This window comes from Kineococcus lubricus, assembly GCF_050871965.1.
Taxonomy (GTDB): Bacteria; Actinomycetota; Actinomycetes; order Actinomycetales; family Kineococcaceae; genus Kineococcus.
Genome location: NZ_JBJLSK010000023.1, coordinates 1 through 57,263, shown reverse-complemented (window position 1 = coordinate 57,263; position 57,263 = coordinate 1). Strand labels below are relative to the sequence as shown.

52 protein-coding genes (1 of these 52 running past the window's edge) are annotated in these 57,263 nt (G+C 75.0%); 30 read left to right on the top strand and 22 right to left on the bottom strand.

Translation table 11 applies throughout. The features are described from left to right. A protein-coding gene (locus ACRYRX_RS16985; protein WP_432513648.1) for an SPFH domain-containing protein crosses the window boundary here: on the bottom strand, positions 1-926 show its 5' portion. 43 nt of this gene lie to the left of the window's left edge; only the first 926 of its 969 coding nucleotides appear in the window; its start codon is at positions 924-926; the stop codon falls past the left edge of the window. Positions 927-1,058: 132 nt separating this feature from the next. Here ACRYRX_RS16985 and ACRYRX_RS16980 point away from each other — a divergent pair, with 132 nt between their 5' ends. Beyond that, positions 1,059-2,819: a proline--tRNA ligase gene (locus ACRYRX_RS16980; protein WP_432513645.1), complete on the top strand. Its 1,761-nt coding sequence runs from the start codon at positions 1,059-1,061 to the stop codon at positions 2,817-2,819. On the opposite strand, the gene ACRYRX_RS16975 is transcribed toward ACRYRX_RS16980, so the two are convergent. Next, positions 2,788-3,612 carry a tryptophan-rich sensory protein gene (locus ACRYRX_RS16975; protein ID WP_432513643.1) on the bottom strand — a complete coding sequence of 275 codons (825 nt, stop codon included), beginning with the start codon at positions 3,610-3,612 and terminating at the stop codon, positions 2,788-2,790. The two genes, ACRYRX_RS16980 and ACRYRX_RS16975, sit on opposite strands and share 32 nt — an antisense overlap. A 102-nt stretch (positions 3,613-3,714) precedes the next feature. Between ACRYRX_RS16975 and ACRYRX_RS16970 the strand changes: the two genes are divergently transcribed. Further along, positions 3,715-5,085 (top strand): diguanylate cyclase domain-containing protein, encoded by a 1,371-nt coding sequence (locus ACRYRX_RS16970; protein WP_432513641.1) that lies wholly within the window; start codon positions 3,715-3,717, stop codon positions 5,083-5,085. Here ACRYRX_RS16970 and ACRYRX_RS16965 read toward each other — a convergent pair. Both ACRYRX_RS16965 and ACRYRX_RS16960 read right to left on the bottom strand, forming a co-directional pair. Continuing rightward, positions 5,082-5,966, bottom strand: a complete 885-nt coding sequence (locus ACRYRX_RS16965; RefSeq protein WP_432513640.1) for an endonuclease/exonuclease/phosphatase family protein — start codon at positions 5,964-5,966, stop codon at positions 5,082-5,084. The genes ACRYRX_RS16970 and ACRYRX_RS16965 overlap by 4 nt on opposite strands. Positions 5,967-6,004: 38 nt before the next feature. Further along, complete coding sequence (locus ACRYRX_RS16960; RefSeq protein ID WP_432513639.1) at positions 6,005-7,057, bottom strand: DUF4439 domain-containing protein; 1,053 nt, start codon at positions 7,055-7,057, stop codon at positions 6,005-6,007. 129 nt (positions 7,058-7,186) lie between these two features. Between ACRYRX_RS16960 and ACRYRX_RS16955 the strand changes: the two genes are divergently transcribed. From ACRYRX_RS16955 to truB, 8 genes are all read left to right on the top strand, one after another. Then, the gene (locus tag ACRYRX_RS16955) at positions 7,187-7,777 is read left to right on the top strand and encodes an LSm family protein (RefSeq protein ID WP_432513637.1); all 591 of its coding nucleotides are present in this window, start codon (positions 7,187-7,189) and stop codon (positions 7,775-7,777) included. After that, positions 7,774-8,778 carry a transcription termination factor NusA gene (gene nusA, locus ACRYRX_RS16950; RefSeq protein WP_432513636.1) on the top strand — a complete coding sequence of 335 codons (1,005 nt, stop codon included), beginning with the start codon at positions 7,774-7,776 and terminating at the stop codon, positions 8,776-8,778. The genes ACRYRX_RS16955 and nusA overlap by 4 nt, the downstream gene beginning before the upstream one ends. A 68-nt stretch (positions 8,779-8,846) precedes the next feature. Next, positions 8,847-9,164, top strand: a complete 318-nt coding sequence (locus tag ACRYRX_RS16945) for a YlxR family protein (protein WP_432513634.1) — start codon at positions 8,847-8,849, stop codon at positions 9,162-9,164. 91 nt (positions 9,165-9,255) lie between these two features. After that, complete coding sequence (gene infB / locus ACRYRX_RS16940; protein ID WP_432513633.1) at positions 9,256-12,381, top strand: translation initiation factor IF-2; 3,126 nt, start codon at positions 9,256-9,258, stop codon at positions 12,379-12,381. 84 nt (positions 12,382-12,465) lie between these two features. Then, positions 12,466-12,759, top strand: coding sequence for a DUF503 domain-containing protein (locus tag ACRYRX_RS16935; RefSeq protein ID WP_432513630.1), 294 nt, complete (start codon positions 12,466-12,468; stop codon positions 12,757-12,759). Between the two features lie 25 nt (positions 12,760-12,784). Further along, positions 12,785-13,303 (top strand): 30S ribosome-binding factor RbfA, encoded by a 519-nt coding sequence (rbfA, locus tag ACRYRX_RS16930; RefSeq protein WP_432513628.1) that lies wholly within the window; start codon positions 12,785-12,787, stop codon positions 13,301-13,303. 23 nt (positions 13,304-13,326) lie between these two features. Then, positions 13,327-13,845 (top strand): DUF3592 domain-containing protein, encoded by a 519-nt coding sequence (locus ACRYRX_RS16925; protein ID WP_432513626.1) that lies wholly within the window; start codon positions 13,327-13,329, stop codon positions 13,843-13,845. Between the two features lie 146 nt (positions 13,846-13,991). Beyond that, a complete protein-coding gene (gene truB, locus ACRYRX_RS16920) occupies positions 13,992-14,882 on the top strand; it encodes a tRNA pseudouridine(55) synthase TruB (RefSeq protein WP_432513625.1) in 891 nt (296 codons plus the stop codon). A 97-nt stretch (positions 14,883-14,979) separates the two neighbouring features. On the opposite strand, the gene ACRYRX_RS16915 is transcribed toward truB, so the two are convergent. Beyond that, the gene (locus ACRYRX_RS16915) at positions 14,980-16,272 is read right to left on the bottom strand and encodes a dicarboxylate/amino acid:cation symporter (RefSeq protein ID WP_432513623.1); all 1,293 of its coding nucleotides are present in this window, start codon (positions 16,270-16,272) and stop codon (positions 14,980-14,982) included. Positions 16,273-16,445: 173 nt separating this feature from the next. After that, the gene (locus ACRYRX_RS16910; protein WP_432513622.1) at positions 16,446-17,162 is read right to left on the bottom strand and encodes a PspA/IM30 family protein; all 717 of its coding nucleotides are present in this window, start codon (positions 17,160-17,162) and stop codon (positions 16,446-16,448) included. A 115-nt stretch (positions 17,163-17,277) separates the two neighbouring features. Here ACRYRX_RS16910 and ACRYRX_RS16905 point away from each other — a divergent pair, with 115 nt between their 5' ends. Both ACRYRX_RS16905 and ACRYRX_RS16900 read left to right on the top strand, forming a co-directional pair. Next, on the top strand, positions 17,278-17,700 hold the full coding sequence (locus ACRYRX_RS16905) for a hypothetical protein (protein WP_432513621.1): 423 nt from the start codon (positions 17,278-17,280) through the stop codon (positions 17,698-17,700). Further along, positions 17,687-18,082, top strand: coding sequence for a MerR family transcriptional regulator (locus ACRYRX_RS16900; protein WP_432513619.1), 396 nt, complete (start codon positions 17,687-17,689; stop codon positions 18,080-18,082). The genes ACRYRX_RS16905 and ACRYRX_RS16900 overlap by 14 nt, the downstream gene beginning before the upstream one ends. Before the next feature lies 1 nt (position 18,083). Here the strand turns inward: ACRYRX_RS16900 and ACRYRX_RS16895 are convergent, their stop codons facing one another. The 8 genes from ACRYRX_RS16895 to ACRYRX_RS16860 form a co-directional block, all read right to left on the bottom strand. Then, positions 18,084-20,090 carry a TPM domain-containing protein gene (locus tag ACRYRX_RS16895; RefSeq protein ID WP_432513616.1) on the bottom strand — a complete coding sequence of 669 codons (2,007 nt, stop codon included), beginning with the start codon at positions 20,088-20,090 and terminating at the stop codon, positions 18,084-18,086. Positions 20,091-20,115: 25 nt separating this feature from the next. After that, positions 20,116-20,886: an SDR family NAD(P)-dependent oxidoreductase gene (locus ACRYRX_RS16890; RefSeq protein WP_432513614.1), complete on the bottom strand. Its 771-nt coding sequence runs from the start codon at positions 20,884-20,886 to the stop codon at positions 20,116-20,118. A 1-nt stretch (position 20,887) separates the two neighbouring features. Next, the gene (locus ACRYRX_RS16885) at positions 20,888-21,934 is read right to left on the bottom strand and encodes an NAD(P)-dependent alcohol dehydrogenase (protein WP_432513613.1); all 1,047 of its coding nucleotides are present in this window, start codon (positions 21,932-21,934) and stop codon (positions 20,888-20,890) included. A gap of 78 nt (positions 21,935-22,012) precedes the next feature. Then, positions 22,013-22,750 (bottom strand): GolD/DthD family dehydrogenase, encoded by a 738-nt coding sequence (locus ACRYRX_RS16880; RefSeq protein ID WP_432513611.1) that lies wholly within the window; start codon positions 22,748-22,750, stop codon positions 22,013-22,015. Further along, positions 22,747-23,838: a substrate-binding domain-containing protein gene (locus ACRYRX_RS16875; RefSeq protein WP_432513609.1), complete on the bottom strand. Its 1,092-nt coding sequence runs from the start codon at positions 23,836-23,838 to the stop codon at positions 22,747-22,749. The genes ACRYRX_RS16880 and ACRYRX_RS16875 overlap by 4 nt, the downstream gene beginning before the upstream one ends. A gap of 41 nt (positions 23,839-23,879) precedes the next feature. Beyond that, entirely contained in the window at positions 23,880-24,878 is a 999-nt protein-coding gene (locus ACRYRX_RS16870) for an ABC transporter permease (protein ID WP_432513608.1), read from the bottom strand. Continuing rightward, positions 24,878-26,422 (bottom strand): sugar ABC transporter ATP-binding protein, encoded by a 1,545-nt coding sequence (locus tag ACRYRX_RS16865; protein WP_432513606.1) that lies wholly within the window; start codon positions 26,420-26,422, stop codon positions 24,878-24,880. Before ACRYRX_RS16865 ends, ACRYRX_RS16870 begins: the two co-directional genes overlap by 1 nt. Before the next feature lie 229 nt (positions 26,423-26,651). Then, a complete protein-coding gene (locus ACRYRX_RS16860) occupies positions 26,652-27,464 on the bottom strand; it encodes a GolD/DthD family dehydrogenase (protein ID WP_432513605.1) in 813 nt (270 codons plus the stop codon). A 183-nt stretch (positions 27,465-27,647) separates the two neighbouring features. On the opposite strand from ACRYRX_RS16860, the gene ACRYRX_RS16855 reads away from it, so the two are divergent. Then, complete coding sequence (locus ACRYRX_RS16855; protein ID WP_432513603.1) at positions 27,648-28,571, top strand: sugar-binding transcriptional regulator; 924 nt, start codon at positions 27,648-27,650, stop codon at positions 28,569-28,571. A gap of 27 nt (positions 28,572-28,598) precedes the next feature. On the opposite strand, the gene ACRYRX_RS16850 is transcribed toward ACRYRX_RS16855, so the two are convergent. Both ACRYRX_RS16850 and ACRYRX_RS16845 read right to left on the bottom strand, forming a co-directional pair. Next, entirely contained in the window at positions 28,599-28,805 is a 207-nt protein-coding gene (locus tag ACRYRX_RS16850) for a hypothetical protein (RefSeq protein WP_432513602.1), read from the bottom strand. Further along, the gene (locus tag ACRYRX_RS16845; protein ID WP_432513599.1) at positions 28,802-29,176 is read right to left on the bottom strand and encodes a MerR family transcriptional regulator; all 375 of its coding nucleotides are present in this window, start codon (positions 29,174-29,176) and stop codon (positions 28,802-28,804) included. Before ACRYRX_RS16845 ends, ACRYRX_RS16850 begins: the two co-directional genes overlap by 4 nt. Before the next feature lie 60 nt (positions 29,177-29,236). On the opposite strand from ACRYRX_RS16845, the gene ACRYRX_RS16840 reads away from it, so the two are divergent. The 3 genes from ACRYRX_RS16840 (at position 29,237) to ACRYRX_RS16830 (ending at position 34,902) form a co-directional block, all read left to right on the top strand. Beyond that, the gene (locus ACRYRX_RS16840) at positions 29,237-29,938 is read left to right on the top strand and encodes an SDR family oxidoreductase (protein WP_432513598.1); all 702 of its coding nucleotides are present in this window, start codon (positions 29,237-29,239) and stop codon (positions 29,936-29,938) included. A 54-nt stretch (positions 29,939-29,992) separates the two neighbouring features. After that, the gene (locus ACRYRX_RS16835; protein WP_432513596.1) at positions 29,993-31,894 is read left to right on the top strand and encodes an NHL domain-containing thioredoxin family protein; all 1,902 of its coding nucleotides are present in this window, start codon (positions 29,993-29,995) and stop codon (positions 31,892-31,894) included. 92 nt (positions 31,895-31,986) lie between these two features. Next, positions 31,987-34,902, top strand: coding sequence for an aminotransferase (locus ACRYRX_RS16830; protein WP_432513594.1), 2,916 nt, complete (start codon positions 31,987-31,989; stop codon positions 34,900-34,902). 43 nt (positions 34,903-34,945) lie between these two features. On the opposite strand, the gene pgi is transcribed toward ACRYRX_RS16830, so the two are convergent. Beyond that, positions 34,946-36,640 carry a glucose-6-phosphate isomerase gene (gene pgi, locus ACRYRX_RS16825; RefSeq protein WP_432513593.1) on the bottom strand — a complete coding sequence of 565 codons (1,695 nt, stop codon included), beginning with the start codon at positions 36,638-36,640 and terminating at the stop codon, positions 34,946-34,948. Between the two features lie 61 nt (positions 36,641-36,701). Here pgi and ACRYRX_RS16820 point away from each other — a divergent pair, with 61 nt between their 5' ends. The 7 genes from ACRYRX_RS16820 to ACRYRX_RS16790 all read left to right on the top strand — a co-directional run bounded on the left by ACRYRX_RS16820 (position 36,702) and on the right by ACRYRX_RS16790 (position 43,585). Then, the gene (locus ACRYRX_RS16820; protein ID WP_432513591.1) at positions 36,702-37,670 is read left to right on the top strand and encodes a bifunctional riboflavin kinase/FAD synthetase; all 969 of its coding nucleotides are present in this window, start codon (positions 36,702-36,704) and stop codon (positions 37,668-37,670) included. A gap of 125 nt (positions 37,671-37,795) precedes the next feature. Next, complete coding sequence (rpsO, locus tag ACRYRX_RS16815; RefSeq protein WP_432513590.1) at positions 37,796-38,065, top strand: 30S ribosomal protein S15; 270 nt, start codon at positions 37,796-37,798, stop codon at positions 38,063-38,065. Positions 38,066-38,301: 236 nt separating this feature from the next. Continuing rightward, positions 38,302-40,545 carry a polyribonucleotide nucleotidyltransferase gene (locus ACRYRX_RS16810; protein ID WP_432513587.1) on the top strand — a complete coding sequence of 748 codons (2,244 nt, stop codon included), beginning with the start codon at positions 38,302-38,304 and terminating at the stop codon, positions 40,543-40,545. Between the two features lies 1 nt (position 40,546). Further along, positions 40,547-41,920, top strand: coding sequence for a M16 family metallopeptidase (locus ACRYRX_RS16805; RefSeq protein ID WP_432513586.1), 1,374 nt, complete (start codon positions 40,547-40,549; stop codon positions 41,918-41,920). Further along, entirely contained in the window at positions 41,917-42,657 is a 741-nt protein-coding gene (gene dapB / locus ACRYRX_RS16800) for a 4-hydroxy-tetrahydrodipicolinate reductase (RefSeq protein WP_432513584.1), read from the top strand. Before ACRYRX_RS16805 ends, dapB begins: the two co-directional genes overlap by 4 nt. A 5-nt stretch (positions 42,658-42,662) precedes the next feature. Then, on the top strand, positions 42,663-43,103 hold the full coding sequence (locus ACRYRX_RS16795; protein WP_432513583.1) for a hypothetical protein: 441 nt from the start codon (positions 42,663-42,665) through the stop codon (positions 43,101-43,103). Positions 43,104-43,135: 32 nt separating this feature from the next. Next, positions 43,136-43,585 (top strand): hypothetical protein, encoded by a 450-nt coding sequence (locus tag ACRYRX_RS16790; RefSeq protein WP_432513581.1) that lies wholly within the window; start codon positions 43,136-43,138, stop codon positions 43,583-43,585. 18 nt (positions 43,586-43,603) lie between these two features. On the opposite strand, the gene ACRYRX_RS16785 is transcribed toward ACRYRX_RS16790, so the two are convergent. From ACRYRX_RS16785 to ACRYRX_RS16770, 4 genes are all read right to left on the bottom strand, one after another. Continuing rightward, on the bottom strand, positions 43,604-45,958 hold the full coding sequence (locus tag ACRYRX_RS16785; RefSeq protein WP_432513578.1) for a glycoside hydrolase family 65 protein: 2,355 nt from the start codon (positions 45,956-45,958) through the stop codon (positions 43,604-43,606). Beyond that, a complete protein-coding gene (locus tag ACRYRX_RS16780) occupies positions 45,955-46,713 on the bottom strand; it encodes an HAD family hydrolase (RefSeq protein WP_432513576.1) in 759 nt (252 codons plus the stop codon). Before ACRYRX_RS16780 ends, ACRYRX_RS16785 begins: the two co-directional genes overlap by 4 nt. A gap of 69 nt (positions 46,714-46,782) precedes the next feature. Next, entirely contained in the window at positions 46,783-46,983 is a 201-nt protein-coding gene (locus ACRYRX_RS16775) for a hypothetical protein (RefSeq protein WP_432513575.1), read from the bottom strand. Between the two features lie 80 nt (positions 46,984-47,063). After that, on the bottom strand, positions 47,064-48,200 hold the full coding sequence (locus ACRYRX_RS16770; protein ID WP_432513574.1) for a glutathione-independent formaldehyde dehydrogenase: 1,137 nt from the start codon (positions 48,198-48,200) through the stop codon (positions 47,064-47,066). Between the two features lie 456 nt (positions 48,201-48,656). On the opposite strand from ACRYRX_RS16770, the gene ACRYRX_RS16765 reads away from it, so the two are divergent. The 3 genes from ACRYRX_RS16765 (at position 48,657) to ACRYRX_RS16755 (ending at position 50,864) form a co-directional block, all read left to right on the top strand. After that, a complete protein-coding gene (locus tag ACRYRX_RS16765; RefSeq protein WP_432513572.1) occupies positions 48,657-49,049 on the top strand; it encodes a phage holin family protein in 393 nt (130 codons plus the stop codon). Positions 49,050-49,239: 190 nt separating this feature from the next. Beyond that, positions 49,240-49,536 (top strand): DUF6343 family protein, encoded by a 297-nt coding sequence (locus ACRYRX_RS16760; protein ID WP_432513569.1) that lies wholly within the window; start codon positions 49,240-49,242, stop codon positions 49,534-49,536. Positions 49,537-49,955: 419 nt separating this feature from the next. After that, positions 49,956-50,864 carry an NADP-dependent oxidoreductase gene (locus tag ACRYRX_RS16755; RefSeq protein ID WP_432513566.1) on the top strand — a complete coding sequence of 303 codons (909 nt, stop codon included), beginning with the start codon at positions 49,956-49,958 and terminating at the stop codon, positions 50,862-50,864. Here the strand turns inward: ACRYRX_RS16755 and ACRYRX_RS16750 are convergent. Next, positions 50,815-52,665, bottom strand: coding sequence for a sugar phosphate isomerase/epimerase and 4-hydroxyphenylpyruvate domain-containing protein (locus ACRYRX_RS16750; protein ID WP_432513563.1), 1,851 nt, complete (start codon positions 52,663-52,665; stop codon positions 50,815-50,817). The two genes, ACRYRX_RS16755 and ACRYRX_RS16750, sit on opposite strands and share 50 nt — an antisense overlap. Positions 52,666-52,716: 51 nt before the next feature. Between ACRYRX_RS16750 and ACRYRX_RS16745 the strand changes: the two genes are divergently transcribed. The 4 genes from ACRYRX_RS16745 (at position 52,717) to ACRYRX_RS16730 (ending at position 57,161) form a co-directional block, all read left to right on the top strand. Continuing rightward, positions 52,717-53,403, top strand: a complete 687-nt coding sequence (locus ACRYRX_RS16745) for an HAD-IA family hydrolase (RefSeq protein WP_432513561.1) — start codon at positions 52,717-52,719, stop codon at positions 53,401-53,403. 191 nt (positions 53,404-53,594) lie between these two features. Next, positions 53,595-54,521, top strand: coding sequence for a 4-hydroxy-tetrahydrodipicolinate synthase (gene dapA / locus ACRYRX_RS16740; RefSeq protein ID WP_432513559.1), 927 nt, complete (start codon positions 53,595-53,597; stop codon positions 54,519-54,521). A 49-nt stretch (positions 54,522-54,570) separates the two neighbouring features. Then, positions 54,571-56,256 (top strand): ribonuclease J, encoded by a 1,686-nt coding sequence (locus tag ACRYRX_RS16735; RefSeq protein WP_432513557.1) that lies wholly within the window; start codon positions 54,571-54,573, stop codon positions 56,254-56,256. A gap of 122 nt (positions 56,257-56,378) precedes the next feature. Next, positions 56,379-57,161 carry a hypothetical protein gene (locus ACRYRX_RS16730; RefSeq protein WP_432513555.1) on the top strand — a complete coding sequence of 261 codons (783 nt, stop codon included), beginning with the start codon at positions 56,379-56,381 and terminating at the stop codon, positions 57,159-57,161. Positions 57,162-57,263: the final 102 nt, after the last annotated feature.

The window sequence follows — 57,263 nt, the reverse complement described above, 5'->3', positions numbered from 1 at the left end:
CCGTCGCCGCACAGGACCACGAGCAGGTTGGAGACCATCGCGGCCTTGCGCTCCTCGTCGAGGTCGACGACGTTCTCCTCCTGCAGGCGTGCCAGCGCGAGTTCCACCATGCCGACGGCGCCGTTGACGATCTCCTCGCGGGCGGCGACGATCGCCGACGCCTGCTGGCGCTGGAGCATGGCCTGGGCGATCTCGGCCGCGTACGCCAGGTGCGTGATGCGGACCTCGACGACCTCGACGCCCGCGACGACGACCCGGGCGGCGACCTCGTGGGCCAGTTCGTCGGCCACCACGTCGGTCGAGCCGCGCAGGGACGTGCCCGCACCGGACGGGTCGTCGTACGGGTGCGTGGTGACCACGTGCCGCAACGCCGACTCGCTCTGCATCTCGACGAACTCGGAGTAGTCCTCGACGGCGAACGTGGAGCGCGCGGTGTCGGCGACCTGCCACACGACGATGGCCGCGACCTCGACGGGCGAACCCGTGGCGTCGTTGACCTTCAGGCGTCCGGTCTCGAAGTTGCGCACCCGGACGGAGACGGCCGTGCTGGTCGAGAACGGCACGAGCAGGACCAGGCCGGGCCGGCGGATCGTGCCGGTGTAGCGGCCGAAGAACTGCACGACGCGGGTCTGGCCGGGCTGCACGGTGCGCAGCGACGTCGCGAGCACGAGCGCGACCACGCCCAGGACGACCGCGACCACGGCCCACCCGGCGGGGTGGCCGGGGAGGGCGGCGGTGAGCCCGACGGCGGCGAGGGCGAGCACCAGCGGCAGCGCGGTGACGAGCAGGGCGCTCGCGCCGTGCAGGAACGTGGCGCCGAACTCCTCGACGTCGACGCGGGTCCCCTCGTGGCCGACGGGGGTGCTCGCGGGCGGGGCCGGTTCCCCGGCGGGGTCCTGCAGCGCGGTGTCCGGCTGACTGCTCATGGCGGGCTCCCTGGCTCGGTCCGACGTCGTGCGTTAAGTGATATCACTTTGATACAGGCGGCGCCAGGGCGGGGCGCCCGGTCCGGCGACGGCGACGTGGGGCGGCCCGGTGCGCGCCGGTAGCCTGTCCGGGTGCTGATGCGGATGTCGACCCTGTTCCTGCGGACCCTGCGGGAGGACCCGGTCGAGGCCGAGGTCGACAGCCACAAGCTCCTCGTGCGGGCCGGGTACATCCGGCGCGCCGCACCGGGGATCTACACGTGGCTGCCGCTGGGGCTGAAGGTGCTGCGCAAGGTCGAGCAGGTCGTGCGCGAGGAGATGGACGCCGCCGGCGCCCAGGAGGTCCACTTCCCGGCGCTGCTGCCCCGCGAGCCCTACGAGGCGACGAACCGCTGGAGCGACTACGGCGACGGCATCTTCAAGCTGAAGGACCGCAAGGGCGCCGACTACCTGCTGGCCCCCACCCACGAGGAGATGTTCACGCTCCTGGTGAAGGACCTGTACTCCTCGTACAAGGACCTGCCGCTGTCGATCTACCAGATCCAGACGAAGTACCGCGACGAGGCCCGCCCGCGCGCCGGGATCATCCGGGGCCGCGAGTTCACCATGAAAGACTCCTACAGCTTCGACGTCGACGACGCCGGGCTGGAGAAGTCGTACGAGCTGCACCGGCAGGCCTACATCCGCATCTTCGAGCGGCTGGGCCTGGACTTCGTCATCGTCTCGGCGGTGTCGGGGGCGATGGGCGGCTCGCGCAGCGAGGAGTTCCTGCACCCCACGCCCATCGGGGAGGACACGTTCGTCCGTTCCCCCGGTGGGTACGCCGCGAACGCCGAGGCCGTCACCACGCTGGCGCCGCCGCCGATCCCCTTCGACGGGCTGCCCGCCGCGCACGTCGAGGACACCCCCGACACCCCCACCATCGAGACCCTCGTCGCGGTGTCCAACGAGCTGCACCCGAGGGCGGACCGCCCGTGGACGGCCGCGGACACCCTGAAGAACGTCCTCGTCGTCCTGCGCCACCCCGACGGCACCCGCGAGCCGCTGGCCGTCGGCGTCCCCGGCGACCGTGAGGTCGACGCCAAGCGGCTGGAGGCGGCGCTGTCCCCGGCCGAGGTCGAGCCGTTCGAGGCCGCCGACTTCGCCCGGCACCCGGCGCTGGTCAAGGGGTACATCGGTCCCGGGGTGCTGGGGGAGGGCAGCGCCAGCGGCATCCGCTACCTCGTCGACCCCCGCGTCGTCGACGGCACCGCCTGGGTGACCGGCGCGGACGCCCCCGGCCGGCACGTGTACGACCTGGTGGCCGGCCGCGACTTCACCCCCGACGGCTTCGTCGAGGCCGCCGAGGTCAAGGCCGGTGACCCCGCGCCCGACGGTTCCGGCCCGCTGGAGCTGGCCCGCGGCATCGAGATCGCGCACATCTTCGCCCTGGGCCGCCGCTTCGCGCAGGCCCTGGACCTGAAGGTGCTCGACGAGAACGGCAAGCAGGTCGTCGTGACCATGGGGTCCTACGGGGTCGGCGTCACCCGCGCGCTGGCCTGCGTCGCCGAGGGCAACCACGACGACAAGGGCCTGGTGTGGCCGCGGCAGCTGGCCCCGGCCGACGTCCACGTCGTCGCGACCGGCAAGGACGCCGCCGTCTTCGAGACGGCGGAGCGGATCGCCGCCGAGCTGTCCGCGCAGGGCGTCGAGGTCCTCTACGACGACCGCCCGAAGGTGTCGCCCGGGGTGAAGTTCAAGGACGCCGAGCTCGTGGGCGTCCCGACGATCCTCGTCGTCGGCAAGGGGCTGGCCGAGGGCACCGTCGAGCTGAAGGACCGTCGCAGCGGCGAGGCCGAGCAGGTGCCGGTGCAGGACGCGGTCAGCCGCGTGCTCGGCGTCGTCCGCGGCTGAGGACCCGCACGGCCACGGTGGTCCCCGCGACCACCGCGGCCGCGGCCCCCGCGGCGACGGCCACCGTCGTCGACGGGTTCGCCTCCGTGCCCGCGCGCGCCGCGGACACCCAGCCCAGGCCCCAGGCCAGCCCCGCGCCGAACGCCAGCCGGCCCCGGGAGCGGACGGCCGTGAAGACCCCGACGGCGGTGGCCACCCCGAGCACGCCGACGGCCCAGCCGGGTTCGCCCGCGGTGAACCCGCCGGCGCGCAACGCCGCCGCCGTGTTGGCGACCGTCGCGATGGACACCCAGCCCAGGTAGAGCCCGACCGTGCCGTCGACCAGCAGGGCCTCCACCCGCGAGGCGGGGCGCTGCGCCAGGAGCAGGGTGAACGTGCGGACCAGGACCACGAGCAGCACGGCGATGACGGCGACGGACAGCCACACGCGGCCGGCCTGCACGGTCCCGATCCAGACGGCGTTCAGCAGCAGCGAGGCCGCCGTCCACCAGCCCGTCGCGCGCTGGCGCGCGTCCTCCCGCTGCGCCGGCAGCGCCTGCCACACGGCCAGCCCGACCAGCCCGGTGTAGACCACCGACCAGACCGCGAACGCCGGTCCGGCGGGGGCGACCAGCGTCGCGTCGGCGGCCAGGGCGCCGCCGGCCGCCGAGGCGATGGGGGTCCCCCCGAACGCCCCGGACCCCACCGCGGCCCCCGCGATCCCGAGGACCGCGCTGGCCACGACCACCGCCTGCCGGGCGCCGTCGCGGGTGCCGGTGCCGGAACCGGTGGTGGGCAGCGCGTCGCCGTTCATGCCCCGATGGTGCGGGCTGCCCGGGTGCGGCGCAGCCCGGGGCGGTGTGAGCTGCCGCCGGACCGGTCCAGCCGGCGCCGGTACCGGCCGATACCCCTCAGCGTGAACGCCGCGCCCGTCCCGGCCCCCGCGCCGGTCGATCCCCGGACCCGCCTGGTGGGCGAGCTCCTCGACGTCGTCTCCGACGAGCGGATCGGGCTGGACGCGGTGCTCGGCCGGGTGGCGGCCCTGGTATCGCGGGCCTGCGGGGAGCCCGTCGAGGCCCGCGTCGACCGTCCGGCGCCCGCGGGTGAGGAGGACGGCCTCGTCCTGCCGCTGCGCCTGTTCGGCGAGGACCTGGGCCGGCTCGTCCTGGCGGGCGTGCAGCCCGGGGAGCTGTGCGCCGAGGCGACCCGCACGCTCGCCCACGTGACCGCGGTGGCCGTGAAGGCGTCGGCGAACCGCCGGGAGCGCGACCTCGACGCGGCCGTGGCGCAGGCCGTCCGCCGGCTGTTCGAGGAGGGGACCCGGGCGGCCAGCGTCCGGGCCGCGGGGGAGGTGCTGGCCCGGGTCACCGCCGAGGTGATGGGCGCCGAACGGGTCGCGGTGCACCTGACCGACGCCGAGGGCCGCGTGCACGACGTCCTCGACGTGGGCGTGCCCGCTGACGTCGCCCGGGCGCTGCGGGACATGGTCGTGGGCCGGCGCGCCTCGGACTCCCCGGTGTGGCAGCAGGCCCGGCGGGAGGGCGGGCCGGTGCTGGCCGACGACGCCGGCGCCCACCCCGGCCGGCCCGGCGGGTTCGTCGAGACGATGCGGCTGCGCTCGTACGTGGCGATGCCGCTGATGTCCTCGGCCGGCACGGTCGGGATGGTCGTCTGCGGTGACGTCCGCGGCACCCGGGTCTGGACCGAGCGCGAACGCCGGGTGGCGCAGCAGCTGGCGATGCAGGGTGCTCTCGTGGTGGACAGCGCCCGCCTGCGGCAGGCCGAGCAGGCCCACCTGGAGGACCTGCGGCACCGGGCCGACCACGACCCGCTCACCGGGCTGGCGAACCGCCGCCGGCTGCAGCGCGAGGTCGCCGCCGTGCTGCCCGCGCGGCGCGGGGCCCTGCTCCTGCTGGACCTCGACGGCTTCAAGCAGGTCAACGACGGCTTCGGCCACCACGTCGGGGACGAGCTGCTGTGCGAGGTGGCCCGCCGGCTGCGGCAGGAGGTCCGGGCCGGGGACCTGGCGGCCCGGCTGGGCGGCGACGAGTTCGCGGTCCTGCTCCCGCACGCCACCCCCGAGCAGGCCGCGGCGCTGGCCCGCAGGCTGGACGACGCCGTGCGGCGCCCCGTCGTCCTGGAGGACGCGGTGGTGAGCGTCGGCGTGAGCGTCGGGGTTGCCCCGCTCGTCGCGCCGGGGTGCGAGGCGGCGGGCGTGGCCGGGGTGCTGCGCCGCGCCGACGCGGCGATGTACGCGGTGAAGCGGCGGGGCCGGCGGGGAGCCTAGGGCTCGAGGTCCACCACGACGGCGGCGTGGTCGCTGGCCCACACCCCGTCGACCGGGTCGACCGCGACCCGCCGGACGTCGCGCACCGACCCCTCGCCGGTGAACGGCGCCAGACCGACCAGGACGTGGTCGATGCGCGCGCTGGGCTGGTGGACGCGCGCGACGAAGGGGTTGCGCCGGTCCCAGGTGAAGCCCGGGTCCGCCGGGTCGGCGAAGCGCCAGGAGTCGACGAGGACGAAGCCGTCCACCGGCCCGGCCGTCAGGTAGCCCTGGCACAACCGCAGCTCGTCGGACTCGGCGACGGCGTTGAAGTCCCCGGTCAGGACCGGCGGGTAGTGCTCGCCGCGCCGGCGGCCCCGCGCGACGAACGGCACCAGCTCGCGGACCTGGGCCACCCGCACGGCGGACTCGGCCGGTGAGGAGTTCAGGTGCGTCGTCGTGAAGGGCAGGGGGCGTCGGGGTGCGTCCACGAACACCTGCAGCGCGGTCCGGCCCTCGTCCTCGTGACCGCCGCCGGGCAGGTCGAGGACCTCGGTGGACAGCAGCGGCCAGCGGCTCAGCACGGCGTTGCCGAACTCGAGGGAGTCCACCAGCACGGGGTCCTGACCCTGGTGCAGCAGCCGCCGCCGCCAGCGCTCGGGCGCGGGGGAGGGCGACCACGCGACGTGCATCCCCAGCTGCGCGGCGAGCCAGCGCGCGAGGTTGCCCTCGGCGTCCGCCCAGACCTCCTGCAGCCCCACGACGTCGGGGGCCTGCTCGCGCAGCACCGCCAGGATCGCCTCGCGCCGCGCCCGCCAGTCCCCGAAGCGCCACCAGACGTTCCACGTCATGACGCGCAGCGGCGGTCCGGCCGGCTCGGGGGTGTGGGGTGTGGTGCTCATCGCCCGCGCAGTCTCCCAGGGCGGCCCCGGCCGCGGGCTCAGGGGGTCGCGGTGGGCGCGGGGGAGCCGTCCTCGGTGAGCCCGGGCAGGCCGGGGAAGGCCGCGACCGTCGAACCCCAGCGACGGGCGCCCCGCGCGGCGGTCACCACGGCGGCGGCGCCCAGCGCGCGCTCGGTGGTGGGCCCGGCGGCCACGGCGGCGTACAGCGCCGTCAGCCGCTCCTGCACGGAGGCCGCCAGGGCGAGCGCCGCCTCGGCGGTCGGGGCGTCCACGTCGTACCCGGGGGCGGAGCGGACGGGCGTCGCGCCGGCCGCGGTGATCCGGTCGACGAGGTCGTCGCGCGCGACGCGGTGGGCGGCGAGGTCCCCGGCGGCCTCGGTGCGCCGCGGTCCGGCCAGGCGGGCCACGACGAGGCCGAAGGCGAAGACGGCGGCGTGCTCGCCGGCCAGCGCGGCCTGCAGGGGGCCGACGGTGGACTCGTCGGCGGGCTCGTCGGCGGCCGGGTCGGCCGGTCCAGTGGCGGTCGGTGACGCGACGGCCGCCGCGACCGGCGGCAGCCCCACCGGCCCGGCGGCCGAGCCGGTGGCCGTCGCCACGGCGTCGGCGAGCACCGCCCGGGAGGCGGCGATCGAGGCGAGCAGGCGGGCCAGGCCGCCCGAGACCGCCCCCGGGGACGCGGCGGCCGCCGCGAGCGCGGACGTGGCCCCGGCCGTCAGGCGGTCCACGACGGTCTGCGCGTCCGGGGCGGCGTCCGAGGCGGCGTCCGGGGCGGCGGACGGGCTGGTGGGGGACGGGGCCGGTGTCCCGTCCGCCCCGAGCGCCACCAGGTGCGCCCGGCAGACCCGCACCCCCTCCTCGGCGGCGGCCCGCAGGGGCGCCGGTCCCGACGCGGCGGGCACGAGCAGGTCCAGCAGCGACCGGGTCCCGGCGACGGCGGCTCCGCGCGCGAGGTCGTCGGGTCCCGGATCGGCGGTGGGAGTCGGCTCCGGCCCGCTCACCCAGCGCACCCCGCACCCGCTGAGCCCGGCACCGGCGAGCAGGAGCGATCCGAGCAGGGTGCGGCGGCGCGGGGCCGCGGGGGCGGTGGGCACGGGCACCGATCGTGCCAGGCCCGCACGCCGGACCGGGCAGGGCCGGACACCGACTAAGCTGTCCCGTCGTGCCCGCGCCGGTTCCGGTGCGTGGCCGTCAGGACAACTCGAGAGCAGGGAGGGGCGGTCGTGTCGACGCTCGAGGAGACCGTCAGAGGGGCTCTGGCCCCGGTGTTCGCCCCCGGCTCCGAGCTCGGGGACTCCCTGGTCCTGGACGACGTCGACGTCAGCACCGCCGGCCGCCGGCACGTCGTGCGCGTCGTCGTCGACGGCGCGGGGGACGAACCGTCCGACATCGACCTGGACGCGGTCGCCGCGGCCTCGGCCGCCGTCTCGCAGGCGCTCGACGACGCGGGGGTGCTGGGGGAGACCCCGTACACCCTCGAGGTCACCTCCCCGGGCGTGGACCGGCCGCTGACGACGCCGCGGCACTGGGCGCGGGCGCGCGGGCGGCTGGTGCGCGCGGTGCTGGCCGACGGTTCGGCGGTCCTGGTGCGCGTGGTCTCGGTCGACGAGGCCGGGGTCCACGGGACGGGTGAACCGCAGATGGTGAAGGGCAAGCCCCCGCGGGCCAAGGACGTGGGGGCCCCGCACGACCTGCCCTGGGCCGACCTGGTGCGCGGTGAGGTGCAGGTGGAGTTCCGCCGCGCGGGCGCGGACATCGAGGACCTCGTGGCGGACGAGCACGAGCTGGACGACGAGGACGAGGACGAGCAGTGAACATCGACATGGCCGCCCTGCGGATGCTCGAGCGCGATCGGGAGATCCCGTTCGAGACGCTGGTGCGGGCCATCGAGCAGGCGCTGCTCGTGGCCTACCACCGCACCGAGCACACCGACCACAAGGCGCACCCGGACGCCCGCGTCGAGCTGGACCGCAGCAGCGGGGAGGTCCGGGTCTGGGCGAAGGAGCGCGACGAGCAGGGCGTGGTCGTCGGCGAGTTCGACGACACCCCCACCGGGTTCGGGCGCATCGCGGCGGGCACGGCCCGGCAGGTCATCCTGCAGCGCCTGCGCGACGCCGAGGACGACGCCGTGCTCGGCGAGTTCGCCGAGACCGAGGGCGAGATCGTCTCCGGGATCGTCCAGCAGGGCCGGGACCCGAAGGTGGTCCAGGTCGACCTGGGGGCCCTGGAGGGCGTGCTGCCGCCGGCCGAGCAGGTGCCGGGGGAGCGGTACGAGCACGGCTCGCGCATCCGCTGCTTCGTGGTGAGCGTGAAGAAGGGCCCCAAGGGCCCGCAGGTGGTGCTCAGCCGCTCCCACCCGCAGCTGGTGCGCAAGCTGTTCGCCCTGGAGGTCCCCGAGATCGCCGACGGGACGGTGCAGATCACGGCGCTGTCCCGGGAGGCGGGGCACCGCTCGAAGATGGCCGTGCGCGCCACCCGGTCGGGGGTCAACGCCAAGGGCGCCTGCATCGGGCCGATGGGTCAGCGCGTGCGGGCGGTGATGGCCGAGCTGCGCGGCGAGAAGATCGACATCGTCGACTTCCACGAGGACCCGGCGCGCTTCGTCGCCAACGCGCTGTCGCCGGCGCGGGTGAACTCCGTCGAGGTCGTCGACCTCGCGGCGCGGTCCGCGCGGGTCGTGGTGCCCGACTACCAGCTGTCCCTGGCCATCGGCAAGGAGGGGCAGAACGCCCGCCTCGCCGCGAAGCTGACCGGCTGGCGCATCGACATCCGGCCCGACACCCCGGCGGCGGAGGCACCCGCGGGCGAAGGCTGAGCGGGAAGGCTAGACTGTCCGTCATCGTTACACTGCCTGCGACCGGTCCCCGCGACCGGCGGTCCCCCGTGCCTGCCTCCGAACCGGAGCGCACGTGCGTGGGGTGCCGTCGCCGCGACGGCCGGTCGTCGCTGCTGAGAGTCGTCGTCGCACCGGACGAGGCGGGAGTCCTCCTCGTCGACGTGCGGCGCAGCCTCCCGGGCAGGGGCGCGTGGCTGCACCACAGCCCCGCGTGTCTGGAGCTGGCGGACAAGCGCAGGGCCTGGCCCCGCGCGCTGCGCCGCGCAGCTCCCCTCGACCCCTCGGGCGTACGGTCCTTCCTGGACTCGTCGCCGCACGAGGCCGTCGTGTCCACCACCACCGATGAGAACGGGTCGAACAGCTGATGAGCACCCGATGAGCTTCCAGCGATGAATCCCCCCGACTGATGACGGTCCGCGCCCGGTAGAGACGAGCCCGGACCGAGACAGGAGAGATGTGGCAAAGGTCCGGGTCTACGAGCTCGCCAAGGAGTTCGGAGTCGAGAGCAAGGTCGTGCTGGCCACGCTCAAGGAGATGGGCGAGTTCGTGCGGTCTGCGAGCTCGACCGTCGAACCGCCGGTCATCCGGCGGCTGAAGGACAAGTTCCCGAACGAGGGCGGCGCCAGCGCCGCCCGCCCGGGTCCGGCGGTGAAGCCGGGTCCGCGCGTCCCCCCCGGTGCCCGTCCGGGTCCGGCTCCCGCCGCCCGTCCGGCGGCTCCGGCGCCCGCGCGTCCGGCGGCCCCCGCGGGTGGTCCCACCCCGGCTGCGCCGACCCCGCCGGCTCCGGCACCGGCTCCGGCGGCCCCCGCGCCGTCGGCACCCGCCCCCGCGGCTCCCGCTCCGGCGGCTCCCGCTCCGGCGGCGACCGGTCCGGCCTTCCAGGCCCCGCCCAGCACCCCCGCCGACCGTCCGGTCGAGCGTCCCGCTGCGCAGCGTCCGGCGGCTCCGGGTCAGCGCCCCACGCCGGGTGCGCGTCCGTCCACCCCGCCGGCCTCCGGCGGTCCGGGTCAGGGCCCGCGTCCGGGCGCCCGTCCCGGCCCCGGTGGCCCCGGCGCCCGTCCGGGTGCGCCCGGTCAGGGTGGCGCCCCCGGGCGTCCCGAGCGCGGTGGCCGCCCCGGCGACCGTCCCGAGCGCGGTGACCGCCCCGGTGGCGACCGTCCCCGTGGCGACCGCCCGCAGGGCGACCGCCAGGGCCGTCCCGGTGGTGCCGGTGCCCCCGGTGGTGCCCCCCGTCCCGGTGGCGGTGCGCCGCGTCCGGGCAACAACCCCTTCGCGACGAGCCAGGGCATGCCCCGGCCGCAGCGCGAGGGTGGTGCGCCGCGTCCGGGCAACAACCCGTTCGCGGCCAACCAGGGCATGCCCCGTCCGCAGGGCGGTCCCCGTCCGGGCGGTGCGCCCGGCCCCGGTGGCCCCCGTCCGGGTGGTCCTCGCCCCAACCCGGGCATGATGCCCGCGCGCCCGACGGTCGGCCGTCCGGGTGCCGGCGCCGGTCGTCCCGGCGCCCCGGGTCGTGGTGGTCCCGGTGGCGGCCGTGGGGCCGGCGGCGGTTTCGCCGGCCGTCCCGGTGGTCCCGGTGCCGGCGGTGGCGGCGGCTTCGCCGGTCGTCCCGGTGGCGGTGGCGGCGGTCCGCGCGGCGGTCGCGGCGGCACCCAGGGTGCGTTCGGCCGTGCGGGCGGCAAGCCCGCCCGCGGCCGCAAGTCCAAGCGCGCCAAGCGCCAGGAGTTCGAGTCGATGGCGGCGCCGTCGGTCGGCGGCGTGCAGGTCCGGCGCGGGGACGGCTCGACCGTCATCCGCATCCGGCGCGGCGCGTCGGTGAGCGACTTCGCCGAGCGCATCGACGCCGACCCCGCGGCCCTGGTCACGATCCTCTTCCACCTGGGCGAGATGGTCACCGCGACCGCCTCCCTGGACGAGGACACCTTCCAGGTGCTCGGGCAGGAGCTCGGCTACGTCATCGAGGTCGTCTCGCCCGAGGACGAGGAGCGCGAGCTGCTCGCGGGCTTCTCCATCGACCTCGACGCCGAGCTGGAGGCCGAGGGCGACGACGAGCTGGAGGCCCGTCCGCCGGTCGTGACCGTCATGGGTCACGTCGACCACGGGAAGACGAAGCTGCTCGACGCCATCCGCTCCTCCGACGTCGTGGCGAAGGAGGCCGGTGGCATCACCCAGCACATCGGCGCCTACCAGGTCGTCAAGGAGCACGAGGGCACCGAGCGGCCGATCACCTTCATCGACACCCCCGGTCACGAGGCCTTCACGGCCATGCGTGCCCGCGGTGCGAAGGTCACCGACATCGCGATCCTCGTGGTGGCGGCCGACGACGGCGTGATGCCCCAGACCATCGAGGCGCTCAACCACGCCCAGGCGGCCGACGTCCCGATCGTCGTCGCGGTCAACAAGGTCGACAAGGAAGGCGCGAACCCGGACAAGGTCCGGCAGCAGCTGACCGAGTACAACCTGGTGGCCGAGGAGTACGGCGGCGACACGATGTTCGTCAACGTCTCGGCGAAGCAGGGCATGGGCCTGGACGACCTCCTCGAGGCCGTCCTGCTCACCGCCGACGCCTCGCTGGACCTGCGGGCCAACCCCGACAAGGACGCCCGCGGTGTCGCGATCGAGGGCAACCTCGACAAGGGCCGCGGCCCCGTGGCCACCGTCCTGGTGCAGTCGGGGACCCTGCGCGTCGGCGACGCGATCGTCGCGGGCACCGGCTACGGCCGCGTCCGCGCGATGCTCGACGAGAACGGCGACAACGTGGAGGCGGCGACCCCGTCGCGTCCGGTCCAGGTGCTCGGCCTGACCTCGGTGCCCGGCGCCGGCGACACCTTCCTCGCGGCTCCGGACGACCGGACCGCCCGGCAGATCGCGGAGAAGCGCGAGGCGCAGGAGCGCAACGCGGCCCTGGCGAAGGCGCGCAAGCGCATCTCGCTGGAGGACTTCACCAAGGCGCTGGAGCAGGGCAAGGTCGAGACCCTCAACCTCATCCTCAAGGGTGACGGTGCGGGGTCGGTCGAGGCCCTCGAGGACGCGCTGTACAAGATCGACGTCGGCGACGAGGTCGAGTTGCGCGTGATCGACCGCGGTGTCGGTGCGGTGACGAAGAACAACGTCAACCTCGCCGTCGCCTCGAACGCGATCATCATCGGGTTCAACGTGCGCCCGGAGCAGCAGACCAAGGAGTACGCCGACCGCGAGGGCGTCGACATCCGGTTCTACTCGGTCATCTACCAGGCGATCGAGGACGTCGAGGCATCGCTCAAGGGCATGCTCAAGCCGGAGTTCGAAGAGGTGCAGCTCGGTACGGCGGAGGTCCGTGAGATCTTCCGCTCGTCCAAGTTCGGCAACATCGCCGGCTGCCTCGTCCGGTCGGGTCTCATCCGGCGCAACACCAAGGCGCGCGTGCTGCGCAGGGGTGTCGTGCACGGGGACAACCTCACCATCGAGTCGTTGCGACGCTTCAAGGACGACGCCACCGAGGTCCGCGAGGGCTACGAGTGCGGTATCGGCCTCGGGTCGTACAACGACCTCCAGATCGACGACGTCATCGAGACGTTCGAGATGCAGGAGAAGACGCGCAGCTGATCGGCTGACGCCCTGACCCGGTGGCCGGGGCGGGACCGCACGGTCCCGCCCCGGCTGCCACCGCGCTGAGAACCAGCGGACACCATGTTCACTGCAACGCTGACCGTCGACCTGCTGCTGGGCGACGTCCACTCCCTCAAGGGCAAGCGCAGCATCGTGCGGCCGCTGGTCGCCGAGCTGCGCCGTTCCTTCGAGGTCGCCGCGGCCGAGACCGGCCACCTCGACCTGCACCGGCGGGCCGAGGTCGCGGTCGCCGTGGTGGCCGCCGACGCCGCCCGCTGCGTCGACGTGCTCGACCGGTGCGAACGCCTCGTCGCGGCGCACCCCGAGTTCCAGATCCTCTCCGCCCGGCGGCAGTTCCTGTCGTCGGACGACTGATCCCGACCGATCCTCAGGAGTTCCCGTGGCGGACCCCACCCGCGCCCGCAAGCTCGCCGACCGCATCAAGGTCGTCGTCGCCGACGCCCTGGACAAGCGCGTCAAGGACCCCCGCCTGGGGTTCGTCACGATCACCGACGCCCGGGTGACGAACGACCTGCAGCACGCGACCCTCTACTACACCGTCCTCGGCAGCGAGGAGGAGAAGGCCGGCACCCGGGCCGCGCTGGAGTCGGCCAAGGGCGTGCTGCGCTCGGAGGTCGGCAAGCGCACCGGGATCCGCCTGACGCCGACCCTGACGTTCACCGCCGACGAGGTCCCCGAGACCGCCCAGCAGATCACCGAGCTGCTGTCGAAGGCGGCCGAGCAGGACGCCCGCGTCGCCGCGCTCGCCCAGGGCGCCAAGCCCGCCGGCGACGTCGACCCGTACAGGAAACCCGTCGAGCACGCCGACGACGACGACCTCGACGAGGACTCCGACGAGGACCTCGACGACGACCTCGACGAGGACGACGAGGTTCCCGGAGAACCCGACCGGATCTGACGCCTCGTGGCACTGTGGTGAGCATGGAACCGCAGTTGCCGGGCCTGCGCGGCCTCGGTGTCGACGCGGTGGTCGGTGGGGGCGACGGCGTCCCCACCCCCTTCGTCGTGATCCTCGTGCTGACCGCCCTGCTGGGCGTGGGTGTCGTCGCCGGTGGCCTGCGGATGGCGCTGCGCGCCCGTTCCCGCTCCCGGGAGGCGCTGCGGCTGCGCGCCGACGGCGTCTCGACCACCGGGACCGTCGTCGACAACCGCATCACCAGCCACCGCGAGCAGCGCATGACGTTCTCCCCGGTCGTCCGGTTCGCCGTGGACGGCCGGGACGTCACGGTGGTCGGGGACCAGGTCTGGAACCGGTCCTTCGTCACCGGCCGGCCCGCGCAGGTCGTCTACGACCCGTCCGACCCCGACCGCGCGCACGTGCGGGCCGAGGGCGGCTCCCTCCTCGGCCGCGGGTTCAGCGGTGTCGCGCTCGCGGTGTTCGGTCTCGTCTTCCTCGCCGTCGTCGCGGTGATGGCGCGCTTCGTGGCGTCGGTGTTCTGACCCGCGCAGCGGCGGGGGACGGCCCGGCCCTGCGGGCACGGCATGCTTCTCACCGTGTTGCTCACCACGGACGCCCCAGCCCACCCCGCCCCGGGCGGGGGACCCTCTCCCGCGGCCCCAGCCGCCGACCGGACGGGGGTGGGCCGGTGACCGCGCCCGGGGTCGGTGACGGCGTCGTCGTCGTGGACAAGCCCCTCGGCTGGACCAGCCACGACGTCGTCGGCCGCTGCCGCCGCCTGCTGTCGACCCGCCGCGTCGGGCACGCCGGGACGCTGGACCCGGCCGCGACCGGCGTCCTCGTGCTCGGCGCGAACCGCGGGACGAAGTTCCTGACCCACCTCGTCGCCCACGACAAGGCGTACACGGCGACGGTCCGGCTCGGCGTCGCGACCGTCACCGACGACGCCGAGGGCGAGGCGCTCGGCGAGCCCGTGGACGCCTCGGCGGTGCCGCCGGAGGCGGTGGCGCACGCGGTCGCGGCGCTGACGGGCCCGATCCAGCAGGTGCCGAGCTCGGTGAGCGCCATCAAGGTCGACGGCCGGCGCAGCTACGCGCGGGTGCGCGGTGGTGAGGACGTGGAGCTGCCGGCGCGCCCGGTGACGGTCTCGCGGTTCGAGGTCACCGACCGCCGGGTCGAGGGGCCGTTCCTGGACCTCGACGTCGTCGTGGAGGTCTCCAGCGGCACGTACGTGCGGGCGCTGGCCCGCGACCTCGGCCGCGCCCTGGGGGTGGGGGGCCACCTGACCGCGTTGCGGCGCACCCGTTCGGGCCCCTTCACCCTCGACGAGGCGCTCACCCTGGAGGAGCTGGAGGCCGCGCCGCGCGTGGAGCCGCTGGCCGCGGTCGCGCGCCGGCTGTTCCCCGTCCGCGAGGTCGACGAGCGGGAGGCGGCGAACCTGGGTCACGGCGGTTTCCTCACGGCGTCCGGGACCCCGGGGCCGGTGGGGGCGTTCGCGCCGGACGGCACCCTGGTGGCGCTCATCGGCGACACCGCGCGCGGGGCCAAGCCCCTGCTGGTCCTGGCCGCCGCGGGCTGACCCCGCGGTCCGCCTCGGGGAAAGCGCCCCTGGACGCGGTTCGGGCCCCGCACGCCGAGCGTGCGGGGCCCGAACGGTGCTCCGAGCGGAGTCGGCCTCAGGCGTCCACGGTCTCGCGGACCGCGTGGCGCCGGCGGTACCGGTCCAGGTCCAGGATGCCCTCGCGCTTGGCGACGATGGCCGGCACGAGCGCCTGACCGGTGACGTTCACGGCCGTGCGGCCCATGTCCAGGATCGGGTCGATGGCCAGCAGCAGCCCGACCCCGGCCAGCGGCAGGCCCAGCGTCGACAGGGTCAGCGTCAGCATGACCGTGGCGCCGGTCAGGCCGGCGGTGGCCGCCGAGCCGACGACGGAGACGAACGCGATGAGCAGGTAGTCGGTGATCGACAGGTCGACGCCGAAGAACCCGGCCACGAAGATCGCCGCCAGCGCCGGGTAGATCGCGGCGCAGCCGTCCATCTTGGTCGTCGCGCCCAGCGGGACGGCGAAGGAGGCGTAGGACTGCGGCACCCCGAGGTCCTCGGTGACGCGCTGGGTCACCGGCAGGGTGCCGATGGACGAGCGCGAGACGAAGGCGAGCTGCGTCGCGGGCCACACCCCGGAGAAGAAGCTGCGGACGCTCAGGCCGTGGGCGCGCAGCAGGACCGGGTAGACCACGAAGATCACCAGGGCGAGGCCGACGTAGACGTCGACGACGAAGACGCCCAGCGGGCTCAGCGCGTCCCAGCCGTAGGTCGCCACCGCCTTGCCGAGCAGACCGACGGTGCCGATCGGGGCGAGCCGGATGACCCACCACAGGACGGTCTGCACGACGGCCAGGCCGGAGCGGGCGACGTTCAGCACCGGGTCGGCCTTCTCGCCGACCTTCAGGACGGCGATGCCCAGGACGACGGCGATGACGAGCAGCTGCAGCACGTTGAAGTTCAGCGAGACGCTGCCGTCGTCGGAGGCCGAACCCTCCAGCGCGAACGTGTTGCCGGGCACGATGCCCTGCAGGAAGTCCAGCCAGGACCCCGTGGAGCCGGGCTCCTCCGCGGCCGAGGCGTCGACGGAGGACCGCGCGCCGGGGTCGGTCAGGACGCCGATGCCGATGCCGATCGCGACGGCGACGAGCGCGGTGAGGGCGAACCAGAGCAGCGTCTGCCAGGCCAGGCGGGCGGCGTTGGTGACCTGCCGCAGGTTGGCGATCGAGGTGACGACGGCCAGCAGCACCAGCGGCGGTACGAGCGCCCGCAGCAGGGTGACGAAGATCGAGCCGATGGTGCTGAGCGTCGTCGTCAGCCAGTTCGGGTCCTCGCTGGTCCCGCCGAGGGAGCGGGCGAGGGCGCCGAGGACGATGCCGAGGACGAGGCCGATGAGGACCTGGACGCCGAACGGCGTCCGTTTCACGCGGGCGAGCACGGGGACTCCAGGGGACGAGGGGGTGGCGGGACGGGGTGTTCGCTCGTCCCGCTACCGCGCGCTCGCCGTCCGCTGCAGGTCGATGTGCAGGCGTTCGGTGAGGTCCCATCCAGTGTCCATGCCGCAGGGCCCAACCACGGCGTGGCGGGGCTTGTTCCCGGTCAGCCCCGCGACTTCAGCGCGGCCAGCCGCGCCTCGACGTCGAGGTCGGTGGCGGCGTCCTCCAGCGAGGCGAACTGCGCCTCGATCGAGTCGGCCTGCAGCTCGGCCCGACCGGCGACGCGGGCCTCCTCGCGGCGGACCCGTTCCTCGAAGCGGTGCAGCTCCGACGTCGGGTCGAGCACGTTCAGCGACCCGATCGCGGACTGCACCTGCGCCTGGGCCTGGGCGGCCTTCGCGCGGGCGACCAGCTGGTCGCGCCGGGTCCTCAGCGCGGTCAGCTTCTCCTTCATGGCCGCCAGGCCGGCCTTGAGCTTGGCGACCACCTCGGTCTGCGCGGCGATCTGCGGTTCGGCGGCGCTCACCTCCTGCTCGAAGGAGATCTGCCGCTTGAGGGCCACCTTGGCCAGCTCGTCGAAGCGGTCCGCCTCGGCGTTCTGCCCGGCGGCGCGCAAGCTGTCGGCCTTGGCCGAGGCCGCCGCGGCCTTGGCGCCCCACTCCCGCACCGCGGCGACGTCGTCGTCGCGGTCGGCCTCGGCCAGCCGCAGGTTCCCGATGGTCTGCGCGATCGCCGCCTCGGCCTCGGTGATGTTGGCCGTGTAGTCGCGGACCATCTGGTCGAGCATCTTCTCGGGGTCCTCGGCCTCGTCCAGCAGCGCGTTGACGTTCGCGCGCGCCAGCTGGGCGATGCGGCCCAGGATCGTCTGCTTCTCCGCCACCGGAGTCCTCCGCTCTCGTCGGGGTGTGCCGTCCGCGATCCTGCCGCACGCCCCGGCCCGGCGCCCGCGGCGTCGACTTGACCCCGCACCGCGGTGCAGGGTCGATCGTCGTCCCGTGACCCCCACCACCCCTGCTCCGTCCGTGCGTCGCGTCGTGCGGGCCTCCGCCGGCTACGACCTGCTCGTCACGGCCGGGTTCGCCCTGCCCGTCACCGCCCCCGCCGTCCTCGCCGTCGCCGGACGGGCGCACGAGAGCCTCGGGCTCGCCGGTGCCGTCCCGCACCCCGACCCGTTCACGGTGATGTTCGCCAACCTGATGGGTGGGCTCGTGGTGGTGTGGGCGGTGTTCCGGCTGCTGCGTCCCGGCGCCGCGGCCGGTGCGGCCGACGTCGCGGCACGAGCGTTCTTCGCGCTCGGCATGGCCGCCGCCCTCACCCGCGGAGCCTCACCCCTGGTCGGGGGGGTGCTCGTGCTGGAGGTCGCCTGGGCGGTCGTGCAGGCGGCGGTGCTCGTAGGGTCCCGGCGTGCGCACGTCTGAGCTCGCCCGCGCGGCTGCGATCCCCGTCTCCACCCTCCGCTTCTACGAACGCAGGGGGGTCCTGCCCGCGCCGGGGCGGGACCCGAACGGGTACCGGTCCTGGACCGAGGAGGACGTGCGGACCGTCCGCTTCCTGCGCCGCGGTCAGGAGCTCGGCTTCACCCTCGCCGAGCTGTCGACGTTCAGCGCCGTGTCGGCGCAGACCCGCGCCACCGGTGTCGTGGCCGCCGACGTGGCGGAGCAGGCCTTCGCCAAGCTCGCCGAGATCGACGCCCGCATCGCCGACCTCGTCCGCACTCGCGAGGCGATCGCCGGGTTGCTGGCCGCCCGGTGCCTGGACCCCGGCGCCGCCTGCCCGGTCGTCGAGGCGCTCGCGGGCTGAGTCAGAACCGGCCGCCGGAACCGCGCCGGCCACCTCCGGAGGAGCGTCGCGGACCGGAGGAGCGCCGCCCGGACGGCGACCCACCGCCGAATCCACCGCCGAATCCACCGCCGAATCCACCGCCGAACCCGCCGCCGAACCCGCCGCCGAACCCGCCGCCCCAGCCCGACCGGCGCCGCGAGGCCGGACCGCCGGTCTCCCACAGGATCCCGCCGAGGACGGCGCCGAGGTCGTCCCCGCCCCCGGTCCGGGACGTCTGCCACGACTCCACGTCCGAGCGCGCCCGCGTCCCCGCCCGCTCGGCGAGGGCGTCGGCGCGGCGGGCGTGCTCGAGGGCCGCGGCCGGGTCCGACTCCGCCAGCTGCACGGCCCGGGTCAGGGACCGCTGCGCCTCCCCGAGGTGGGTGCGCGCGGCCGGGCCGACGGCACCGCGGCGCAGTGCGATGAACTCGTCCGCGGCGGCGATCTCGGCGCGGGCCGCCACCAGGGTCTGCTCCAGCGCGTCCTGCACGGCGCGGCGGGCCCCGGCGGCCTCCTCGACGCGGTCGCGGGCGGCGTCCAGGGCGCGCTCGGCCTCCACGACGCGGTGCAGGGTGCCCAGCGGGTCCGGCCCGGCGGTCGTGGCGGCCTGGTCGGCGACGGCCCGGGCCGCGGCCGCCGCGGTGGCGAACCCGGCGGTCGGCACCCCCGGGGCGCTCTCGACGGGCTCGGCCGCCGCGGCCCGCAGCCGCGCGAGCGCCACGGGCACCTCGACCACGGCCCGGCGCAGGTCCGCCTCGGTGCGCGAGACGCCCGCCAGCAGCTGCGCGGCCTGGGCGGCGGCCGCCTCGGCGGCGCGCACGGCGTCGACGACCTCACCGGACCGGCTCGGGTCGGGCAGCGCCGCCCGCGCCGCGGCGCACGAGGTTTGCGCCGTCCCGATCCGGTCGCGGGCCTGGGCGACGGCGTCGGCGACCGGCGCCAGCGCGGGGTCGCCGAACTCGGCGCGCAGCCGGGACAGCAGGTCCCGCGCCGGGTCCACCTGCGCGCGCAGCCCCGGCAGCGCCGCCTCGATCCGGTCCAGCACCGTCGGGGCCCGGCGCACGAGGTCGCGCAGCGCGTCCACCGACGCCGCGACCTCCTCGAGGGTGCCGCCGGTGGCGCGGCAGGAGGCGACGACCTCGGCGAGGACCCGGCGCCGCTGCTCCTCGGTCTCGGGGACGTCGTCGTCGAGGGACTGCCGGGCGGTGAACGCCTGCTGCAGGGCGGTGCGGGCGCGGTCGAGCACGGCGGCGAACTCCGCGGTCCGGTCCGTCCCGAACTCCGCGGTCGCGAACTGCAGCTCCTGCCCCGCGGAGCGGACCGCGTCGTCGGCCTGCACGAGCAGCGTGTCGGCCAGCGTCCGCAGTTCCCCGGTCGGGCGCCCGGCGAACTCGGGGGTGGGGCCGGTGGCCTCGGGGCGGTTCCGGTGCCGGTGCACCAGGGACACGACGGCGATGACCGCGAACCCGGCGACGGCGAGGGCGCCGATCACCCACCACAGCGCGTGGGAGGGGCGCAGCTCGTCCTCCAGGGACCGCGCGCCGGTGACGACGGCCCCGGCCCAGTCCTCCTGCGCCAGCTCGGCCTCGGTGTCCCGGGCGACCGCGTCCAGGTCGCCCTGCGAGAGGGGGGAGGCGTCGTCGGTGGAGTAGGCGTAGGCGCGGTCCTGCGTGGCGACGGCCAGCAGGACGTCGTCCAGCCCGAGCCCGGAGGTGCGGGCGGTCTCGTCGGCCCAGGTCCGGCCGTCCCGGCCGTCGAAGGTGTCGACGTAGACGACCCACAGCTGGACGTCGGTGCCGGCCCGCAGGTCCTCCAGCGCCGCGTCGACCTCCTGCTCGCGCCCGTCCAGCGCGCCGACCCGGTCGGTGACCTGGCCGGCGAGCCGGAACGGTTCGGCCGCCGCGGCGGGCGCGGCGTCCACGAGCAGCGCGCCGGGCACGAGCAGCCCCAGCGCCAGGGGCAGGGCGGCCAGACGTGATCGCAGCACGCGGTCAGTCTGGCGCACCCGCCCCTCAGAAGAGCGTGTAGCCGCCGTCGGTGACGACGACCGCCCCGGTGGAGAAGCTGGAGGCCCCCGAGGCGAGGTACACCACCGTCGCGGCGATCTCCTCGGGCGTGGAGTACCGCTGCATGGGGGCGTCCTCGATCCACATCCGGCGGAACTCGGGCCGGTCGACCGGGGCCATCTCCGTCTTCACGTACCCGGGGGCGATCGCGTTGACCCGGATGCCCAGCGGCGCCCACTCCGCCGCGAGCGACTTGGTGAGCTGGTGCACGGCGGCCTTGGAGGCGTTGTAGACCGGCTGCAGCTGGGGGCGGTTGACGATGTGCGCGCTGATCGAGCCGACGTTGACGATGTTCCCGCCGCCGTGGTCGGCCATCCAGCGGGCGGCCACGACGCTGGGCAGCCACACGCCCTTGAGGTTGGTGGTGATGACGTCGTCGTACTCCTCGTCGGTCACCTCCAGCGCCGGGCGGTGCACGCAGGTCCCGGCGTTGTTCACGAGCACGTCGAGGCGGCCGAGGTGCCCGGTGACCCGGGCGACCGCCGCCTCCACCTCGGGGCGGGAGGTGACGTCCAGGCGCAGGCCCAGGGTGCGGCGGCCGGTCGAGGCGGCGATCTCGGCGGCCGCGGCGACGCAGGCGTCCTCGTCGCGGGCGGCGACGGCCACGTCGGCGCCGGCCTCGGCGAGGGCCTGGGCGAACCCCCGGCCCAGCCCCTTGTAGCCGCCGGTGACGAGGGCGACGCGGCCCTCGAGGGAGAAGCGGTCCAGGACGCCCACGTCAGGCCCCGGCCGGGTTCACGACGACGACGGCCTTCATGCTCAGCGGGTCGGAGTCGGCGTTGAGGGCCTCCTCGACCTGCTCCAGCGGGTACCGCGCGGTGACCATGTCGTCCAGGTGCACGGCGCCGGAGGTGGTGAGGGCGATGCCGCGCGGCCAGGTGTCGACGTAGCGGAACACGCCGGTGACGTTGATCTCGCGGGTGGCGATGAGCTGCACCGGCAGCGGCATCTCCTCCGCGCCCAGACCCACGAGGACGACGGTCCCCCCGCCACGGGTGCTGGCGATGCCGGACAGGACCGCCGGCGTCGCGCCCGAGCAGTCGATGAACGCGTCGGCGCGCAGGGCGGCGATCTCCTCGGCGTCGGTGACCGGGTGCAGCGCGCGGGTCGCGCCGAAGGACGTGATGCGCTCGCGGCGGGAGTCGACGAAGTCGGTGACGACGACGTCGGTGGCGCCCCGGGCCCGGACGGCCTGCGCGCACATCGCCCCGATGGGGCCGGCGCCGGCGATGAGGACCTGGTCGCCGGGCCCGACGTCCGCCTTGTGCGCGGCCCACAGGCCCACGCTCAGGGGTTCGAGCAGGGCGGCGGACTCGTCGGACAGGCTGTCGGGCACCGTGTGCGCCTGGTCGGCGGGGGCGGTGACGTAGTCGCAGAACGTCCCGTCGAACGGCGGCGTCGCGTAGAACTCCATGAACGGGCACAGGTTCGACCGGCCCGTCTTGCACTGGCGGCACTGCCGGCACGGGACCTGCGGGTCGAGGGCGACGCGGTCGCCGACGCGGTCCTCGGGGACCCCGCGGCCCACGCCCACGACCGTCCCGGAGACCTCGTGGCCCAGGACGATCGGGGCGGTGACGACCATGTCGCCGATGCGGCCGTGCTGGTAGTAGTGGACGTCGGAGCCGCAGACGCCGACCGAACCCACCCGCACGAGCACCTCGCCGTCGCCGGGGGTGGGCACCGGGCGTTCCTGCATCTCGATGACGCCCTGCTTCAGCAGGACGCTGGCCCGCATGGTGCGGGGGATCGTTCCGGTGGTCATCTGCGACTCTCCTCGGGGGTTTCGGGTGGGACGGGTCCCAGGGTGCCCGGTCCGGTGGCGGGTGCCGCGGCCGGTGGCTCAGCGGATCGTGTAGCCGCCGTCCACGACGAGGTCGTGGCCGTTGACCATCGCCGCGGACGGCCCGGCCAGGAACAGGACGGCGTCGGCGACCTCGCCGGGTTCGGCGAACCGCCCGACGGGGATCTGCGCCCTGAGCGCGTCCCCCTTCGGGTTGTCCCAGTTCGGCCGGGCCAGCGGGGTGAGGACGACGGTGGGGGAGACGGTGTTCACGGTGATGCCCAGCGGCCCCCACTCCAGGGCCAGGGTGCGGGTCATGCCGAGCAGCCCCGCCTTGGACGCGGCGTAGGCGACGTGGCCGTCGAGCCCGACCGTGGCGGCCTGGGAGGCGATCGTGACGATCCGCCCGCCGCCGCGCGCCGCGAGGTGGCGCGCGACGGCCTGGGCGACGACGAAGCTGCCGGTGAGGTTGACCGCGACGGTGCGCGACCAGCCCGCCAGGTCGATCTCCAGCGCCGGGGCGATCGTGGCGGTGCCCGCGCAGTTCACCAGGACGTCGAGCCGGCCGGCCCGGCCGACGACCTCGTCGACGGCCGCGGACACCGCGGCGGGGTCGGTGACGTCGGCGGCGACGTGGAACCGCCCGCCGGCCGCGGCGAGCGAGTCCTCGTCGCGGTCGAGCACGGCGACCCGGGTGCCCTCGGCCTCGAACGCGGCGACGATCGCCGCGCCGATGCCGCTGGCCCCGCCGGTCACCAGGGCGACCCGCGAGCCCGGGTCGGCCGGGGTGCTCGTCACTGCCCCGGGATCCCCTCGTTCGCGATGTCGCCGGTGGCCAGGTTCTGCTCGGTCAGCTCGGGCAGCTTCGCCAGGAACGCGGCGCGGTCGGTGACGACGTGCTCGATGGCGACGTCGACGTTCTCCTTGGTGATCTTCGGCATGTTGTAGACGGGTTCGGTGTTCACCTCGGTCCCGGCCGCGATGGCGGCCGCGACGGCCAGCCCGGCGGACAGCTCGACGGTGCCGTTCTGCAGCATCGTCCCGATGAACTCCCCGCTCTTGACGGCGTTCAGGCCGTCCTCGATGCCGTCGATCCCGACGACGGGGATCGTCTTGCCGGCCTCCTTGAGCGCCTGCAGCGCACCCAGGCCCATGTCGTCGTTCTCGGACACGACGCCGTTCAGGTCGTCGCCGAACGCGGAGATCCAGTTCTTGACCTTGTTGACGGCCTCGTCGCGCTTCCAGTTCGCGGTGTCCATGGCGAGCACCTCGATGCCGGGGTAGTTCGCCAGCACCTGCTTGATGCCCTTGGTCCGGTTGATCTCCCCGGACTGGCCCAGCGGGCCCTGCAGGACGACGATCTTGCCCTTGCCGCCGAGGGCGTCGGCCATCATCTGCATCTCGGCGGCGCCGGCCGCGACGTCGTCGGGCTGGACGTTGCCGGCGATGTCGGTGGAGTTCAGCTCGGCGTTGACCGCGACGAGGGGGATGCCGGCGGCCTTGGCCGCGGCGACCTGCGGCTGCAGGGAGTCGGCCTGCACGGGGACGACGATGATGGCGTCGACGCCGGCGTTGACGTACTGGTCGACCTGGGAGGCCTGGGTGTTGACGTCCAGGTTCGCGGAGTTCCAGAGCAGTTCGATGCCCTCCGCCTCCGCGTACGCGTCCATCCCCTCCTTGCCGGCGGTGATGAACGAGCTCATGTCGTACACGCTCACGCCGATGCGCAGGGACTTCGCGTCCTCGGAGGCGTCGTCGCCGGAACCGGAGTCCTGGTTCGCGGTCGGGTCACCGGCGCCGCAGGCGGCCAGGGCCAGCGTCAGGGCGCCGATCCCGAAGGAACCGGTGAGCAGGGTGCGGCGGTTCAGGGTGTGCTCTTCGGACATCGTGGAACTCCTCGGGAGGGGTGGGGGTGCCGGGGGCGTGGTCAGGCCCGGCGCCTGGTGGACCACACGTCGACGGCGACGGCGGCGACGATGAGGACGCCCTTGATGACGTCCTGCCAGTAGGCCGGGACCAGCAGCAGGTCCAGGCCGTTGTTGAGGGTCTGGATGAGCAGCAGGCCCAGGGCGGTGCCCCAGACGGTGCCGCGGCCGCCCATGAGGGAGGCGCCGCCGATGACGACGGCGGCGATGGCGTCGAGCTCGTACCCCTGGCCCAGGTTCGGCGGGCCGGAGATGACGCGCGAGGCGAGCATGACCCCCGACAGCCCGGCGAGGACGCCGGAGAGCGCGTAGACGCTGAACAGGGTGCGGCGGGCGTTGACGCCGGCGATCTCGGCCGCGACGCGGTTGCCCCCGACGGCGTAGACGCGCATGCCGTAGCTGGTGCGGCGCATGACGATCCCGAGCACGACGATGCCGACGATCATCACGATGACGGGGATCTGCAGCCCCAGGACCTTGGTGTTGGCGATGGTCCCGAACTCCGGCGGCAGGCCGTTGATGGGGGCGCCGCCGCCGATGACGTACGCGATCCCCGAACCCGCGGTGAGCATCCCCAGGGTGGCGATGAACGGTGGGACGTCGACCCGGGAGACGAGGACGCCGTTCACCGTCCCGGCCAGCAGCCCGACGGCCATGGCCGACAGGACGGTCAGCCAGACCTGGCCGGGGTTGGCCTTGGCGACCGCGGCGGCCGTCATGGCCGACACGGCGATGACCGAGCCCACGGACAGGTCGATGCCGCCGGTGAGGATGACGAGGGTCTGGCCGAGGGCGATGAGGGCGAACGGGGCCGCCGCGATGAGGATGTTCTGCAGGTTCTCCGGGGAGGTGAACCGCAGCGAGCGGTAGGAGAAGAACGCGATGACCAGCAGCATCACGATGAGCATGGCGCGGCGGATGAGCTGGGCGACGATCCACTCGCGGGAGAACCGCCGCCTCTCGGCGGGGACCGCCGTCTTCTCGAGCTGGGTCGTGGCCATCAGGGTTCCTTCGTGTCGGTTCGCAGGGAGAGCCCGGAGCTGAGCCGGAAGATGGTCTCCTGCACGTCGGGGGCGTCGAGCTGCGCGCGGTCGAGTTCGCCGACGATCCCGCCGTCGCGCAGGACCAGCGCCCGGTGCGAGAGGCCGAGGACCTCGGTCATGTCCGAGGAGGCCATGACGACGGCCATCCCGGCCGCGGCCAGCTCGGCGATGATGCGGTAGATCTCCGAGCGGGCACCGACGTCGACGCCGCGGGTGGGTTCGTCCAGCAGCAGGACGTCGACGTGCTCGGTCAGCCAGCGGGCCAGGACGACCTTCTGCTGGTTCCCGCCCGAGAGGGTCCCCACGTCCTGGGACAGGCCGCGGCTGCGCAGCCGGACCGAGTCCATGGCCTGCCCGACGGCGCGGGTGCGCGAGGCGCCCTTGAGCCAGCCGGCGACCGAGAACCTCCCCAGCCGCGGCAGGGTCCCGTTGTCCAGCACGGACAGGCCCATGACGGCGCCGGCGTGCTTGCGGTCCTCGGGGACGAGGGCCATGCCGGCGGTGATGGCGGCCGCGGGGTTCTTGCGCCTGACGTCGCGCCCGGCCACGGTGATGCGCCCGGCGGTGGTGGCCCGCACGCCGAACACCCCTTCGAGGAGTTCGGTGCGCCCGGCGCCGACCAGCCCGGCCAGGCCGAGGATCTCCCCGCGGCGGACCTGCAGGTCCACCGTCCCGGGTTGCCCGGCCACGGCGAGGCCCGCGACGTCCAGGACGACGTCGGCGTCGGCGGGCACCGTCCGAACGGGCGGGAACAGGTCCTCCAGCTCGCGGCCGATCATGGCGGTGACGATGTCGTCGTCGGAGACGTCGGCCATCGCCTCGTCGAGGACGAGGCCGCCGTCGCGGAGCACGACGACGCGGTCGGCGAGGTCGCGGATCTCGGCCATCTTGTGGGTGGTGAACATGAGGGCGACCCCGGAGTCGCGCAGCCGCCGCACGACCCGGTAGAGGCCCTCGACCTCGCGCTCGGAGATCGCCGAGCTCGGTTCGTCCAGAAGCACGACCTGCGCGCCGCGGGAGGAGTTCTTGACGATCTCGACGATCTGCTGCATGCCGACGGGCAGGGTCCCCATCCGGGCGCCGGGGTCGATCGCGACGCCGAACACCTCCAGCAGGGTGGACGCCTCGGCGGCCATGCGCCGCCGGTCGAGGGTCCCGAGCCTGGTCTTCAGCTCGCGGCCGACGAAGAGGTTCTCGTAGACCGTCATGTGCGCGATCGAGGCGAGTTCCTGCGGGACGATCGCGACGCCGAGGCGGTGGGAGTCGCGGATGCTGCCCGCGGCCAGTTCCTCGCCGCGGACCAGGACGCTGCCCTCGTCCGCGCGGTACTGCCCGGCGGCGATCTTCATCATGGTCGACTTGCCGGCGCCGTTCTCCCCGGCCAGCGCGGTGACCGTGCCCAGTTCCAGGCTGAGGGAGACGCCCTTGAGGACGGGGACCCCGCCGAAGGACTTGCGCAGGTCCCGGCACTCCAGGACGGCGGTCCCGGTCTGCGTGCTCACGCGGCCTCACCGGCCGGGACGGGGGAGGGGTGGGTTTCGAGCCGCGGGTCGCCGGGGGTTTGCGCGACGACCCGCCGGACCGCACGGGTCATGGGGGTGCTCCAGTCGAGAGCGGGAGGACGTGGTGGGGGAGGCCGTGCTGCGGTGCTGCCGTGCTGCCGTGCACGGAGCGGCCAGGTTCCCGAGGCGGGGCTCAGGTGTCAATCGCGCCGCTCAGGTGAGCAGCGGCTCAGCGGATGGTGTACCCGCCGTCCACGACGAGGTCGGCGCCGTTGACCATGTCCGAGGCGCCGGAGGCCAGGAACAGCGCCGCCCCGGCGATCTCGCGGGGCAGGGCGAAGCGCCCGGTCGGGATCTGCGCCTTGGCGGCCTCGCCCTTCGGCCCCGCCCACGCCTTGCGGCCCAGGTCGGTGAGGACGACCGTCGGGGAGATCGAGTTCGCGGTCACCCCGCGCCCGGCCCACTCCGCCGCCAGGACCTTGGTGAGCCCGACGACCCCGGCCTTGGAGGCGCAGTAGGCGGCGTGCCCGTCCAGGGCCACCGTGGCGGCCTGGGACGCCATGGTGATGACCTTCCCCCGCCCGCGCTCGAGCATGCCCCGGCCCACGGCCTGGGCGGTGAGGAACGTGCCGGTGAGGTTGATGGCCAGGGTGCGGGCGAACACCGCCGGGTCCAGGTCCTCGGCCGGGGCGAGGTCGACGATCCCGGCGCAGGTGACCAGGACGTCGACGGGACCGGCGGCCGCCGCGAACGCCGCGACCGAGTCGGGGTCGGCGACGTCGCCGGCCAGGGCCAGGTGCTCGCGGCCGGTGCTGCGGCCCAGGGCATCGGCCCGGTCGCGGGCGGCGTCGGCGTGCAGGTCCACGACCACGACCCGCGCCCCGGCGTCGGCGAACGCGCCGGCGATGGCGCTGCCGATGCCGGAGGCGGCGCCGGTGATCAGGGCGGTGCGCCCGTCGAGGCGGAAGGACAGGTCGACGGACTCGTCGGTCGGTTCGGCGGCCGGCTCGGTGGTGGGTCCGGTGGTGGGTGCGGTGCTCATGGCGTCCTCCTGGTCGGGCGGCTCCGCCGGGCCCGGCGGCGGGCGGGGGCCGGTCCCCGGCACCGCTGCCGGTCGTCCCCCTGCGACGTCGAATGCTGCGCGGGACCGCTCGCACGGTCAACACCCCTGCTCACATGAGCACCGGACGTGCGCGGTCGAGCCGGGGTCTGCTCCGATGAGCGGATGGGGCCGGAAGAACTGACCGAGCTCGTGGCGATCGCCCGCCGCCACTACGTCGACGGCGCCTCGCGCGTCGACATCGCCGCCGAGCGAGGGCTGTCCCGGTTCAAGGTGGGCCGGATCCTGCAGGCGGCGCGGGAGGCCGGGATCGTCCGGATCGAGGTCCGCGCCCCGGCGGGCATCGACTACGGGCTGTCCGAGGACCTGCGGACCCGGTACGGGCTGCGCCGGGCCCTGGCCGTGCAGACCGCCGACGAGACGCGCGTGCGCGAGCCCCTCGGCCAGGTCGCCGGGGACCTGCTGCGCGAGATCGTCACCGCCGAGGACGTCCTGGGCATCGACTGCGGCCGGACGCTGCGCGCGATGGCCGGGCACCTCGACGGCATCGCGGGGTGCGACGTCGTGCAGATCACCGGCATGGGCGGGCAGCTGGGCGACACCGCCACGGACGTCACCCGCGTCGTCAGCGAGGCCAGCGGCGGCCGGGTGTTCGCGCTGTTCGCCCCCCTCGTCGTCGCCGACGCCCGGACCGCCGAGGCGATGCGCACCCACCGCGCCTTCCGCCCGACGTTCGCGGCCTACGGGCGGGTCACCAAGGCCGTCGTCGCGATCGGGGCCTGGACGCCGGAGCTGTCGCAGATCCCCGCCCTGCTGGGGGAGGAGGAGTTCACCCGGCTCGCCGGTGCCGGGGTGGTCGCCGAGACGGGGGCGCTGCTCGTGGACGCCGGGGGCCGGCGCGTCCCGGGGCTGGACGCCCGCCGCGTCGCGATCACCGAGTCGCAGCTGCGCGCCGTGCCCGACGTCATCGGGGTCGGCGGCGGGCGGGGCAAGACCACGGCCGTGCACGCTCTCCTGCGCGCCGGCCTGCTGAACTCCCTGGTCACCGACGTCCACCTCGCGCGCCGGCTGCTGCGCCGCGCGCCCTGACCGGCCGGCTCCCGGCGCGCCGGGGGCTCACCCGCCGGGCAGGTCCGCCAGCCACTGCTCGACCTCGGCCAGGGTGAGCACCGGGCCGTTCGCCCCGAACGCGATGCGGGCGTCCTTCGCACCGGGCTTGCCGCTGGTCAGCAGGTAGCCGGGGTGCCGCTGCGTCGGCGCCTGGAGCGTCCAGCCCTTGCGGCCGGCCAGGCGCCGCAGCTGCGCGAACCGCTCCTCGCTCACGACGCCCCCGCGCAGCTCGCCGGGTCGGCCCGGTAGGCCTCGCCGTGGGCGATGACGGCGTCGAGCTTGTCCCGCGTCGCGGTCAGCTCCTCGAGCTGGGCCTGGACGCGTGCCCGCTCGGCGAGCAGGCGGGCGTGCATCTCGTCGGTCAGCACGCCGTGCTCCATGCACGGCAGGATCCGCAGGACGGCCTTGCTGCCGAGCCCGGCCGCGTAGAGGTTCTGGATGAACCTCACCCGGTCGACCGCGGAGTCGGGGTACCGCCGCTGCCCGCTGGTGCTGCGCTCGGACGTCAGCAGGCCCTGTTCCTCGTAGTACCGCAGCGCGCGGACGCTGACCCCCGCCCGCTGCGCGACCTCGCCGATGCGCATCCCGCTCCTCACGCCGAAGGACTTGACCCTGACGTCAACGTCAGGTTCTACGGTACCCCCATGAACACCGCTGGAGCCACCGCGCTCGTCACCGGAGCCAACCGCGGCATCGGCCGCCACCTCGCCGCCGAACTGCTCGCCCGCGGGGCGAAGGTCTACGCCGCCGCCCGCCGACCCGAGTCCATCGACCTGCCCGGGGTCGAGGCGATCGCCCTCGACATCACCGACCCCGCGGCCGTCGCCGCCGCCGCCGACCTCGCCCGCGACGTCGACCTGCTCGTCAACAACGCCGGGATCTCCACCGGCGCGTCCCTGCTCGGCGACCTCGACGCCGTCCGCGCCGAGATGGACGTCAACTTCTGGGGGACCCTGTCGATGGTGCGCGCCTTCGCCCCGGTCCTGGCCGCCAACGACGGCGGCGCGGTCGTCAACGTCTCCTCCGCGCTGTCCTGGTTCGCCTTCCCCGGCACCGGCGGCTACTCCGTCTCCAAGGCCGCGAACTGGAACATGTCCAACGCGCTGCGCCTCGAACTGGCCGGCCAGGGCACGCTCGTGACCTCCGTCCACCTCGGCCTGGCCGACACCGACATGGCCGCCGGCGTCGACGGGCCCAAGACCGACCCGGCGACCGTGGCGAAGACGGTCCTGGACGGCGTCGACGCCGGCGACCTGGAGGTCGTCGTCGACGACTGGAGCGCGATGGTCAAGGCCTCGCTCGCCAAGGACCCGCGCGAGTTCTACGCGCAGTTCCTCACCGCCTGACCCCGCCGGTCGCCCGGTGCGCTCGCACGGAGCGCACCGGGCGATGATGCTGCGGTGAACCGTGCTCGCGTCCGCGCCCCGCAGCTGACCGGACGGCGGTGGCTGAACACCGCCGGCGACCTCTCCCTGACCGACCTGCGCGGCAAGGTCGTCCTGCTCGACTTCTGGACCAGCTGCTGCGTCAACTGCCTGCACGTCCTGGACGAGCTGCGCCCGCTGGAGGAGAAGTTCTCCGACGTCCTGGTGACCGTCGGGGTGCACTCGCCGAAGTTCGCCCACGAGGCCGAACCGGCCACCCTGGACGCCGCCGTCGACCGCTACGCCGTGCACCACCCCGTGCTCGACGACCCCGAGCTCGCGACCTGGCAGGCGTACGCGGCCCGGGCCTGGCCGACCCTCGTCGTCGTGGACCCCGAGGGGTACGTGGTGGCCTCGATGTCGGGGGAGGGGCACGCCCACGGCCTGGACGTCCTCGTCTCCGAGCTCGTCACCGAGCACGAGGCCAAGGGGACCCTGCACCGCGGGACGGGCCCCTACGTCCCGGCCCCGCCGGCCGGGTCGGCCCTGCGGTTCCCCGCGCGCGCCGTCCGGCTGCCCGACGGGGCCGTGCTGGTCGCCGACACCGCCCACCACCAGCTCGTCGAGCTCGAACCGGACCTGGTGACCGAGCGCCGCCGGTTCGGCACCGGCGAGCGCGGGTCCACCGACGAGCCGGCCACGTTCGCCGAGCCGCAGGGCGCCGCGCTGCTGCCCGCCGACGTGGCCGAACGGGTCGGGTACGACGTCGTCGTCGCCGACAGCGTCAACCACGCCCTGCGCGGCCTGCGCCTGTCCGACGGTGCGGTGCGCACCGTCGCCGGGACCGGGGAGCAGCTGCGCCGCAGGGAAGGTGGCGGCCCGGCGCTGGAGCAGGACCTGTCCACCCCGTGGGACGTGGCCTGGTTCGACGGGCAGGTCGTCGTCGCCATGGCCGGGGTCCACCAGCTGTGGGCGTTCGACCCCGTCGCCGGGGTCGTGCGGGTCCTGGCGGGCACGACGGCCGAGGGGATCAACGACGGGCCGGCCGAGCAGGCGTGGTTCGCGCAGACCTCGGGCCTGGCCGTGCAGGACGCCGACGGCGAGCAGGTGCTGTGGTTCGTCGACGCCGAGACCTCCGCGCTGCGCAGCCTGCGCCGCAGCCCCGACGCCGAACCCGACCGCGAGGTCAAACCCGTCGACGACGCCCGGATGGCCAACGTCGCCCCCGTCGCCGGCGCCGGGTACGCGGTCACCACCCACGTCGGGCAGGGCCTGTTCGACTTCGGGTTCCGCGACGGCCCGGCCGCGCAGGCGCTGCTGCAGCACCCGCTCGGGCTGGCCGTGGCCGCCGACGGCTCGATCCTCGTGGCCGACACCTACAACGGCGCCGTCCGGCGCTTCGACCCGGCGACCGGCGAGGTCTCCACGGTCCTGCGCGACCTCGCCGAACCCGCCGACGTCCTCGTCGACGGCGACACGCTCGTCGTGGTGGAGAGCGCCGCGCACCGCCTCACCCGGGAACTGACCCCGGCGAACCTGCGGGTCGACGCCGGCGCGCACCGCGTGCAGCGGCCGCCGACGGACCTGGCCCCGGGCGTCGTGGAACTGGTCGTGGCTTTCACCCCGCCCACGGGCCAGAAGCTCGACGACCGCTGGGGCGACCCGACGCGGCTGGTCGTCGCCTCCACGCCGCCGGGGCTGCTGGCCGAGGGGGCCGGGGCGCAGGAGGGGCTGCGCCGGACGCTGCGCCTGGCCGACGGGTTCGACGGCGGCGTCCTGCACGTCAGCGTGCAGGCCGCGGCGTGCGACGGCGACCCCGACACCGGGGAGGTCCCCGAGTTCGCCGCCTGCCACCTGTACCAGCAGGACTGGGGGATCCCCGTCCGGCTGGTCGCCGGCGCCCCCGCGGTCCTGCCGCTGGACCTGCGCGGCGTCTGAACGCGCCGGGAGGGGGCTCCCCGGGGTCCCCTCCCGGCCCCCGGCCGGGCCCGCGCCCTAGGCTCCGCGTCAGGCCGACGATCGGAGCTGACGTGTCGCACCCCGCCGACGGGGCACCCCTGTTCGACTTCTTCGCCCAGCCCGCCCTGCCCGCCCCCGACGTGCCCGCCGACGAGCTCACCGGGCTCGTCGCCCGCGAGTTCGGCCTCGACGTCCGGCTGCGCTCCCTGGGCAGCCAGCAGGACCAGAACCTCATGGCGCACGCCGTCGCCGACGACGAGCCCGTGGCCGTGCTCAAGCTCAGCAACCCGGCCTTCAGCGCCGCCGAGGTCGACCTGCAGGACCACGTCGCCGCGCTGCTGGCCCGGGAACTGCCCGACCTGCGCGTCGCGCACGTGCTGCGCCGCGACGGCCGGGACCTGCGGGGCTGGTTCGACACCTCCCGCGGCCGCCTGCACGCCCGGCTGCTCAGCGTCGTCCACGGCCGGACCCTGCACGGCTCCGGGTACCTGGCCCCGGCCGTCGTCGAACGGCTGGGCGTCCTGGCCGCCGCGGTGAGCCGCGCCCTGGAGCACGTCGAGCACCCCGCCCAGGACCGCGTCCTGCAGTGGGACCTGCAGCACGCCCGGCGGGTCGTCGAGCTGCTGGCCCCCCGCGAACCGGACACCGCGGTGCGCGAGCGCGTCGTCACCGCCGCGACCGCGGCGCTCGCGGTCCTCGAACCCCTGGCGGGGCGGCTGCCCGCGCAGCTGGGGCACTTCGACCTCACCGACGACAACGTCGTCGTCCCGCCCGGCGGGCGCCTGCCGGACGGGATCGTCGACTTCGGGGACGTCCTGCGCTCCTGGCGGGTGGGGGAGCTGGCGGTCACGATCTCCTCCGTCCTGCACCACGCCGGCGCCGACGCGCACAGCACGCTGCCCGCCGTCCGCGCCTTCGACGCCGCGCGGTCCCTCACCGACGACGAGGTCGAGGCGCTGTGGCCGCTGGTGGTCCTGCGCGGGGCGGTGCTGGTCCTCAGCGGCCGCGACCAGGCCGTCCTGGACCCCGGCAACGCCTACGCCCAGGACGGGCTGGACCGCGAGCGGCGCATCCTGGAGGTGGCCACCGAGCTGCCGATCCCGGTGGTGACGGCCCTCGTCCGGCACGCGCTGGGGCGCGCGCGCCCGGCCCCGGCCCCGGCCGCCGGGCCGCTGCTGCCGCCGGGCACGACGGTCGACGTGCTGGACGCCGGGACGCGCTCGGAGGTCAACGACCTGGGCGCCTGGACGGACGCGGGGACGCTGGAGCGGGAGGCGCTGCGCCGGCTGGGGGCGGCCGACGTCGTCGTCCTGCCGCACGCGGTGCCCGTCCTGACCGGCTCGCCCGCGCTGAGCGCCGAACCGCCCGCGACCGTCCCCACGGGGGCGACCCTGTGGGCGGCCCGCGCGTCCACCGCGCTCGCCCCCTTCGCCGGGCACGTCCGGGCCGGGGCCGGCGGCGTCGAGCTCGTGGGCGAGGGCGCCGTCCTGCGCCTGTCGGTGCCCGCCCCGGGCACCGGGGGCGGGCCGGTGCGGGCCGGGCAGGGGTTCGCCACCGTCCCGGCCCGCAGCGCCGTGCACGTGCAGCTCGTGCGCGACGGCGCCCTCGACGTCCCGGCCCGGGTGCGGGCCGCGCACGCCCCCGGCTGGCTCGCGCAGGTCCACGACCCCGCCCCGCTGCTGGGGCTGACCCCGGCGGTCGCCGTCCCGGCCGCCGAGGTGCTGCACCGGCGCGAACGGGTGCTGGCGGGGGTCCAGGAGCACTACTACGCCGAACCCCCGCAGATCGAGCGCGGCTGGCGCGAGCACCTCGCCGACGTCGACGGGCGGGTGTACCTGGACATGGTGAACAACGTGACCTCGATCGGGCACGCGCACCCGCGGGTCGAGCAGGCCGCGCACCGGCAGCTGCGGCTGCTGAACACGAACTCCCGGTTCCACTACGCGGCCGTCGCCGAGTTCGCGGAGAAGATCGCCGCCACGCTGCCCGACGAGCTGGACACGGTGTTCCTCGTCAACTCCGGGTCCGAGGCCGTGGACCTGGCGCTGCGGATCGCGATGGCCGCCACCGGGCGCCGGCACGTCGTGGCCATGCGCGAGGCGTACCACGGGTGGACGTTCGCCAGCGACGCCGTGTCGACGTCGGTCGCCGACAACCCGGCCGCGCTCACCACCCGCCCGGACTGGGTGCACACCGTCGACGCGGCGAACCCCTACCGCGGCCGGCACCGCGGTCCGCAGGCCCACAGGTACGCCCCCGAGGCCGTCGCGACGATCCGCGACCTGGCCTCCCGCGTCGACCTGGCCGGGTTCGTGGCCGAGACGTACTTCGGCAACGCCGGGGGCGTCGCGCTGCCACCGGGGTACCTGCGGGCCGTCTACGCCGCGGTGCGCGAGGCCGGTGGGCTGGCCGTGGCCGACGAGGTGCAGGTCGGGTACGGCCGGCTGGGGCGCTGGTTCTGGGGGTTCGAGCAGCAGGGCGTCGTGCCGGACGTGGTGGCCGTCGCGAAGTCGGTGGGCAACGGGTTCCCCGTGGGGGCCGTCGTCACGCGCCGGGCCGTGGCCGACCGCTACCGGACCCAGGGGTACTTCTTCTCCTCCACCGGGGGCAGCCCGCTGTCCAGCGTCGTCGGGTCGGCCGTCCTCGACGTCGTCGTCGGGGAACGCCTGCAGGAGAACGCCACCGTCGTCGGTGACCACCTGCGGGGACGGCTGCGCGAGATCGCCGGCCGCCACGGGCTCGTCGGCGCCGTGCACGGCGACGGGCTGTACCTGGGCGTGGAGTTCGTCCGCGACCGGGCCACCCTGGAGCCGGCGACGGAGGAGACGGCCGCGATCTGCGACCGTCTGCTGGAGCTGGGGGTCGTCATGCAGCCCACGGGCGACCACCAGAACGTCCTGAAGGTCAAACCGCCGCTGTGCCTGGCGCGGGAGTCGGCGGACTTCTTCGCCGACGCCCTCGAGCGCGTCCTCGACGAGGGGTGGTGAGCGCACCGGGCCGGGGGACCACCACCCCCGGCCCGGGACCGGCTCAGTTCGCGCGGTTGTCCAGGTAGTACCGGATCAGCGAGGCCGTCGAGGGGTCCTGCGCCTCGAGGGCGGCGGTGTCGCCGGTGAGCGCGGGTGCGATCTCCAGCGCCAGCTTCTTGCCCAGTTCCACCCCCCACTGGTCGAAGCTGTCGATGCCCCAGACCGAACCCTCGACGAACGTGATGTGCTCGTAGAGGGCGATGAGCTGACCGAGCACCGACGGGGTCAGCGCGGGCGCCATGATCGAGGTGGTCGGCCGGTTCCCGGTGAACACCCGGGCCGAGACGACCTCCTCGGCGGTGCCCTCGGCGCGGACCTCCTCGGCGGACTTGCCGAACGCCAGCGCCTTGGTCTGGGCGAAGAAGTTCGCCATGAACAGGGCGTGCACGTCGGCCCCGCCCGCCGCCTCGTCGACCAGCGGGTGGGCCGGGGTGGCGAAGGCGATGAAGTCCGCCGGGATGACCCGGGTCCCCTGGTGGATGAGCTGGTAGAACGCGTGCTGGCCGTTGGTGCCGGGCTCGCCCCAGAACACCTCGCCGGTGTCGGTGGTGACCGGTTCGCCGTCGTAGCGCACCGACTTGCCGTTGGACTCCATGGTCAGCTGCTGCAGGTACGCCGCGAACCGGTGCAGGTACTGCGAGTACGGCAGGACCGCGTGGGTGTGCGCGTCGAGGAAGTTGACGTACCAGACGTTGAGCAGACCCATCAGCAGCGGGACGTTGCGCGCCGGCTCGGTCGTGCGGAAGTGCTCGTCGACGGCGTGGAAACCGGCGAGGAACTCGCGGAACGCGTCCGGGCCGATCGCGACGGCCAGCGAGGTGCCGATGGCGGAGTCGACCGAGTAGCGGCCGCCCACCCAGTCCCAGAACCCGAACGCGTTCGCCGGGTCGATGCCGAACGCGGCGACCTTGTCCAGCGCCGTGGAGACGGCGACGAAGTGCTTGGCGACCGCGGCCGAGCGGGCCTCGTCGTCGTCGGCCAGGGCGCCCGCCGCGGCCAGCCCCGCCCACAGCCAGGCGCGGGCCAGCCGCGCGTTGGTCAGCGTCTCCAGCGTCCCGAACGTCTTGGACGCCACGATGAACAGCGTCGTGCGCGGGTCGAGGTCCTTGGTCGTCTCGGCGACGTCGGTGGGGTCGATGTTCGAGATGAACCGCAGCTCCAGCCCGTCCTGCGCGAACGGCTTGAGCGCCTCGTAGGCCATCACCGGGCCCAGGTCGGACCCGCCGATGCCGATGTTCACGACGTGCGTGATCCGCTCGCCGGTGACGCCCCTCCACTCGCCGCTGCGGACGGCGTCGGCGAAGGCGAACACCTTCGCCAGTTCCGCCTGCACGTCGGCGTCGACGTCCTGGCCGTCGACGACCAGCGCGGGGGAGGCCCCCGCCGGCCGGCGCAGCGCGGTGTGCAGGACGGCGCGGTCCTCGGTGACGTTGATGTGCTCACCGGCGAACATGGCGTCGCGGCGGGCCAGGACGCCGGTCTGCTCGGCCAGTTCCAGCAGCAGCCCGACCGTCTCGGACGTGACGAGGTTCTTGGACAGGTCCACGAACAGGTCGGCGACCGGGAAGCTCAGCTCGCCCGCGCGCGCGGGGTCGGCGGCGAACCAGGCGGCCAGGTCGGGCGTGGTGGCGGCCCGGTGCGCGTCCAGCGACGCCCACGCGGGGGTGGTGGTGGGATCGACGGGTCCTGTGCTCATGGATCGAACGGTAGTCAGCCCGCGTTCGGAGCGCGCCACCGGCTGCTGGCACAGTGTCTGCGTGCAACGGTGGGAAGACCTGTCAGACGTCGAAGCCGGGTTCGGCCCGTCGGTGGTCACCATCGGCAACTTCGACGGCGTCCACCGCGGGCACGCGGCCGTCCTGGGGACGGTGGTCGACCTGGCCCGTTCCCGCGGCCTGTCCAGCGTCGCGGTCACCTTCGACCCCCACCCCCTGCAGGTCCTGCACCCCGAGCGCGCGCCCGGGCTGATCACCGGCCTGGAGCGCCGCCTGGACCTGATGGCCGGCACCGGCCTGGACGCGGTGCTGGTGATGCCGTTCACCCGGGAGCTGGCCGCGTGGAGCCCGGAGCGCTTCGTGCGGGACGTGTTCGTCACCGCGCTGCGCGCGCAGGTCGTCGTCGTCGGGCACGACGTGCGGTTCGGGCAGGGCAACGCCGGGGACCTGGGCACCGTGCGGGAGCTGGGGTCGCGCTGGGGCTTCGAGGTCGAGGTGCTCACCGACCTCGGGGACCGGGGCGCCCCGCAGCGCTGGAGCTCCACGGCGGTGCGCGCGGCGCTGGCCGACGGGGAGGTGGAGCGGGCCGCGCAGGTGCTCGGGCACCCGCACCGGGTCACCTCCACGGTCGTGCACGGCGACCACCGCGGCCGGGAGCTGGGGTACCCCACGGCCAACCTGGACACCGCGACCGCGCAGGGCCTGGTGCCCGCCGACGGCGTCTACGCCGGCTGGCTGACCCGCGCCTCCGGTCAGCGGCTGGCCGCGGCCGTCTCCATCGGCACCAACCCGACGTTCGACGGCGAGCGCCGCCAGCTGGAGGCGTACTGCCTGTCCGGGCAGCCCGGCGTGGGGCCGGGGCTGGACCTGTACGGCGAGCGCGTCGACCTCGACCTGGTGGCGAGGCTGCGGCCCACGCTGCGCTTCGAGGGGGTCGAGGCGCTGGTGGAGCAGATGGAGCGCGACGTCGCCACCTGCCGCGAACTCCTGCTGGGGCCCGGGCGCCCCTGACCGCCCTGGTCGGGGCGTCACAGGACCGCTGCTAGGCTGGACCTCGCCGTTCGATCGGCCGCGGACCCAGAGCGCCCGGGTGGATCAGCCCCGAGGCACCGCGCAACGAGTGCAAGGAGAGACGAGTGCCCCTCGACGCCGCAGTCAAGAAGCAGATCATGGCCGAGTACGCCACCAGCGAGGGCGACACCGGCTCGCCGGAGGTCCAGGTCGCGATGCTGACCCAGCGCATCCGCGACCTCACCGAGCACCTCAAGCAGCACCAGCACGACCACCACAGCCGTCGTGGCCTGCTGCTGCTCGTCGGCCAGCGCCGCAACCTGCTGAAGTACATGGCCAAGAAGGACATCAACCGCTACCGCTCGATCATCGAGCGTCTCGGCATCCGCCGCTGACCTAGGTCAGGGGCCTGGCAGCAGGGGTGGTCCCGACACACGGGGCCACCCCTGCTGCGCATCACGGCCGCACTCGCGGCAGACTCATCCTGACGAGCTGCGACATCGCGCAGCGTCGCGCCGGTCCTCGGTGGTGGCTTCCGGACCCGTGGGGAGACCCCGGGCCCGTGGGCCTCGATCGAAGGCCGGGGGCGCGCGGGTGTTGCACACCGCACCGCAACCCGAGGAGGAACCCCTTGGAGGGTCCTGAGATCACCGCCGCCGAAGCCGTCCTCGACAACGGCTCGTTCGGCACCCGCACCGTCCGCTTCGAGACCGGCCGCCTCGCCAAGCAGGCCGCCGGTTCCGCGAGCGTCTACCTCGACGGCGAGACGTTCCTGCTGAGCGCCACGACCGCCGGCAAGTCCCCGAAGGACCAGTTCGACTTCTTCCCCCTGACGATCGACGTCGAGGAGCGCTCCTACGCCGCCGGCAAGATCCCGGGGTCGTTCTTCCGCCGCGAGGGCCGCCCCTCCACCGAGGCGATCCTGGCCTGCCGCCTGATCGACCGCCCGTTGCGCCCGAGCTTCGTCAAGGGCCTGCGCAACGAGGTCCAGGTCGTCGTGTCCGTCATGGCGATCCACCCCGACGACGCCTACGACGTGGTGGCCATCAACGCCGCCTCGATGTCGACCCAGCTGTCCGGCCTGCCGTTCTCCGGCCCCGTCGGCGGTGTGCGCATCGCGCTCATCGACGGCCAGTGGGTCGCCTTCCCGCGCTACTCCGAGATCGAGCGCGCCGTCTTCGACATGGTCGTCGCCGGCCGCGTCGTGACCGCCGCGGACGGCACCGAGGACGTCGCGATCATGATGGTCGAGGCCGAGGCCACCGAGGGCTCCTGGAAGCTCATCAAGGAGCAGGGCGCCACCGCCCCGACCGAGGAGGTCGTGGCCGAGGGCCTGGAGGCCGCCAAGCCGCACATCGCCAAGCTGGTCAAGGCGCAGGCCGAGGTCGCCGCCGCGGCCGCCAAGCCCACCGCGGAGTTCCCGCTGTTCCCCGACTACGCCGAGGACGCCTACCAGGCCGTCTTCGACGCCTCGGCGACCGAGCTGGCCGCCGCGCTGGCCATCGCGGGCAAGCAGGAGCGCGAGACGCGCATCGACGAGATCAAGGAGCGCGTCAAGGGCGAGCTCGCCGAGGCGTACGCCGGGCGCGAGAAGGAGATCTCCGCCGCCTACCGCTCGGTGCAGAAGGCGCTGATCCGCCAGCGCGTCCTCAAGGACGGGGTCCGCATCGACGGCCGCGGCCTGGCCGACATCCGGACGCTGTCCGCCGAGGTCGAGGTGCTGCCCCGCGTGCACGGCTCGGCGCTGTTCGAGCGCGGCGAGACCCAGATCCTGGGCGTCACCACGCTGAACATGCTCCGCATGGAGCAGCAGCTCGACACGCTGTCGCCGGTGACGCGCAAGCGCTACATGCACAACTACAACTTCCCGCCGTACTCGACCGGTGAGACCGGCCGCGTGGGTTCGCCCAAGCGCCGCGAGATCGGCCACGGCGCCCTCGCCGAGCGCGCCATCGTCCCGGTGCTGCCGGCCCGCGAGGAGTTCCCCTACGCGATCCGCCAGGTCTCCGAGGCGCTGGGCTCCAACGGCTCCACCTCGATGGGCTCGGTGTGCGCCTCGACGCTGTCGCTGCTCAACGCCGGTGTCCCGCTGCGCGCCCCCGTCGCCGGCATCGCCATGGGCCTGATCTCCGACACCGTCGAGGGTGAGACCCGCTACGCGGCGCTGACCGACATCCTCGGGGCCGAGGACGCCTTCGGCGACATGGACTTCAAGGTGGCCGGGACCAAGGAGTTCGTCACCGCGATCCAGCTCGACACCAAGCTCGACGGGATCCCCGCCTCGGTGCTCGCCGGTGCGCTGACCCAGGCCCGCGACGCGCGCCTGCACATCCTGGACGTCATGGCCGAGGCCATCGACACCCCGGACGAGATGTCGCCGACCGCGCCGCGGATCATCACCGTCAAGGTCCCCGTGGACAAGATCGGCGAGGTCATCGGGCCCAAGGGCAAGATGATCAACCAGATCCAGGAGGACACCGGCGCCGACATCTCCATCGAGGACGACGGCACGGTGTTCATCGGGGCCGTCGACGGTCCCTCGGCGGAGGCGGCCCGCGCAGCGGTCAACGCCATCGCCAACCCGACGATGCCCGAGGTCGGCGAGCGCTACCTCGGCACCGTCGTGAAGACGACGACCTTCGGCGCGTTCGTCTCGCTCATGCCGGGCAAGGACGGCCTGCTGCACATCTCGCAGCTGCGCAAGCTCTCCGGCGGCAAGCGCGTCGACAACGTCGAGGACGTCGTCTCGATCGGGCAGAAGGTCCAGGTCGAGATCGCCGAGATCGACCCGCGCGGCAAGCTGTCCCTGGTCCCCGTGGTCGCGGAGGAGCCCGCCGAGGGCGACGCCCCCGCGCCGGAGCAGGCCGACGCCTGACGTGACGTCCAACCTCCCCGGGAACCCCGTCGAGCTGCCCACCGTGGCGGCCGGCGGGGTTCCCGCTACCACCGTCCTGTCCGACGCCGACGGCGCGCTGGTCAAGCGCACCGTCCTGCCGTGCGGTGCGCGCGTCCTGACCGAGGCGATGCCCGGTCAGCGCTCGGCCAGCATCGGGTGCTGGGTCGGGGTCGGCTCGCGCGACGAGACCAGCGGCCACTTCGGCTCCACCCACTTCCTCGAGCACCTGCTGTTCAAGGGCACCGAGCGCCGCGACGCGATGGACATCGCCTCGGCGTTCGACGCCGTCGGGGGCGAGGCGAACGCCGCCACCGGCAAGGAGCACACGACGTACTACGCGCGGGTGCTCGACAGCGACCTGCCGATGGCCATCGACGTCGTCACCGACATGGTCACCTCGGCCGTCCTGGACGACGACGACTTCACCAGCGAGCGCGAGGTCATCCTCGAGGAGCTGGCGATGAACGACGACGACCCCGGCGACGTCGCGCACGAGCGCTTCGCCGAGCTCGTCCTCGGTGAGCACCCGCTGGCCCGGCCCATCGGCGGCACCCCGGACACGATCCGCGCCGTCGGCCGCGACGACGTGTGGGCCCACTACCGCGAGCACTACCAGCCGTCCACGCTGGTGTTCACCGCGGCCGGCGGGCTCGACCACGACGAAGTCGTCGCCACCGTGCAGCGCGAGCTGGACCGCGCCGCGGGCGACCTGGGGCAGGCCGCCCCGCGCCCGCGCCGGGTCAGCGGTCAGGTCGCCGGCGGTCTGGAGAAGGGCCGCGCGCTCGTCGTGGACCGCCAGACCGAGCAGGCGCACGTCCTGCTGGGGATGACCGGCATCACCGCGACCGACCCGCGCCGCTTCACGCTGTCGGTGCTCAACGCCGTCCTGGGCGGCGGCATGAGCTCGCGGCTGTTCCAGGAGGTCCGCGAGAAGCGGGGCCTGGCGTACTCGGTGTACTCCTTCAACGCCAACTACGCCGACTCCGGGTACGTCGGGCTGTACGCGGGCTGCTCCCCGGCCAAGGCGGCGCAGGTCACCGACCTCATGCTGGCCGAGCTGGTCGCGCTGGGCGACGCGCCGCTGGAAGCCGAGGAGCTGGCGCGCGGGGTCGGGCAGCTGACCGGCGGCCTGGTGCTCGGCCTGGAGGACTCCGGCTCGCGGATGAACCGCCTCGGCAAGTCCGAGCTCACCCACGGGCAGTTCCTCGACGTCGACACCGTCCTGGCCCGCATCCGCGCGGTCACCGCCGAGCAGGTGCAGGCCCTGGCCGTGGACCTGCTGGCGCGGCCGCGCTCGGTGACGGTCGTGGGGCCCTTCGACGACGACAGCGCCTTCACGGGGGTCGTGCAGTGACCCTGCGGGTCTCCGTGGCCGGGGCGCGCGGGCGCATGGGCCGCGAGGCGGTCGCCGCGATCGAGGCGGCGGCCGACCTCGAGCTCGTCGCCGCGCTCGGGCGCGGCGACGACCCGGCCGCGGCCGCCGGCTCGGACGTCCTGGTCGACCTCACGGTCCCCGACCAGGTCATGGGCAACGTCGAACGCGCTCTGATGCAGGGGATGCACGTCGTCACCGGCACCACCGGGTTCACCCCCGAGCGGGTCGCGCAGGTCGAGGAGTGGGCCGCGGCCGCCGGTCGCAACGTGCTCATCGCGACGAACTTCGGGATCGGCGCGGTGCTCGTCATGCAGCTCGCCGCCAAGGCCGCGCGGTTCTTCGAGTCGGTCGAGGTCGTCGAGCTGCACCACCCGGGCAAGGTCGACGCGCCCAGCGGCTCGGCGATCCGCACCGCCCAGCTCATCGCGCGGGCGCGCGCCGAGGCGGGGCTGGGGCCCTCGCCCGACGCGACGACGACCGAGCTGCCCGGGGCCCGCGGGGCCGTCGTCGACGGCGTGCACGTGCACGCGGTCCGCGTGCGGGGGATGACGGCGCACCAGGAGGTCGTCCTGGGCGGCCCGGGGGAGACCCTCACCCTGCGCGACGACACCTACGACCGTTCGGCCTACATGCCGGGGCTGCTGGTGGGGATCCGTCAGGTGGCCACCCGCCCGGGCGTCACGGTGGGCCTCGAGCACTACCTCGACCTGGGGTGAGGGGCGTGCGCACGAAGATCGTCATCGCCGTCAGCGTCGCCGCGCTGCTGTTCTACTTCGTGTTCCTCGGCAACCTCGGGGTGCAGCTGGCCCGCACCGGCAGCTGGGCCGGGGTGCTGCTCGGGATCGCGCTGTTCCTGCTGCCGCTGGTCGGGCTGTGGGCCGTCGTGCGCGAGCTGCTGTTCGGGGTGGCGACGGAGAAGCTGGGGCGCGAGCTCGCCGAGCGCGGTGAGCTGCCGGTCGACGACCTCGAGCGCACCGCCGCCGGGCGCATCGACCGGGCCGCCGGGGCCCTGGCCTGGGAACGGGCCAAGGGCGAGGTGGAGCGCAGCCCGCAGGACGCCGGCGCCTGGTACCGGCTGGCGATGGCGTACGACGCCTCCGGTGACCGCCGCCGCGGCCGCGCCGCCGCCCGGCACGCCGTCAAGCTGCACCGCGCGCGCTGACGGTCCCCCTCCCGCGTCGCTAGCCTGGGCGCATGACGCTCCTCGCGGACCTCGCCGGCGCCTGGGCCGGTGCCTGGGCCGGTGAGAACGCCTTCCGGCTCCTGCCGGCCGACGCGCCGCACACCGCTCCCGCGACGGCGGTCGTGCAGGTCGCCGGGGCGATGACGACCGTCGGGTACGCGTGGGCCCACCCCGAGGACGGGGACCAGGCCGGGCTGCTGACCCTCGGGCCCGGGGACGGTGAGGGCTCCGTCGTGGCGCTGTGGGGCGACTCCTGGCACCAGGCGCCGCAGGCCCGGGTGCTGCTCGGCACGTCCGGCGGGTCGTCGGTGACGGTCGGGTACGACTACGTCGAGGGCCAGTGGCGGTGGGAGGTCACGCTGCGCGCGGCCGGGGACGGGCTGGAGCTGCGGATGGACAACGTGCCCCTCGCCACCGGCGAGGGGCACACCGCGATGCTCGCGTCCCTGCGTCGCGCCTGACCCTGCCCGGCCGAGGGGTCAGCGGCGTTCGCCGCGCTGCACGGGCGCGCGGCCCGGCGGCTGCTGGGGCGGCGGGAGCAGCGGGCTCACCGGCGTCAGGGGCCGCGTCGCGGGGGAACCGGACCGCAGCGTGATCTCCTCCCCGGCGTGCCGCAGGACGACCTCCGCCCCGTGGTCGCGCACGGTGTACGTGACGTCGTCGCGGGTGACGTCCACGCAGAGCTTCGCCTCGCGCCAGTGGACGGTGAACCGCAACCGCGACAACCCCTCGGGCAGGTGCGGGTCGAACCGCAGGAGGCCGTCGTTGTCTCGCATCCCGCCCAGGCCGTGCACCAGCGCCAGCCACGTCCCGGCGAGGGAGGCCATGTGCAGACCGTCGCCGGTGTTGTGGTGCAGGTCGCGCAGGTCGACGCCGGCGGCCTCGTAGAGGTAGTCGTGGGCCAGTTCCAGGTGCCCCACCTCGGCGGCCGTGATCGCCTGCACGGCAGCGGACAACGACGAGTCGCGCACCGTGCGGCGCTCGTAGTAGTCCACGGCGCGGGCCTTGTCCTCGGCGGTGAACGCGTCGGGGAACCAGAACAGCGCCATCTGCAGGTCGGCCTGCTTGACGACCTGCCTGCGGTACAGGTCGAAGTACGGCGCGTGCAGCAGCAGCGGGTACTCCCCGTGCGCCTCGAAGTCCCACTCGGGCCGTCGGGTGAACCCCTCGCACTGCTGGTGGACGCGCAGCTTCTCGTCGTAGGGGACCGCGACGGCGTCCGCCGCGTCGCGCCAGGCGGCCCGCTCCTCCAGATCGACCCCCAGCGACCGGGCCAGGTCCGGGTGCCGCGAGCACGCCCCCGCCGCGGCGCGCAGGTTCTGCGCCGCCGCCAGGTTGGTGAAGAGGTTGTCGACGACGACGGCCGTGTACTCGTCCGGTCCGGTGACGCCCGCGACGTGCCAGCGGCCCTCGTCGTCGTGGTGGCCCAGGGACATCCACAACCGGGCGGTCTCGACGAGCACGAGCAGCCCCCCGTCGGTCTCCAGCGCATCGCTGCCCGTGGCGACCCGGTACCGCTCGACGGCCGCCGCGATGTCGGCGTTGACGTGGAAGGCGGCCGTGCCCGCCGGCCAGTACCCGCTGGACTCCCGGCCCCGGATGGTCCGCCACGGGAACGCGGCTCCCGCCAGCCCGAGCTCGGCGGCCCGCTGCCGGGCGGCGTCGATCGTGCGGGCCCGCCAGCGCAGCGCGTCCGCCGCGGCCCGCGGCGCCGTGTACGTCAGGACCGGCAGGACGTACGCCTCGGTGTCCCAGAAGGTGTGCCCGTCGTACCCGGGCCCGGTGAGCCCCTTGGCCGGGATGCCCCGCTGCTCGGCGCGCGCCCCGGCCTGCAGGACGTGGAACAGCGCGAACCGGACGGCCTGCTGGACCTCCGCGTCCCCCTCCACCTGGACGTCCGCGGCGTCCCAAAACTCCTCGAGGTACTCGCGCTGCTCGGCGAGCATCCCGTCGAACCCGGTGAACCGGGCCCCCGACAGCGCCCCGGCGACCTGGTCGCGCAGCGCCGGCTGCGACCGCAGCGCCGACCACCCGTAGGCGAGGAACTTCGTCAGCCGCACCTCCTCGCCCGGTCCCAGCACGCACACCACCGTGGTGCGGGCCCAGTCCTGCGCGTCGTGCGTCTCGACGTCCACGCGCCCGGGGGCCTCGACGTGGTTCTCCATGCCGGCCGCCATCTGCAGCCCGCTGACCCGGGTCCGGTGCACCAGCGTGGCGCCGGCCCGGCCGCTGTCGTGCTCCACCGAGACCAGCGGGGCCTTCAGCACCGCCGCGACCCGCGGGTCCCCGGACGTCCCCGGCAGCGCCTCGTTGGCGACCAGCTCGGACTGCAGGGTGACGCGCACGCCCTCGTCGACGGCCTGCACGACGTACTCGATCGCCGCGCAGGCCCGCTGCACGAACGAGACGAGCCGGGTGGAGCGGACGCGGACCCGCTTGCCGGCCGGGGAGACCCACTCGGCGGTGCGCACGAGGGTCCCGGCCCGCAGGTCCAGGACCCGTTCGTGGGCGACGAGCTCGCCGTAGCGGACGTCGAACGGCTCGTCGTCGACGAACAACCGCACGATCTTGCCGTCGGTGACGTTGACGACCGTCTGACCGACCTCCGGGTAGCCGTACCCGGCCTCGGCGTAGGGCAGCGGGCGTTCCTCGTAGAACGAGTTCAGGTAGGTGCCGGGCAGGCCGTGCGGTTCGCCCTCGTCGAGGTTGCCGCGGAACCCGATGTGCCCGTTGGACAGGGCGAACACCGATTCGGCCGACCCCAGCAGCTGCAGGTCCAGGCGGGTCTCGCGGACGTGCCACGGCTCGACGGGGAAGGCGTCCTGGGCGATCACGCGTCCCCCTCCAGCAGCTGCGCCAGGTCGGTCACCACGACCGTCGCCCCGTGCTCGCGCAGCCCGTCGGCCTGCCCGACGCGGTCCACCCCGACGACGGCGCGGAAACCCCCGGCACGCCCGGCCTGCACCCCGGCCAGGGCGTCCTCGAAGACGGCCGCGTGCGCGGGGTCGACGCCGAGCGCGCGGGCCCCGGCCAGGAAGCTGTCGGGAGCGGGTTTGCCCCGCAACCCCTCCTGCCGCAACGTCACCCCGTCGACGCGCGCCTCCACGAGCTCGGCCAGCCCGGTCACCTCCAGCACCTGCCGGGTGTTCGCGCTGGAGGAGACCACCGCCCGCCGCAGACCCGCGTCGCGCGCGGCGCGCAGGTACCGCCGCGACCCCTCGTACACCTCCACGCCGTCGGAGGCGATGCGCCGCAGCAGGTCCGCGTTCTTGCGGTTGCCCAGGCCCGCGACGGTGGTGTCCTCGTAGGCCTGGTCCCCGGGGTCGTCGGGCGACCCCTCCGGCAGCGTGATGCCGCGCGAGGCCAGGAAGTCGCGGACACCGTCGGCGCGGGGTTTGCCGTCGACGAAGGTGCGGTAGTCCTCGACCGGGTCGAACGGGCGGAACGGGGCCCCGGTGCGCTCGGCGTGCTCGCGCAGGTAGGAGTCGAAGGCGCTCGTCCAGGCCTTGTCGTGCACGGCGGCGGTGTCGGTCAGCACGCCGTCGAGGTCGAACAGGAGCGCGGTCACGTCGTCAGGCAGTCCCAGCACGCTCCCGACCCTAGGAGCCGGGCCCCGGACCCGCAGGTCGGGCGGGCCCGGCCCCCGGACCGGTGCGGTTCACGGTTCGGGGTCGGCGTCCCGGGGGTTGAGGTTGCGCGGGTCGGCGTCCTCGTCCGGTGCCCCGTCGTCCGCGCCGTCCTGCGCGACGTCGTCACCGGTCGGGGTCCCGCGCAGGTCGCGCGGGTTCAGCTGGCCGGGGTCGCCGTCGGGGTCGGTGCCGGTCTCGGGGCCGGCGTCCTGCGGGTTCGTCTCGCTCATGCCCCCAGCCTCGCCCCGCGGGCGGTCTCGTGCGCGACGAGACGCCCCCGCCACCGGCCGGGGCGTCCGCGCCGCGGAGGTCAGGGGTGCAGCAACACCTTGGTCCAGCCGTCGACGCGGTCGTCGAAGTTCCGGTAACCCTCCGGGGCCCGGTCCAGCGGGAGCTCGTGCGAGACGATGAACGACGGTTTCGCGCGGCCGGCGACGATGAGGTCGCGCAGTTGCCGGTTGTACCGCATGACCGGCGCCTGCCCGGTGCCCATCGACTGGCCCTTGGTGAAGAACGTGCCGTAGTCCCAGCCGACCCGGCCCTCCTTCGCGCCGTCGGTGGCCGCGCCCGGGTCCTGGGGCACGTAGACGCCGACGACGCCGATCCCGCCGGTGCTGCGGACCACCTTCACCAGGTTGTCGAGCACGAGTTCGGGGTGCTCGTCCCCGGAGGGGTCGTGCGCCTGGTACCCGACGGCCTCGACCCCGCGGTCCACCCCGCGCCCCAGCGTCTGCTCGGCGATCTGCTCGACCGGGTCGCCGGCGGAGAAGTCGACGGGGATCGCACCGATGCTCGCGGCCAGGCCCAGCCGGTCCTGTTCCCGGTCGACGACGAACACCCGGGCGGCGCCCTTGAGCAGCGCGCTGTGCGCGGCCATCAGGCCGACCGGGCCGGCGCCGAACACGGCCACGTCGTCGCCGGGCACCATGCCGGACAGTTCCACGCCGTGCCAGCCGGTGGGGAAGATGTCCGACAGCATCGTGAAGTCGTTCTCGTGCTCGGTGCCCGCGGGCAGTTCGAGCAGGTTGAAGTCCGCGTACGGCACCCGCAGGAACTCGGCCTGCCCGCCGTCGTAGGGACCCATGTTGGCGTACCCGTAGGCCGCGCCGTCCATGCCCTCGGTCGGGTTCGTCCGCAGGCAGAACGACGTCCAGCCGTGCAGGCAGTTGCGGCAGGTGCCGCAGGCGATGTTGAACGGCACCGACACGCGGTCGCCGACCTTCACCCGGTTCACCCCGGAGCCGACGGCCTCGACGACCCCGGTGTTCTCGTGGCCGAGGACCTTGCCCTCCTCGACGGCGGTGCGGCCCTCGTACATGTGCAGGTCGGAACCGCAGATGTTGGTGGTGGTGATGCGCACGACGGCGTCGGTGGGTTCCTCGACGCGGGCGTCCGGGACCTCCTTCACCACGACGTCCTTCGGACCCTGGTAGACGACGGCCTTCACGTTCCGACCTCCTGGTCGTGGGGTGGTGGGTCTCGATCGTGACCCCGTGAACGGGCGGTCGCGCGTTCAACCGGCGGTGCGGTCGCGGGCCGCCCGTCCGCGTCGCGGGGGAGGGGCGACGGTTCCACCGCGCGGGGGACGGGTGCCGTGGGTAACGTCCCCACGGTGCTGGTGCACACCGGCGTCGGGACCTCCGGCGACCGGGGTCCGGCGGTTCCCCGCACGCCCCGAGGCGCCACGACGACGGCTCCGGGAGGGCGCGCGCGTGCGAAGTGCCGATCCAGGGGCCGGCGACACGGCGGTCCCGGTCGGCGACGAGGAACCCTTCCCGCCGAGCGAGGGAGCCGCGGGGAGTGCGGCACCCCGGACCGGGGGAGGTGGGCGCCGTGCGGATCGATCCCGACGCCCCCGGCGCTGCCGCACCGGAGCGACCACACCACCCCTGAGAGGAACACGATGACCGATCACACCCACCGGACGGCGGGGGAACTCGTCGACGAACTCACCTCCGACACCGCCGCGCTCGTGCGGGCCGAGGTGCGGCGCGGCCAGCGGGAACTGCTGGCCAAGGCGAAGGAAGCCTCCAAGGCGGCCGCCCTCCTCGGCGGCGGGGTCGCGCTGGGCGCGCTGGCCGCCGGGACGTCCGCGGCCTTCACGGTCCGGTTGTTCGGCAAGGTCCTGCCGCCGACCACCGCCGCGTTCGCGGGAACCCTCGCCTACGGCGGTGGAGCGGCCCTGCTGGTGTCGGCGGGCCTGGCCGAGCTGCGCCGCGTCGGCCCGCTGTGGCCGGAGGAGACCCTCGCCAGCATCCGCGACGACGTGCGGGCCGCCCGTCCCGCGGCGGGCTGAACCCGCCACGACCGGGAAGCGCCCGGCCCGGCCGGAGCACCCCTCGGGCGTCCCCCGGGGAACCGGCGCCACCGTCACCGGCCCCGCGCACGGCGTGCGGGGCCGGGGAGCCGGCACGTCGACGCCGCCGTGCCGGACCTCGTCAGCCGCCCTCCGCATCGGACCACCCCGGGCGGGGTAGGGAACCGGTGTGGAACCCCGACACCCCACCGACCGGCCCGCCGGCCCCGAGGTACGGATCGACCCGGGCCAGCCCCCGGGCCGGACGGGCGACGAGGCGCGCACGGCCCGGTCCCCGCTGCGGCTCCGGTTCGCCCTGGCGCTCTTCGGGCTCGTCGTCTGCACCGCGCTCGCGATCGTCTGGTTCACGGTCGACGCCCCACCCGGGGGGACGCCCGCCCCGGGGTGGGCGCTGGCCGTCCTGGCGCTGCTGGCAGCCGTCGACCTCGTGGTCGTCAGCCGCCGGTTGCGCCGTCGGCGGCGCTGACCCCGCTCCTCACGTCCCGGACGCCCCCGGTGGGACCGGAGCGCCCCTGCCCGTCGAGCAGGGGTGGTGGTCACCCCTCTCGACGGAGTCGTACCCGGCCTCCTCGGCCGCGACGGCCCGCGGGTTCCCGCCCCCGTCGTCCGAGCACCTGCGGCAGGGACCGCCTGCCCACGAGCGGGACCGAACCTCGGGACCGGGGGGAGGGACGTCGAACGCGGTCCGGGTCGCCGTGGCCGGCGGGGTGGTCGACGTCCCTGGCCGGTCGCCGCGGTTCGTCGGTGGTGACCGTGCACGGCCCCACCCGATCCGGCGGTGGGCGCACGTCCGGTTGCCGGGCCGGTCCGCCGCGGAGGGGGCGGGGTCGCTCCGCGGTCGACCCCGGGTTGCTCCCGGCCCCACCGCCGGGACAGTCTCACCCCATGGCCAGAATCGTGCGGTTCGAACGCTGGGGTGGCCCGGACGTCCTGCGGGTCGTCGAGGTGCCCGCCCGGGAGCCCGGTCCCGGTGAGGTCGCCGTGACCGTGCGCGCCGCGGGGGTGACCGCCGGGGAGTCCGCCGCGCGCGAGGGGGCGCTCGCGCAGCTCTACCCGATGGCCTTCCCGGCCGCGACCGGCTCGGAGTTCGCCGGGGTCGTCACCGCCGCCGGCGAGGGCACCGGCCGCTTCGCCGTCGGCGACGAGGTGCTCGGCTGGAGCCCCGACCACGGCGGGCACGCCGACGTCGTCGTGGTGCCCGAGCGCTCGCTGGTCGCCAAACCCGCCGCCGTGTCCTGGGAGGTGGCCGGGGCGCTGTACGTGGCCGGGGTGACGGCGTGGACGTGCGTGGAGTCGACGAAGGTCCGCGACGGTGACGTGGTCCTCGTCGTGGGCGCCGCCTCGGACGCGGGGACGCTGGTCGTCCAGCTCGCGCGGCTGTGCGGGGCGAGGGTCGTCGGCGCCGCCGACCCCGTCCACCACGAGTGGCTGCACGCGCACGGGGCCGTGCCCGTCGCCTCCGGGGACGCGGGGAGCCTGGCCCGGGCCGTGCACGCCGCGGCCGGCGGGGTCGACGTGCTCGTCGACACGACCGGCGCCGACGTCGGGCACCTCGCCGAGGCCCTCGGGGTCGCCGAGGACCGGTGCGTGGCGACGCTGCCGCTGGAGGCCGACCTGGAGTTCGGCGACCCCGAGCCGCGCCGGGGCGAGATCCTCGCCGAGCTCGTCGAGCTCGTCGCCGCGGACCGGCTGCACGTCCCGATCGCGGGGGCGTTCGCGCTGAGCGACGTCGTCGAGGCCTTCGTCACCGCCGAGCGGCCGCACCGGCAGGGCCGGATCGTCCTGCTGCCCTGAGCCCGGCCGGGACCCCGCGCTGCGCCGCCAGCCGCACGGGGGTGTTCGCGGCGCCGTACCCGGCGTACCCGCCGCGCCGCTCGACCACCTCGACGAAGAACTCCCGGCTGACCGCCCGGGTGAAGAACTGCAGCAGCTCCCCGCCGGTGCCGTCGCGGTCGTACAGGACGCCGTGCCGGCGCAGGTCGGCCAGGAACGCGGCGTCCAGGCCGAACCGGGCGTCGAGGTCGTCGTAGTAGTTGTCGGGGACCGGCAGGGGTTCCCCGCCGGCGGCGGTGAAGCCGCGGACGACGGCGAACAGGTCCGCGGTGGCGAACGCGACGTGCCCGGCCGCCACCGGCCGTCCCCGCAGCGTCGCCGACGTCGGGCCGACGTTGAGCGCGATCCGCACCGTGGCGTCGGGGGTGCGGGCGGGGGAGGTGTGCGCGCGCGAGCGCACCAGCCCCTCGGGGCCGGGGACCTCCACGACCTCCCCGGCCTCCAGCCCCAGGACGGCCGTGAGGAACAACCCGGCGGAGTCGAACCCCGCGAACGGCTGCGGCAGCGCGACGTGGTCGACACCCGTCAGCGCCGGCCCCGCCGCGGGCGCCGGGACGTCGGTGGGGGTGAAGTCGTCCAGCCAGTCCGGCGTCGTGCCGCAGAACTGCACCCACGTCCCGTCCGGGGCCACCAGCGAGGGGATCTCCGCCTCCCCGGGACCGACGGGGCGGTGCACCAGCGGGGCGAGCAGCTCCCGGGCCCGGTCGGCCAGCGCGTGCGGCCGGCTCACCCGCAGCCCCAGGGAGGACACCCGCGCCCGCTCGTCGGCCGAGCGGCGGTTCACCACGACGTTCACGCCGCCGCCGGTCCACAGGTCGACGTCACCGCGCCGGTGGGTGCCGGTGCGCGCCAGCCCCAGCGCCCCCAGCAGCGCCCCGACGGCGGGCGCGCCCTCGGGCGAGGCGGCCACCTCCACGAACGCCCAGCCGGCCGGGGCCGGGGCCGCCGGCAGCGTCCCCGGTTCGGCCCGGTCGGCGAGGTGGCGCAGCGAGCGCAGCCCGTCGACGGCCGTGCGGCCCGGGTCGCTCTGCCGGTACAGGTCGTTGAAGACCTCCAGCGAGACCGGCCCGTCGTACCCGTTCGCCAGCACCGCCCGGTGGAAGCGGGCGAGGTCGAAACCGCCCTGGCCGGGGAACAGGCGGTGGTGGCGCGACCACGGCAGCAGGTCCATCCCCAGCAGCGGGGCGTCGGCGACCTGGCAGAAGAACAGCTTGTCGAGCGTCGCGACGTCGTCCGGGTCGTCCCCGCGGGACAGGACGTGGAAGGAGTCGACGCACGTCCCGAGCGCGGGGTGGCCGGCCAGGGCGACGACGCGCGCCCCGTGCCGGTAGTCGGCGACGTGGGTGCCCCAGGCGAGCGCCTCGTACGCCAGCCGGACGCCCTCGGCGGCCGCGAGGTCGGCCAGCGCCGCCAGCTGCCCGGCGAGCTCGTCGTCGTCGCGCACGGCGCCGGGGTGCACCGAGGAGCAGACCAGCACGAGGTCGCAGCCGAGGGCGCGGACGACGGGGAGCTTGCGGCGCAGCCGCTCCCGGGTGCGGGCCACCGCGGACGGGTCGGTGTCGTCGGGGTCGCGGAACGGCTGGAACAGCGCGATCCGCACCCCGAGGTCGTCGGCCAGGGACCGGACCTGCGCGGGCGGCAGCGGGGAGGTGACCAGGTCGGGCTCGAAGACCTCGACGGCGTCGAACCCCGCGGCCGCCGCGGCCCGCAGCTTCTCGGCGAGGGTCCCGGCGAGGCTGACGGTCGCGATCGAGGTCCGCACCCGCCCACCTTGGCACGCGGGCGCCGGTCGGGCCCCGCGTAGGGTGCGCCCGTGAGCGCCCACCCCTCCCACCCCGTGCTGGACCGACCCTTCGCCGCCGTCCTGTTCGACATGGACGGCACCCTCGTGGACTCCACGGCGGCCATCGCCCGGTGCTGGACGACGTGGGCGGTCGAGCACGGCGTGACCGCCGAGCAGCTGGCGCAGGCCGCCGGTCACGGCCGCCCGGCGCCGGAGATCGTGGCCGACCTGGTGGCGGCCGGGACGGTGGAGCAGGCCGCCGCCCGCATCCTGGAGCTGGAGGTCACCGACGTCGAGGGCGTCGTGCAGCTGCCGGGGGTGCCGCGGGTGCTGGCGGGGCTGCCGGAGCGGTCGTGGGCGATCGTGACGTCCTGCTCGGCCCCGCTGGCCGACGCCCGGCGGCACGCGGCGGGCCTGCCCGAACCGGCCGCGCTCGTCACCTACGACGACGTGGAGCACGGCAAGCCGGCCCCCGACTGCTTCCTGCTGGGCGCGTCCCGGCTCGGGGTCGACCCCGCCGACTGCCTCGTCGTGGAGGACGCCCCGGCGGGGCTGACCGCCGCCCGCGCCGCCGGGTGCGCCACGCTCGCGGTGCGCACCACGCACCCCGAGGGGCCGCTGGAGGCCGACCTCGTGGTGCCCCTGCTCTCGCAGGTCGCGATCACCCCGGGCCCGGACGGCCTGCGGGTGGGCCTGGTCGGGGACGCGGCCCGCTGAGCGCCGGGGTGTAACACCGCCCGGGGTCGCGGCGATGACCTGCTCGGACCCGGTCGCTGCCCGGACCCCCGAGCGGGCAGCGACCGGGTCCCCGCACGTCCGGGTCCCGGTCCGGGGCGGCGTCCGGGCCCCCGGCGGCCCGGCGGGGTCTGGTGAGCCGGTCCACCGCGCGCTCGCGGTAACCTCCCGGTATGCCGACCGCCACCGCTGCAGCGCCCCCCCGTCCGTTCGGGACGGTGCTGAGCGCGGTGGTCACCCCCTTCGGGGCGGACGGTTCCCTCGACCTGGCCTCGGCCTCGGCGCTGGCCGAGCACCTCGTCGCCACCGGCCACGACGGCCTGGTCGTCAGCGGCACCACGGGGGAGTCCCCGACGACCTCGGACGAGGAGAAGGACGCGCTGCTGCGCGCCGTCCTGGAGGCCGTGGGCGACCGCGCCACCGTGGTGGCCGGGGTGGGCACCAACGACACCCGGCACACCGTCGAGCTGGCCCGGGCGGCGGAGAAGGCGGGCGCGCACGGGCTGCTCGTCGTCACGCCGTACTACAACAAGCCGCCGCAGGCCGCCGTCCTGGCGCACTTCACGACCGTCGCGGACGCGACGGGCCTGCCGGTCATGCTCTACGACATCCCGGGCCGCTCCGGGGTGCCGATCGAGACCGAGACGCTCGTGCGGGCGGGCGAGCACGACCGGATCGTCGCGGTCAAGGACGCCAAGGGCGACCTGCACGCCTCCGCCCAGGTGCTGGCCCGCACCGACCTGGCCTACTACAGCGGCGAGGACGCGCTGAACCTGCCGCTGCTGAGCCTGGGCGGGTCGGGCATCGTCTCGGTCGTCAGCCACGTCGCGGGCCGCGAGTACGCCCGCCTCATCGCCGCCGTCGACGCCGGGGACCTGCGCACGGCCCGCGCGGTCCACGCGCAGCTGCTGCCCGCCGTCCGCGGGATCATGGGCCGCACGCAGGGGGCCGTCGCGGTGAAGGCCGCCCTGGAGCTGACCGGCGTCCTGCCCACCCGCACCGTCCGGCAGCCGCTGCTGCCGGCCACCCCCGAGGAGGTGGCCGCCATCGGCGCCGACCTCGCCCTGGCCGGCCTCGTGCCGGCCCCCGCCAACGCCTGAAGAACCCGTCCCACGGTCCGCGGCCGCCGAAGGCCGCAGGAGGAGCCGCATGAGCCACCCCCACCCCGAGCTGACGAGCCCGCCGAAGCTGCCGAAGGGCGCCCTGCGCGTCTACGGCCTCGGCGGCCTCGGCGAGGTCGGGCGCAACATGACCGTCTTCGAGCACGACGGCAAGCTGCTCGTCGTCGACTGCGGCGTGCTGTTCCCCGAGGACCACCAGCCCGGCGTCGACCTGATCCTGCCCGACTTCGGCCCCATCGCCGACCGGCTCGACGACATCGTCGCCCTCGTCCTGACCCACGGGCACGAGGACCACATCGGGGCGGTGCCGTACCTGCTGAAGCTGCGGTCCGACATCCCGCTGCTGGGGTCGCAGCTGACCCTGGCGCTGATCGAGGCCAAGCTCAAGGAACACCGCATCAAGCCGTACACCCACGCGGTGCGCGAGGGGCAGACCGAGCAGCTCGGCCCGTTCGAGTGCGAGTTCATCGCCGTCAACCACTCGATCCCGGACGCGCTCGCCGTCGCGATCCGCACCAGCGCCGGGCTCGTCCTGCACACCGGCGACTTCAAGATGGACCAGCTGCCGCTGGACGACCGCATCACCGACCTCAACGCGTTCGCGCGGCTCGGGGACGAGGGCGTCGACCTGTTCTGCGTCGACTCCACCAACGCCGAGGTACCCGGTTTCACCGCGCCCGAGCGCGACATCGGCCCGGTGCTGGAGCAGCTGTTCGGGCGGGCCGAGAAGCGCATCATCGTCGCCTCGTTCGCCTCGCACGTCCACCGCGTGCAGCAGGTCCTCAACGCCGCCGACGCCCACGGGCGCAAGGTGGCCCTGGTGGGGCGCTCGATGGTGCGCAACATGGGCATCGCGGCCGACCTGGGGTACCTGCAGGTGCCCAAGGGCATCCTCATCGACCTCAAGCAGGTCGACGACCTGCCCGAGGACCGCGTGGTCCTCATGTGCACGGGGTCGCAGGGTGAGCCGATGGCGGCGCTGTCGCGCATGGCCAACCGGGACCACCGCATCTCGATCGACGCCGGCGACACGGTGATCCTCGCCAGCTCGCTCATCCCGGGCAACGAGAACTCGGTGTTCCGCGTCGTCAACGGCCTCGCCCGCCTGGGGGCCACGGTCGTGCACCAGCAGAGCGCCAAGATCCACGTCTCCGGGCACGCCAGCGCCGGGGAGCTGCTCTACTGCTACAACATCCTCAAGCCGCGCAACGTCATGCCGGTGCACGGCGAGATCCGCCACCTGCTCGCCAACGGCGACCTCGCCGTCAAGACGGGCGTCCCCCGCGAGCGCGTCGTCATCGCCGAGGACGGTGTCGTGGTGGACCTCGTCGACGGGGTCGCCAAGATCGTCGGGGCGGTGCCGGTCGGGTACGTCTACGTCGACGGGTCCAGCGTCGGGGAGATCACCGAGGCGGACCTGAAGGACCGGCGCATCCTCGGCGAGGAGGGCTTCATCTCCATCTTCGTCGCGGTCGACTCGGTGACCGGCAAGGTCGTCTCCGGGCCGGAGTTCAACGCCCGCGGGTTCATCGGCGACGGCGACGACCGCTTCGCCGGGGTGCGCAAGCGGGTCGAGAACGCCCTCAACGAGGCGTCCACCGGGCCGGTGGACACCTACCAGCTGCAGCAGATCGTGCGCCGGACGGTCGGGACGTGGGTCGCGCAGACCCACCGCCGCCGGCCCATGATCGTGCCGGTCGTGGTCACCGCCTGACCACCGTCCGTCCCGACCGCAGCCGCTCCCGTCCCCGGGGGCGGCTGCGGTCGCGTCCGGGGGAGTGACGGGGCTCGTCCGGCGGGCGGGTGGGCCGTCCGGCTGCTGCTAGGTTCTGCGCCGTGCAGACGCCCCGACGCTCCCGGACGGGGCGTTCCCACCGTCCGCGGCACTCGACCGGGGGCCTGCTCGGCAGCCGTCCCGCGCGCGTCGTCGCCGCCGGGCTGACCGTCTCGGTCGCGGTGGTCGGTGGCGTCGTGGTGGCCGAGCGGACCGGCGAGCGACCCGAGCGGGGGCAGGCCCAGCCCGCCCCCTCGCGCACCGCGGTCGCCGCCCCCTCCATCCCGGCTCCCTCGGCCCCGGCGCCCACCCCGGTCGCGGTGACGCCCCCCGCCGTCACCGACGTGCCGCCCGTGCCGCCCGCCGTCCCCGACGCGCCGCAGGAGACGGTCGTCTCCCGGAGCGCCGGCCGGGACCCGGACCCGGTGCGGGTCCCGGCCCCCGCGCCGGCGGACCCGGTCCGGAGCCCGGTCGCCGCGCCCGCACCCCCTCCCGCCCCGGCCCCCGTCCCGGCCCCCGCCCCGGCCCCCGCCCCGGTCCAGAGCCCGGTCGAGGTGCCGGTCGCGCCGGCCCCCACCGAGCTGGAACTGCTCTCGGCCACCCTCGAGATCCCCGAGGCCTGGCAGGTGCCCCGCCGCGAGGTGACGATCCACGTCCCCGGGCCCGAACCGGTGCAGGTGACCGGCGAGGTCTCCAGCCCCGAGCCCGGTCGCGTCGACGTCGAGGTCACCCTCACCCCGGCCCCCCGCCACCTGGCCGAGGACCCTGCGCCGGAGACCGACGACGACGTGCACGCGGCGCAGGACCACCTCGCCCGTCACCTGCCCGGGGACCCGGTGGGCTGAGCCGGGACGCTCAGCCGACGGGGGCCGGGGGCCCGGGCACGTAGGTCGCGGGGGCCCCCGCGGCCCGCGCCCCCCCCGGGGGCCAACCTCCCCCCCCCCCCC

Coding starts and splice junctions, on each gene's coding strand:
- ACRYRX_RS16965 (WP_432513640.1), bottom strand. CDS start 5,966: ATGAGCACCACACCCCACACCCCCGAGCCGGCCGGACCGCCGCTGCGC.
- ACRYRX_RS16870 (WP_432513608.1), bottom strand. CDS start 24,878: ATGGCCACGACCCAGCTCGAGAAGACGGCGGTCCCCGCCGAGAGGCGG.
- ACRYRX_RS16875 (WP_432513609.1), bottom strand. CDS start 23,838: ATGTCCGAAGAGCACACCCTGAACCGCCGCACCCTGCTCACCGGTTCC.
- ACRYRX_RS16735 (WP_432513557.1), top strand. CDS start 54,571: ATGAGCCACCCCCACCCCGAGCTGACGAGCCCGCCGAAGCTGCCGAAG.
- ACRYRX_RS16855 (WP_432513603.1), top strand. CDS start 27,648: ATGGGGCCGGAAGAACTGACCGAGCTCGTGGCGATCGCCCGCCGCCAC.
- ACRYRX_RS16860 (WP_432513605.1), bottom strand. CDS start 27,464: ATGAGCACCGCACCCACCACCGGACCCACCACCGAGCCGGCCGCCGAA.
- ACRYRX_RS16775 (WP_432513575.1), bottom strand. CDS start 46,983: ATGAGCGAGACGAACCCGCAGGACGCCGGCCCCGAGACCGGCACCGAC.
- ACRYRX_RS16885 (WP_432513613.1), bottom strand. CDS start 21,934: ATGACCACCGGAACGATCCCCCGCACCATGCGGGCCAGCGTCCTGCTG.
- dapA (WP_432513559.1), top strand. CDS start 53,595: ATGCCGACCGCCACCGCTGCAGCGCCCCCCCGTCCGTTCGGGACGGTG.
- ACRYRX_RS16935 (WP_432513630.1), top strand. CDS start 12,466: ATGTTCACTGCAACGCTGACCGTCGACCTGCTGCTGGGCGACGTCCAC.
- ACRYRX_RS16755 (WP_432513566.1), top strand. CDS start 49,956: ATGGCCAGAATCGTGCGGTTCGAACGCTGGGGTGGCCCGGACGTCCTG.
- ACRYRX_RS16790 (WP_432513581.1), top strand. CDS start 43,136: ATGACGCTCCTCGCGGACCTCGCCGGCGCCTGGGCCGGTGCCTGGGCC.
- ACRYRX_RS16925 (WP_432513626.1), top strand. CDS start 13,327: ATGGAACCGCAGTTGCCGGGCCTGCGCGGCCTCGGTGTCGACGCGGTG.
- ACRYRX_RS16765 (WP_432513572.1), top strand. CDS start 48,657: ATGACCGATCACACCCACCGGACGGCGGGGGAACTCGTCGACGAACTC.
- pgi (WP_432513593.1), bottom strand. CDS start 36,640: ATGAGCACAGGACCCGTCGATCCCACCACCACCCCCGCGTGGGCGTCG.
- ACRYRX_RS16840 (WP_432513598.1), top strand. CDS start 29,237: ATGAACACCGCTGGAGCCACCGCGCTCGTCACCGGAGCCAACCGCGGC.
- ACRYRX_RS16845 (WP_432513599.1), bottom strand. CDS start 29,176: ATGCGCATCGGCGAGGTCGCGCAGCGGGCGGGGGTCAGCGTCCGCGCG.
- ACRYRX_RS16975 (WP_432513643.1), bottom strand. CDS start 3,612: ATGAACGGCGACGCGCTGCCCACCACCGGTTCCGGCACCGGCACCCGC.